Below are 56,605 nucleotides of genomic sequence, written 5' to 3'. Positions count from 1 at the left end.
GGGAACGGATCGGCACGGCCGGGCTCACCCTCTCCGACGGGCAGGGCCGCACGGAGCCGCTCTCGCTGAGCCCGGCGATCCGGGTCAGCGACTTCGCGACCGCGCTCCGCCTCACCCTCGCGGGCGCCGGGATCGGCCATCTCCCGAGCCTCGTGGCCGCCCGGGCCGTGGAGGCCGGGCAGATCGTGCGCGTGCTCGGGCCCTGGGCGACCCGCAGCAGCACCTTGCGCGCCGTCACCCTGGCCGGGCGCGAGCTGCCGGCCCGCGTCCAGGTCTTCCGCGAGCATGTCCGGACCGTCCTGGCCTCGCGTGGATGCCCCCGCGACAGCACGGGATCAGACGGCGAATACAGATAAATAGATTTCTTTATCTGTATATGCGCTCTACAGCGGCCCAACTCGATAAATTTTTACCGGATATCGTAGCCCCCGGTTGAGAGGCTGCGCGCATGCTGCGACGCGGCGGCAAGCTCGGCCGCACGGCCAGGGCCCCGAGGGTCCGGCCCGCAGCGCGTCACGTCTGGATCTCGGTCATGTCCCTCCGCAGCCGGTGCCTGCGCGCCCTCGTGTTCGCCGGGATCCTGGCGCTGATCGGGACAACCATCGGTCTCGGGACGGCCCGGGCCTCGCTGCCGGCCACGACGCGGATCGTGCTGCAGAAGGCGGGCCGGTACATGCCGACCGACCTGTACCTGCGCCTCGGCGACACCATCGCCCTGCGCAACGGCGACGCGCGCCTGACCCACCACGCCTTCATCGAGGCGGACCGGTTCTCGTTCGACGCCGGCACTCAGGAGCCCGGCACCGAGACGCGATTGACCCTGGCCGAGCCGGGCGATTTCGTCATCCAGTGCGGCATTCACCCGAAGATGAAGCTCACCCTCCACGTCGAGTAGGCCTTCGAGAGCCCTTCAGCCGTCGCGGCCGAATCCGAGACCGCGGATGATGTCGCCGATGGGATCGATCTTCTGCGACGGTGCGGCCGCCGGCGCGGGCTGCGGCGCCGCGGCGGTGACGGTCGGCCGGTCGGATTCGGCGGTGCGGACGAGGGCGGCGTGGCGGAGGCGGGCCGCCCGGTGGACGCCGCGCTCCGTCCCCTTCGCGCGGTGCGCCGCGGTCCTGCGCGGCGGCCCGGCCGGGCGCGCCATCTCGGCGGGGAGCGGGGCAGCCGGCATCGCGGTGTCCGGGACCGTCGCCGCGACCCGCGGCGCCGGGGCGGCTGCCAGGGCACCCGTGGTCTCCGGCGCGGCGAGCTTGGCCGGAGGGTCGACCCAGGCGCTCCGCGTGACCGGTGCAGCGGCCGGCTTCGAGACCGGCGCGGCGTCTGTCACGGCAGGACGCGCGGGACGCGTCTGCACCTCGTAATTGCCCGGATGCAGAATATGCGCGGCCGCCACCAGCCCGAATACGGCAACGGCAGTCGTCCCAAGTGTGGAGCGATAGTGTTCCATGGCGGAAAAACGTACCGCCAAGCTCCGGGTTCCGCGCGGTCGAGACGTCGGCGCGCCATCCACGCGGCGGGTCGGCCGGCGGAAAGAAAAAAGGCCACTCCCGAAGGAGCGGCCCGAAGTCTAGGGAGGAAACGCCCAAGAAGGGCAGCGGGATCGCGACGCCATCGCCATCCCGCAGTGCAAAGATAGGATACCGCATTGCGGCATGCAATGGATCGGGCGCCGCGGAGGCATGCATATGTACCCGGGTCCGACCACACACCCATGCGAGTTCCGCATGGCGCCGCGCCGGCCCACGAGCGGGCCGGGATTTTGGGACGCGATGCCCTTCGGGCGGACCTGAAATAGCCCCGCGTGGCGGGTCTAGGCGCCGCCGGACCGGCCGTCCTGGCCGATCAGGCGCTCGACTTCGGCTTCCGCGACGACGCGCGCCGCGTGCTCGGAGGTGTGCGGGCGGTACGACCCCCGGACCAGCTTGCCGCGGTCGCGGATCGCCCAGGTGAAGTGACCGGGATCATGCCGGCTCGGCCTGACCTCGACCGTGTAGAGATGCCCGCCCGTCGCACCCATGCCGGGAATGTGCGGAGGCGTCCCGCGCCGGGACAGGGGGTGCGACCGTGCGCGGCAGCCCCGTCCTCCGGACCGCCGCAGCCCGCGCTGAAGCCGCCCTAGCGTCCCGGCCGGCGCCGGCCCTGGGCCGGTCCGCGCGGTCTCGGGCCGCCCGCCGCCCGATCGTCGCTCGGACTCCCGTCGCTCTGACCTGGGCCCTCGACCCGCCCCTCGGTCCGGGTCCCGAGCCAGACCACGTGCTTCGGGCCGCTGCCCCGGCCGCTCGCGTGGACGCGCTGCTCGTCGACCGCGAAGCCAGAGCGCTGCAGGCGGCTCTTGAACTTCCGGTCCGGGGCGCCCGACCAGACGCCCAGGATGCCGCCCGGCCGCAGGGCCCAGCGGGCGCGCTTCAGCCCCCAATTGTCGTAGAGCCGGTCGTTCGCCTTGCGCATCAGCCCCTCCGGGCCGTTGTCGACGTCGAGCAGGATCGCGTCGTAGCGCTCCGGTCCGGCCTGGATCAGGCGGTTGACGTCGGCCTCCTGCAAGTCGACCCGCGGATCGTCCAGGCAGCCGGCGAAGACGTGGGCGAGCGGCCCCCGGGCCCAGGCGACCACGGCGGGCACCAGCTCGGCGACCACCACCTGCGCCTGCGGCCCGAGGCCCTCGAGCGCCGCCCGCAGGGTGAAGCCCATGCCGAGGCCGCCGATCAGGACCCGGGCGCGGGGCCGGTCCTGGAGCCGCGCGCAGGTCATCGCCGCGAGCGCCACCTCCGAGCCGCTGCGCCGGTTGTTCATCAGCTCGATCGTGTCGGCCATGATGGCGAACTCGTCGCCGCGCCGCATCAGGCGCAGGTCGGTGCCGCCGCCGGGCACGGATCCGGTATCGAGATGAACCCAGGGTATCACGCGCGCGTCCTCGTTTGCCGGCGCCCTGTCGTGCGGGCGGCGGAGGGATCGCGGCGGGAGCGGCGCGGCGCGCGGGCCCGGCCGTGCGCGCCGCGCACCCCCGCCCGGCACCGCGCCTTGCCGCGACCGATTCCGGCGGCGTATCAGCACCTATGGCCAAGCGCATCAAGTCGAGACCGCAGGAGCGGGGCTCCGTTCTGTTCGATATCGTCTTCGCGGACGGGTCCCGGGCCTCAAACCGGCGCGTGCCGGCCGAGATCCTCGGCGGCCTCGACGGCGACGAGCCCGCCCGGCAGCTCATCGCCGAGCAGGAGGAGGAGATCGCCCGCAAGGCCGGGCGGCCGGGGCGCGCGATCGAGAGCCTGACCCGCTCGCCGATCGTCAAGCCGAAGCCGGTCGCCTGACCGCGTCGGCCCGGAGCGGTCCGGAACGGCCGAGACCGGCCGTCAGGCGCTCTCGGCCAGCCGGCGCGCGACCTCCTCGCGCAGGGCCTCGTTCATCGCGGCGAACCGGGCCTGCATGCGCGTCCGCAGCCACGGGAACAGGCCGGGGGCGAGCAGGCCCGCGACGGTCTCGGCCTGGACGAGGCGGACGCCGTCGGCGGTCTCGGTGATCCGGATCTCGTGCTCGCCGATGAGCAGGGGCGGCGTCGGGATGCCGCCGCGCCACGTGAGCCGCCGGCCGGGCTCCCAGCAGGTCACCGTCACCTGGCGCGCCCGGTAGGCGCGGCCGTTCAGGGTCCGCTCCAGGCGCCAGCGCGCGCCCTCGCGCAGGCGGCCCTCGGCCTTGCGGATGTACGGGTTCCAGGCCGGGTAGGAATCGAGGTCCGTCAGCACGGACCAGACCAGTCCGGCCCGCGCGGGGATCGCGATCTCCGTGCTGCTGATCCGAGCGCCCGTCATCCGTCCCTCCCGGCGATCCGGCGACCGTTCGCGCCGGCCGCTCCCGCTTTCCGAGAACGCGCACCGCCCGCTCCGCGGTCCAGACCGCGGCGCAGACGGCGGTTCAGCCGGCGAATCCAGCGCGCGGCTCAGACCGCGCCCTCGACCACCTCCAGCGCCCGCAGGATGGCGAAGCCGATCCGCTCGGCCTCGGCCTCCGCGTCGGCGGGGAGCAGCGCCACGGTCTCGACCCCCGGCTCGTCCTCGGGCCCGACCACGATGCGGATGACGTCGCCCTCGACCGCCGACGGGTCGTGGATCAGGCCGACCCGGTGGCCGGCCCCCGTGCCGAAGACGCGCAGGGGCGCCTGGGCCGGATCGGGCTCCGGCGCCGGGTTGCGGGGGACGCCGAAGGCGGGGCGGATGACGTTGTCGTCGGACATGCGGGAACCCGGTCTCCGTTCGTGCGCGGCCGGCGGCGCGGCTCATTCCGGCCCGGTCCGGGGGCCGGCGAGGCCCGCCGTCGCCAGCACGGCGTCGGCCAGAACCTCCAGGCCGGCCCCGGCCCAGGCCGGCGTGATGCTCTCGGCCTCGTTGTGGCTGATCCCGCCGTGGCAGGGGCAGAACACCAGGGCCGCCGGCACCGCGCGGGCGCAGTAGACGGCATCGTGGTAGATCGCGGTCGGCATCCGCGTCCAGGCATGGCCCCGCGCCTCGGCCGCCGCCTGGACGCGGTCCACCAGGACCGGGTCGAACGGGGTCGGGGGCGCGCGCCAGAACTCCGCGACCTGGACGGTGACGCCGCGCTCCGCCGCCAGGGCGTCGGCCCGGGCCCGGATCCGCGCCCCCATCGCCTCCAGCTGCGCGGTGTCGCCGTGGCGGGTGTCGAGGCTGAACCAGACCCGGCCGGGCGTGATGTTGCGGCTCGCCGGCTCCGCCCGCAGCACGCCGACGGTGGCGCGGCCGCGCTCCCCGCCGGCGCCGACCGCCGCCTCCGCGATGCCCTCGAGCGACGCGATCAGCGCCGCCGCGGCCATCATCGCGTCGCGCCGGCCCGCCATGGGGCTGCCGGCATGGGCCTCCTCGCCCAGCACGGTGATCTCGTACCAGATCTGGGCGAGGGCCCGGTCGACCACCCCGACGGTGAGCCCGGCCTCCTCCAGACGCTTGCCCTGCTCGATGTGAAGCTCGAAATAGGCGCCGATCTCCCGCAGGGCGGCCGGGTCCGCCGTCCCCTGCCAGCCGATGCGCCGCAGCTCGTCGCCGAAGGCGTGGCCCGCGAGGTCCCGGGTCGCCAGGATGTCGGCCTCCGGGACGATGCCCATGGCGACGCCGCTGCCGCTCATCGGCGGCGCGAAGCGCGCGCCCTCCTCGTTGCACCAGTTGATCAGCAGGAGCGGGGCCTCGGTCTCGATCCCGGCCTCGTGCAGGGCGCGCATGATCTCCAGCCCGGCGAGGACGCCCAGCGGCCCGTCGAACTTGCCCCCGGTGGGCTGGGTGTCGAGGTGGCTGCCGACGGCGACCGGCTTCCGGCCCGGATCGCGCCCGGGCCGGTGGAAGACCATGGTGCCGACCCGGTCCACGGTGAGCGTCAGCCCCGCCGCCTCGCCCCAGCGCTGGAACAGGGCTCGCCCCTCGGCGTCGCGGTCGGTCAGGGCCTGCCGGTCGTTGCCGCCGTTGGGCAGCGCGCCGATCCGGGCGAGCTCCATCAGGCTGTCCCAGAGCCGCTCCCGCGAGAGCGGGAGGTTGGTGCGGTTCACCGTGCGGTCCATGGCGTCTCTGCTGCTGGCCTCCCGGCGGGATGCCTACCGGAAGGTGCAGGTTACGGCGCAGCGGCAACCCGCACCAGGGCGGGCCCGGCGCGAGCCACGGGCTTCGCGGGCCGGCGGCGCCCGATGGCGCCCGACGGTGGAGCGATCCACGGGCCGAAGTGCGGATTTCCGCCGGATCGCGGCGTCTACCGATCATTTGTGATCGAACTGTCCGCGCGGCGGCGCTGTGAATCCGGTCTTTGCGCCGCACCGGAGCGGCCCTGCATTGTCGAGAACAGGATTGTCCGGAACCGAAGTCTTGATCATCCGCAATGCAACCCGGTGGCGGGGGGCCGCGACGCCGTGTCAAAAGCCGTTCGCGCAGCCGATACTGGACTTCGGGCTCGAGGACAGCATGTGTTGCGGATCAGTCTGTCCGCCATCGTACAATCGTCGATTGTAGCCAGTTCGGAGGGGATTCCATGGTGCTGGCTTCCACGACAGCCTCGGCCCTGCAGGCCGCCGGATTCATCGGGATCTGGGACACGGACGTCCGGGCCGGCCGGTCGATGCTGGATTCGGGCGCGGCCTCGCTGATGGCGGGGGATCCGGGGCTCGCCGGGACGCCGCTGCCGCTGGACGCGGCCCTCGGCCGGATCCACCCGGCCGACCGGGACTGGGTGTTCGGCCGGATCCGCCACGTCCGCCAGACCGGCGGCCCGGTCTCCCTCGAGTTCCGCGTCGTGACCGGGGCGGGCGAGATCCGCTGGATCCTCAACCGCGGCTGCCTGACGCCCGATTCGGACGGCCTGCTGCGCGGGCGCGGCGCCTACATCGACGTCACGGACCTCCACCGGCACGGGATCCAGTCCGGGGCCATGAACGGAGCCGTGAACAGCCCTATGAACGGCGTCACGCACGGCACCACCGACGGGGCGGACCTGAACGCCGCGGCCGACCACGGCATCCAGATCCACGCGGCGCTGGAGCGCCACGGCGACCCCTATCTCCGCTCGGTCTCGGGGATGCTGCTCCACGGGATCGGCCGCGCGCTGGCGCGGCGCGACCCCTGACGCGCCCCCCGGGAAGAGGCCCTGGGAAGAGCTCTCGGGAAGAGCCCCGGCCGCTCAGGTCCGCCAGGGATGGGCCGGCAGCTCGGTCCGGCCGATGGCCTTGGCGCCGGCCTCCGCGACGGTGTGGTCGTTCTCGACCGTCGAGCCGCTGACCCCGATGGCGCCCGACATGACGCCGTCGGCGTCGACGATCGGGATCCCGCCCGGGAAGGTGATCAGCCCGTCGTTGGAGTGCTCGATCCCGTAGAGCGGCCCGCCCGGCTGCGACAGCTGGCCGATCTGGCCGGTCATCATGCCGAAGAACACCGAGGTCTTGGCCTTCTTCTGGGCGATGTCGATCGACCCGACCCAGGCATCGTCCATGCGGTGGAACGCCTTGAGGTTCCCGCCGGAATCGACCACCGCGATGCACATCTGGGTGCCGAGCTCCACGGCCTTGGCGCGGGCGGCCGCGATCGCCTTCTCGGCCTGCTCGATCGTCACGTGCATGGGACACTCCCGTTCGCGTTGTTGGCGCGACAGCCTGTGGCGGTTTGAAGCGGTCGATGCAAGATCAACCGCAGATCGGCATCACGCTCGACTGGCGCGCTCGGGCCTTTGCTCAGGCCTCACGTTCCCGGGCGGCGCGGATCCGCTCCAAGAGGTCGGTCGCGAGCGCCGCGCAGGCGGCGGAATCCGGGCAGGGCCGCTTCCACACCACCCGCCCGTCGCGGAGCACGATCCCCGCCTCGGCGGCCATCGCGGTCAGCGGCCGGTCGGGCCGCAGGTCGGCCGCGACGCCCTGCGGCCCGCCCCGGAGCCGGGCGACGCCCAGCGCGCAGCAGGACGCGCGCAACCGCGCGAGGTCGAACAGGGCGAGCACCGGCGCGGGGGCCGCGCCGAACCGGTCCTCGACCTCGCCGGCGAGCGCCTCGATCGCCTCGGGCTCGCGGAGGCGCAGCAGGCGCGTGTAGAGGCTGAGGCGGATCTCGGGCTCCGGAACGTAGTCCTCGGGGATTCGGCTCGGCAGGCCGAGCTCGATCTCGGGGCTCCAGTCCTCGGCGCGCTCGCCCTTGGCAGCGGTGAGCGCCAGCTGCAGCAGGTGCTGGTAGAGGCCGAGCCCGACGAGCTTGGCGTGCCCCGCCTGATCCTCGCCGACGAGGTCGCCGGCGCCGCGCAGGTCGAGGTCCCGGGCGCTGACCGCGAAGCCGGCGCCGAGGCGGTCGAGGGCCTCCAGGGCGCGCAGGCGCTGCAGCGCCGCCGCCGGCGGAGGCGCGGCCGGGTCGCTGAGCAGGTGGACGGTGCCGCGGCGCTGGCCGCGGCCGACGCGGCCCCGGAGCTGGTGGAGCTGTGCCAGCCCGAACCGGGCGGCCTCCCAGACCAGCATGGTGTTGGCCCGCGGCACGTCGAGGCCGCTCTCAACGATGGCGGTGGCGAGCAGGACGTCGCCGTCGCCCTCCGCGAACCGGACCATGACCTCGTCCATGGCGGAGGGCTTGAGGTCCCCGTGCGCCACCAGGATGTCGAGGCCCGGCACGAGGGCGCGCAGGCGCTCGGCCATGGGGCCGATGTCCTCGATCCGCGGGCAGACCACGAAGCTCTGGCCGCCCCGGCGGTGCTCGCGGACGAGGGCCTCGCGGACCGCCTCGGCGTCGAAGGGTGCCACCACGGTCCGGACCGGCTGGCGCAGAGCCGGCGGCGTGGCGAGCACGCTGAGACTCTGGAGGCCGACGAGGGCCGCCTGGAGGGTGCGGGGGATCGGCGTCGCGGTGAGCGTCAGCACGTGGCCGCCATCCGCGAGGCGGCGCAGGTCGGCCTTCATCTTCGCGCCGAAGCGCTGCTCCTCGTCGATCACGGTCAGGCCGAGATCCGCGAACGCCACCCCGCTGCCGGCGAGCGCGTGGGTGCCGACCACCAGCCGGATCGAGCCGTCGGCGAGCCCCGCCTTGACGCGCTTGGCCTCGGCCGGCGCCACGAGGCGCGAGAGCTGCGCCACCTCGACGCCGAACCGGCCGAAGCGGCGGCGCAGCGTCTCGGCGTGCTGGCGCGCCAGCACGGTGGTGGGGGCGATCAGCGCCGCCTGCCGGCCGGAGAAGATCGCGGCCGCGAGGGCCCGGAGCGCCACCTCGGTCTTGCCGAAGCCGACATCGCCGCAGACCAAGCGGTCCATCGGCCGGCCGGAGGCGAGGTCGGCCATCAGCGCGTCGACCGCCGCCGCCTGATCGGGGGTCGGCGCGAAGCCGAAGCCGGCGGCGAACCGCTCCATCTCGCGGGCCGGCGGCGCCAGGACCGGCGCCTCGGTCTCCCGGCGGGCCCGGGCGGCCTCCAGCATCAGGCGGGCGGTCCGCGCCATGGTGGCCTCGGCCTCCAGGCGGCGCCGCGGCCACGTGCCGCCGTCGAGCTTGTCCAGGGTGACGGCGTCGGGCTCCGACCCGTAGCGCCAGATCCGGTCGGCCTGCGTGACCGGCACCATCAGGATCGCGTCGCCGGCGAAGCGCAGGCGCAGGGCCTCGGAGGGCTCCCCGTCCTGCGCGGCACCCGGCGCGGAGACCGGCTCCAGCCCCTCGAACACGCACAGGCCGTGGTCCCGGTCGACCGCCACGTCGCCGGGGCGCAGGTCGACCTCGCCCATCGGCAGGATCGCACGGGCGGCCCCGGTCACGGCGGCCTCCGGGCCGAACAGGTCGGCCGCCGCGATCACGGTGGCGCCCTGCTCGGGCACCCGGAAGCCGGCCGCCAGCGGGGCCTCCAGGGCGAGGACGTCGCCGGGCGCCGCCTCGGCGACGTCGGCCCAGGCGTCGATCAGGCGGATCGGGCGCTCGGCGATCTTGCCCGCCTGGCGCACGAGGCGTCGGAGCGGCCGGACCGAGCCGGCGAGCACGACGACGTCGCCGGCCTTCAGACGGGCGCGCAGGACCTTGGCGAAGGCCGTGCCGGGCCGGCGCTCCCCGGCGAAGCGCGGCATGGCGCGGGGTTCGCCGGCCGCCTCGGTGGCGGCGAGCCGGCCGCGATCCGCCACGACGGCGCGCCACGCCTCCGGCGTCAGGTAGAGGCCGGTGCCGGGCCCCGCCGGCGCGTCGCGGGTCTTCAGCCGGCCCCGGGCCTCGTCCATCTGCTCGAAGAAGGCGTCGATCCGGGCCTGCGTGCCGTCCTCGACCGCGAGGCGCGCCTCGGGCACGTAGTCGAGGAGCGTGACGAGGCGCGGGTAGTAGCGGTCCAGGCGGTGCTCCTGGCCGGTGAACGGCTCGAAGCTCTGGCCGGAGCCGGGCTCCAGGACGATCTCGGTGGCCGGGTCGATGACGAGTTCGTCGGCCTCCGCCACCGAGCGCTGCGAGATCGGGTCGTAGGAGCGGATCGCGGTGACGCGGCCCGCCGCGTGCTCGATCCGGCAGGGAAGCGGCGCGGCGGCGGGGAACACCTCCACGGTGCGCCCGCGGACGGCGATCTCGCCGGGCTCGTCGACCCGCTCGTCGAGGATGTAGCCGAGGCGCTTGAGGTCGGCGGTCGCGGCCGCGACGTCGAGGGGATCGCCGACCCGGAGCGTCACGCGGGCCGAGGCCCAGGTTTCCGGCGGCGGCACGCGCTGCACGAGGGCGGGGGCGGTCGTCAGCACGAAGTCCGGCAGCGCGTCCCGGTCGGTCAGCCAGCGCATCACGGCGGCCCGGGCGCCCATCGTGGCCCGCGACGGCGAGGCGTGGTCGAAGGGCAGGCAGTCCCACTCGGGATAGACCGCGACCCGCGCGTCGGGATCGAGTGCCCGCAGGGTCGCGGCGAGGTCCTCGAGGCGGCGGGCGTCCCGGGCGACGTGCACCACCGGCCCGGGCCCCTCGGCGAAGGCCAGGAGCGCCACCGCCAGGGCGCCGGTGGGCATCAGCGGCGCGTCCTCCAGCCCCTGTCGGGCGCCCGCCTTCGTCCTGCGCTTGGCCATGCCTGATCCGAACCCATCCCTCGTGAGCCGGCAACGCCGCACCGGCCCCGCGGGCTCCCGGCCGCGGCGATCCGATCCACAGCCGCCGCGCGGGGCCCGCCCGAGCTCTTCGCGGGGCCCGCGACGGGCGAGGCAGGAAGAGATCCCGGCGGGCGCCCGAAGCCCGGTCGGCCGGACCAGCAAGACTTGAACGGCGCGCGTGAAATCGCACCCCCACCGATGATCCGGCGGGACTGTCTAGTATTGAACGATCGCGGAATGCTTGCCCTGGTCCCGCCGCCGGACGCGCGATGCAGAGTTTCACTAGGGGGAAGCGAAAGCTTGAGCTATGACGGCTCCGTGTCGCCGAACGAGACAGTATCCCGACCGTCGGGTTTCGAGCCCCAGCATCCCCAGCGGCTCGCCGCCCTGCGCGCCTACGCGATCCTCGACACGCCGCCCGAGCGCGCGTTCGACGAGATCGCCGAGATGGCCGCCCAGGCCTGCGGCACGCCGATGGCCCACATCAACTTCGTCGACGCCGACCGGCAGTGGATCAAGGCCGCGTTCGGCCACGCCGCGCGGGCGATGCCGCTCGCGTTCGGCTTCTGCACCGAGGCCATGCGCGCGGACGGCGCCCTCGTGCTGCCCGACCTGACCGCGGAGCCGGAGAGCGCCGCCAACCCCCTCGTGACCGGCGACCCGCACCTGCGCTTCTACGCCGGCGTGCCCCTGGTGACGCCGGACGGCTGGGCCATCGGGACGCTCTGCGTCCTCGACCGCGTCCCGCGCACGCTGACCGACCAGCAGTTCTTCATCCTGAAGGCGCTCGCCCGGACGGTGATGACGCAGCTGGAATCCCGGAACGCCGAGGCGGCCCTGCGCCGGAACGAGGAGCGCTACCGCTCGCTGTTCACCTTCATCGATGCCGGCTTCTGCCTGATCGAGGTGGAGTTCGCCGACGGCGACCGGCCCGTCGACTACCGCTTCCTGGAGGTCAACCCCGCCTTCGAGCGGCAGACCGGCCTGCGGGCCCCGGTGGGCCGCCGGATGCGGGACCTCGCCCCCGACCTCGAGCAGCACTGGTTCGACCTCTACGGCCGGGTCGCCCTGACCGGCGAGCCGGTCCGATTCGAGCAGGCCGCCGCGGCGCTGGGCCGCTGGTACGACGTGCACGCCTACCGGGTGGACGGGCCGGCGCGGAACCGCGTCGCGATCCTGTTCAACGACATCACCGAGCGCCGCCGGAGCGAGAACGCGCTCCGGGCCCGGGAGGCGGAACTCCGGCTGGTCGCGGACGCGATGCCGGTCCTGATCGCCTTCATCGACCGCGACCTGACCTACCGGTTCGCGAACGCCGCCTACGAGACCTGGACCGGCCAGGCGCCCGACGCCGTCGTCGGGCGGACCGTCGGCGACCTCCTCGGCCCCGGCGCGTTCGAGGCCCGGCGCGCCGGCATCGAGCGGGCGCTCGCCGGTCAGGAGGTCCGCGAGGAATGGGCCTGGACCTTCCCGAACGGCCAGGCCCGGATCGCCGACACCCGCTACCTCCCGCGCCGCGGCCCGGACGGACGCGTCGACGGGTTCTACGTCTTCGCCCACGACGTCTCCGAGCGGAAGCGGAACGAGGTCCTGCTCCAGTCCCGGGCGGAGCACCTGGAGGCGCAGGTCGCCGCCCAGACCCGCGACCGCGACCGGGTCTGGACGCTGTCGCCGGTTCTGAAGCTCGTCTCGGACCGGACCGGGCGGGTCCAGTCGGTGAACCCCTCGTGGAGCCGGGCGCTGGGCTGGTCGGAGGCCGAGACGGTCGGCCGGCCGGCCCTGGACTTCCTCGCCCCCACCGAGCGCGCGGCGGCCGAGGCGGCGCTGCGCCCGCTCTGCGCGGACAGCCGGGTCGAGGATATCGAACTGGCCTGCCTGACCCGCGCCGGCGACCGGCGGCGGGTGCTCTGGACCGTCGTTCCGGAGGACGGGCTGTTCTACGGCTTCGGGCGCGACATCACCGAGCAGCGCCAGGCCGAGGAGGCGCTGCGCCAGTCGCAGAAGCTCGAGGCCATCGGCCAGCTCACCGGCGGGGTGGCGCACGACTTCAACAACCTCCTGACCATCATCCGGTCGTCCGTGGAGTTCCTGCGCCGGCCGGACCTGGCCGAGACGCGCCGGCGCCGCTACCTCGACGCCGTCTCCGACACCGTCGACCGGGCGGCCAGGCTCACCGGCCAGCTCCTCGCCTTCGCCCGGCGCCAAGCGCTGAAACCCCAGGTGTTCGACATCGGCGCGCGCCTGCGCAGCATCGCCGACATGCTCGATTCGGTCACCGGCGCGCGCATCCGCGTGGCCATCGACCTGCCGGCGACGCCCCGCTACGTGCGCGCCGACCAGAGCCAGTTCGAGACCGCGCTGATCAACATGGCGGTCAACGCCCGCGACGCCATGGACGGGGAAGGCAGCCTGACCCTGCGGCTGGAGGGCGATAGCCCGATGCCGCCGATCCGCGGGCATGCCGGCGCGAAGGGACCGTTCGTGGCCGTGCGGGTCTCCGATACCGGCGCCGGCATCCCGGACGCGGATCTGGGACGGATCTTCGAGCCGTTCTTCACAACAAAGGAGGTCGGCAAGGGCACCGGCCTCGGCCTCAGCCAGGTCATCGGCTTCGCCAAGCAGTCGGGCGGCGACATCGACGTGGCGAGCGCGCTCGGCCACGGCACGACCTTCTCGCTCTACCTGCCGCAGGTCGCCGCGCCCGCCGCGGCGTCCGAGGCCGACCGCGAGGCCCGCCCGGAGGCGGAGCCGCGGCGGGGCCTGTGCATCCTCGTCGTGGAGGACAATCTCGGGGTCGGGCGCTTCTGCACCCAGATCCTGGAGGATCTGGGTCACGCGCCGGTCTGGGCGAAATCCGCCGAGGAGGCGCTGGCCGAACTCGACCGGGCGCCGGACCGGTTCGACGCGGTCTTCTCCGACGTGGTCATGCCGGGGATGGGCGGCTTCGCCCTCGCCCGGCAGCTCCGGACCCGCCGCCCCGACCTGCCGGTGGTGCTGACCTCGGGCTACAGCCACGTCCTGGCCGAGGACGACGCCCACGGTTTCGCCCTCCTGCGCAAGCCCTACTCGGCCGAGCAGCTCGCCCAGGTCCTCTCCGAGGCGGCGCGGCGGGGCGGGCAGCCGGACGCCCGCGCACGGCCGGAACCCGCTTCCGATTAACAGTCTTCGCCAGAATTCATCGGCGCATCATCCGGAAATCTTCCCGCAGACGGGATCCAGATGTAGTCTATCCCCATCCACCACCGGGGCCTCGACCGCCATGCCGCTGACCGGACGTTTCTGGTTCCGCCGGACCTGGACCGGCAAGCTGGTCCTGCTCGTCGAGGAGGAGCGCGGGCGCTGGTTCCGGCGCCGCCTCGGCCGCACCCTGCGCTGGCGCGACGCGCGGCTCCTCGATCTGGCCGAGGGGCCCCTGCGGGGGCTCATGACGCTGGAGCGGACCTACCGCGCCGAGTTCGGTCCCGGCGAGCCGCGCCGCCCCGCCGGCCTCACGGCGGCCCCGGGCGGGCTGGCCCTGCCGCGCGGCGGGCCGGAGCCAGGAACAAGGCCGTCCCTGTCGGGTTGACGGCAGGCAAGACAGCGACGGCGTCGCTGTCTTGCAGCCCCTCGTGGGCGTTTCCTCCCTAGACTTCCGGACCGTTCTCCTGAGGGCGGTCCTTTTTTTGTTGTCGTCGGGCAGTCGCCGGGCAGTCGTCGACATGGCCCGCGACGGACAGCTCTTAAGAATCTCTCAGATTTACTTCCCGCCGTCCTGGGCCTCGCCCAGAGCAACGTTCCTGGCACCGGTCTCGGCACCGGCCTCGAGGGCCAGCAGCGCGAAGGTCGCGAGCCAGTGCTCGCCCATGTAGTCGCCGGTGACGTGCGGGAGCCCGGCCGCGAGGTGCGACTCCGCGGCCGCGCGGAGCGGCGGCCGGCGGGGATCGTCCGGGCCGAGGGACGCGGCGAGCGCGCAGAAGCACCACGCGCGGCTGAGGTTCAGCCCGTCGAGATGGGCGATCTTCCCGTCGGAGCGGTCGGTCACGCCCGCGGGGCGGAACAGGGTCGCGGGCCGGGACGCCGCGAGACCGGGCAGGAACCGGTCGAACCAGGGCGCGAAGCGAGCGGGCGGCAGCAGCCGGCGCATGCACTCCGCCTCGATCAGCGCCGAGGAGAGGAAGTCGTCGCCACCGGGCTCGCCCCAGGCCGGGCAATCCGCGTCCTCCCCGTACCAGCCGACGGCGGTGTCGTGCAGCAGAGTGGTCAGCCCGGCATCCCCCGCGCCCTCCGCGTAATCGGCCGCCAGGCGCAGCGCGAAGGCGGTGTTGAAATGGGTCCCGACCCGCACCGGGTAGGACGCCACCGGCAGGAACTCCGCGAAGCGCCGGACGATCACCGCGGCCAGCGGCGCCAGGGCCTCGGACCAGCGGCGCTCGGGGAGCGCGGCGAGCGCGTCGGCGAGCTTCAGCAGCCAGCCCCAGCCGTAGGGCCGCTCGAAGCCCCGGGCGGTCGGGGCGGCGAAGTAGGCGCATTCCCCCGCCACCGTCGCGGGAGTCAGCTGCGCGTCGAGCCGGGCGCGGATCGCCGGGGCCTGCGGGCCGTCCGGGAACAGCCGCAGCACCCGCGCCAGCAGCCACGTACCGTGGACGCAGGAATGCCAGTCGTAGCTGCCGTGAAAGGCCGGGTGCAGGGCCGCGGGGGTGCGGGCATCCGCCGGCCCGGCCAGGACGTGCCCCGGCTTGTTCGGATACTCGCGGCCGACATGGCCGAGGGCGACGGCGGCGAAGCGCGCGGCGATGTCGGGGGTGAGCGTGGGCGCGGGCGTCATCGCGGCATTCCGGCGGTCGTTCTGCGGGGACTCGGCGACCGCCGGCATAGCGGGTTTCCCGGCACGGCGTCAGGGCTCGCGGATCCTTTGCCGGCACGGCCCCGGATCGGCTATCGCGGTGAGGCCGGGCCGGACGCGCCGGCCTCACCGGGAGCCCCCATGCGCCGCGCGCCGCCCGCCGCCCTCCTCGTCGCGGCCCTCCCGGCCGTCGCGGCCCTGGCGGCCGCCGCGGCACCGGCGGCCGCCGCGCCGGACCCGAGCCGCGACGTGCTGTGGGCCGCCCTGAAGACCTGCGTCCTCGCCAAGCGGCTCGCCAACCGGACCTTCCCGTGTCTGTCGGTCGATCTCGGGGACGGTGACCGTGCCGGCTCGGCGGTCCTGCGCGCGCCCGGCGAGCCGACCCACAGCGTCGTCATGCCCACCGACACCGTGCCGGGCCTGGAGGCGCCGGTCCTGCGGGGACCGCGCGGTACCGCCTACTGGCGGGCGGCCCTGGCGGCGCGGCCGCTCGTGTCGGACGTGCTGAAGGGGAGGCTCACCCCCGCGGAGGTCGGGCTCGCGGTCAACTCGGCCCGGGGCCGCAGCCAGGACCAGCTCCACATCCACCTCGACTGCCTGAAGCCGAGCGTGCTCAAGGCCGTCCGGGCGCACGGCCGGCAGGTGCGCCACACCTGGAGCCGCTTCCCGGTGCCGCTGGCCGGCGACCGGTACTACGCCCTGCGCGTGCCGGAGGCGGAGGCCGCGCAGTTCAACCCGTTCGCGGCCCTGCACACCCTGCCGGGCGCCCGGCCGGACCTGCACCGGACGAGCTTCGCGGCGCTCGCCACGCCCCCGGGCGATCCCGAGCCGGGCTACATCCTGCTGGCCTACCGGGCGCCGAGCGCCAGCGCCGAGGACGTGATGGACCACAGCTGCACCGTCGCTGCGTCCCGCGGCGGCGCTTGAGCGGGCCCGGTCACCGGCTCAGTCCCTCCGCGCGGTAGAAGCCGGCTAGGCCGGCCCCCGCGGCGAGCCGGATCTTGGGCAGGGCGACGCGGTCGAACAGGGCCGCGTCGCGCGCCCGGTTCCCGCGCTCGGTGACGGCGATGTGGCAGATCATCGCCCATTTCACGCTGTCCCGGCCGCCGTCGAGGGCGCCGAGCCGGTCGCGCACGAACCACGACCGGCGCAGGTAGCGGATCAGGCCGGTGGCGGTCGGGACGTCGAGGAGGATCACGCCCGTCGCCCGCTCCAGACGCTGCGGCAGGCACCGGGCATAGGTGCCGTCCATGACCCAGCGCGGCTCGCGGATCGCCGCGTCGTGCAGGGCCTGGAACTCCGCGAAGGGCCGCGGATCCCAGTCGGTGCCCGGCTGGTGGTACAGCCGGTCGAGGTGGACCGGCGGCAGGCCGCGCGCCCGCGCGATGGCGACCGCCAGGGTGGACTTACCGCTGTTCGACGGCCCCAGGATGCAGAGCCGCGGGCCGAGCGCGTCGAGGGTCACGGCGAGCGCGGGGGTGGCAGCGCGTCGAGCAGCTGGCGCAGGAATGCCCGCACCGCCTTCGGCAGCCGCCGGTCGCGCATCGCCTGGATCTTCACGCTCCGGGCGAGGCTCGTCCGGGACTGGATCGGCAGGCTGACAAGCTCGTTGAGCCGCAGGGGCGTCTGCACCGACAGCGCCGACATCAGGGCGATGCCGCGGGAGCGCCGCACGAAGGGCAGCAGCGCCGAGAGCGTGTTGGAGGTCAGCACCGGCTCCACCGCGATGCCCTCGTGCGCGCAGGCGGCGTCGAAGACCTGCCGCAGGGTCGTGTCCCGGGTCGGCAGGGCGACGGGATACTCCAGCAGGTCGACGAGGCGCAGGGCTGGAGCCCGCGCGAGGGGATGGTCGGGCGCGGCCAGCGCCAGCATGTCGACCTGCCCGTCGTAGAGCACCTCGACCTGCGCGGTGGGTGTCAGCGCGAAGGTGATCCCGAGATCGGCATCCCCCACCGACACCGTCTGGGTGACCTGGGCCGGGGGCTGGACCGTGACCTCGAAGCGGATGCCGGGATGGGCCGCGTGGAAGGCCGCGATCGCGTTCGGCACGATGTCGAGGGAGAAGCCCTCCGAGCAGGCGACCCGGATCAGCCCGCGGGCGAGCCCTTCCAGCTCCCGGATCTCGGTGACCACCTGCTCGGAGCGGATCAGCACCTGATGGGCGTGCTGCGCCAGCAGCTCACCGGCCGGGCTCGGCACCATGCCGCGCGGGCGGCGCTCGAACAGCACGCAGTCGAGCTCAGCCTCCAGGTTGGCGATCTGCCGGCTGATCGCCGAGGCCGCGACGTTGAGCTGGGACGAGGCGGCCGCGATCGACCCGGTGCGGGCCACGGCCAGGAAGTAGCGCAGGCCCGTACTCTGCATTATCGTGCTCGATGCGCTGTATGGTGCCGTGCACATTGCCGATACGGCAACGCAGCACTCGCTAAATTCTACTTGTTGCGATCCCAGATGCACAACACCATGGCAGGGTGAAAAACGCGGCAGCCGCGGAACCGTCCGCCGGGCCTGTCCGCCGCGCCGTCGGAGCCTGCATGCCGCTACGGACCCTCACCCGAGCCGCCACCCTGGCCGCCACCTTGGCCGCCTCGTTCGCGACCCTGATCGCTGCCCACCCGGCGCTGGCCGGCAAGGCCAACGACACATTGGTCTACGCGTCGGACAGCGAGCCCGAGAACGTCAGCCCGTACCACAACAGCGCCCGCGAGGGCGTGATCCTAGCCCGGAACTGCTGGGACACGCTGCTGTACCGGGATCCCAAGGACGGCACCTACAAGCCGTTCCTGGCGACCGCCTGGAAATGGGCGGACGACACGACCCTCGACCTCACGATCCGCGAGGGCGTGGTCTTCCACAACGGCGACCCGCTCGGGCCGGAGGACGTGGCCTTCACGTTCAACTACGTGCTGACCCCCGAAGCGCGCACGGTCACCCGCCAGAACGTCGACTGGATGAAGTCGGTGGAGGTGACCGGCCCGCACAGCGTGCGCATCCACCTGAAGGCCCCGTTCCCGGCGGCGCTGGAATACCTCGCCGGCCCGACCCCGATCTTCCCGGCCAACTACTTCAAGAAGGTCGGCCTCGACGGTTTCGCCAAGGCGCCGGTCGGCAGCGGCCCGTACCGGATCACCAAGGTCGACAGCGGCCGCGGCGTCTCCATGGAGCGGTTCGACAAGTACTGGGCCGAGAGCCCTCTGGGTAAGCCGAAGATCGGCAAGCTGCAGTTCCGCGTCATCCCGGACGGCGAGAGCCGGATGGCCGAGTTGATGACCGGCGGCGTCGACTGGATCTGGCGGGTGCCGAGCGACCAGGCCGAGCAGTTGCGCGCCGCGCCCAACATCACGGTCCTCAATTCCGAGACGATGCGGGTCGGGTTCCTGCAGTTCGACACGCTGGGCCGGGCGAAGGAGAACTCGCCGCTCAAGGACGTGCGCGTCCGGCAGGCGATCTCCTACGCCATCGACCGCAAGGCGATGGTCGACAACCTCGTGCGCGGCGCCTCGCGGGTGATGAACGCGCTGTGCTTCGTCGACCAGTTCGGCTGCACCGACCAGGGGGTGATGCGCTACCCCTACGACCCCGCCAAGGCCAAGGCGCTGCTCAAGGAAGCCGGCTACCCGAACGGGTTCGAGATCGACCTCGGCGCCTATCGCGAGCGCGACTACGCCGAGGCGGTGATCGGCTATCTCGGCGCCGTCGGCATCAAGGCGCGGCTCAACTACCTGCGCTACGCGGCGTTCCGCGACGCGCTGCGGGCCGGCAAGACCTCGATCGGCTACCAGACCTGGGGGTCGTTCTCGGTGGTCGCCGTCTCGGCCTTCGACGGGGTGTATTTCCGCGGCGGCGAGGAGGACCTGACCAAGGATCCGCAGGTGATCGCCGACCTGCAGGAGGGCGACAGCTCCATGGATCCCGAGAAGCGCAAGGCCGCCTACGCTAAGGCGCTCCAGCGGATCGCCGCGCAGGCCTACGCCCTGCCGATGTTCTCCTACTCGACCAACTACGCCTTCACGTCGGACCTCAACTTCACCGCCCAGCCCGACGAGGTGGCGCGCTTCTACGCGGCGTCGTGGAAGTGACGGCGGTGGCCGTAGCGCGCCGCTTTTCCCCTCCCCCTTGCGGGGAGGGGGCAGGGGTGGGGGTGGTGCAGACGGCACCGCTCCGCTCGATCCTGAACCACCCCCACCTCCGGCTCCTCCCCGCAAGCTTGAGCGATCCCGGGCAAACCCGGGATCGCCAGGGGAGGAGAGAACGCTCCGTCATGATCCGACGTGATCGACGGGAAACAGCAGGAGCCTGAGCCATGCTGGCCTTCACGTTCCGGCGCGTGCTGGTCGCCCTGGCGGTGGCCTTCACGGTCTCGGTGGCGAGCTTCCTGCTCCTCCACCTCTCGGGCGACCTCGCCACGGCCATCGCCGGCCCTGAGGCCACCGGGCCGCAGATCGCCCAGATCCGCCAGGATTACGGCCTGGACCAGCCGCTGCTGACCCAGTTCCTCACCTGGGGCTGGCGGGCGCTGCACCTCGACTTCGGCAACTCCTTCTATTTCCGTGAGAGCGTGATCGACCTGCTGGCCGCCCGCCTGCCGATCACCCTCTATCTCGGCATCATCGCGCTGGCCGTGGCGCTGTTCGTGGCCATTCCCCTCGGCGTCGTCGCCGCCGTGAAGCGGGACACGTGGATCGACCGGACGGCGCTCGCCGTCTCGGTGCTGGGCCAGGCGATGCCGAGCTTCTGGTTCGGCCTGACGCTGATCCTGATCTTCTCCGTCAACCTCCGCTGGCTGCCGGTCTCGGGCAACGCCACCTGGAAGAACTTCGTCCTGCCCGCAGTGGCGCTCGGCTACTACGCGATGCCGGCGGTGATGCGGCTCACCCGCAACGGCATGCTGGAGGTGCTGGCCTCCGACTACGTCCGCACCGCCCGCGCCAAGGGGCTGCCGCCCCGGAAGATCCTGGTGCGGCACGCGCTCCGCAACGCCGTGATCCCGGTGATCGCCCTGTCGGCGGTGCAGTTCGGCTTCATGCTCGGCGGCTCGATCGTGATCGAGGCGGTGTTCTCGCTCCAGGGCCTCGGGCAGCTCGCCTGGGAATCCATCGCCCGCAACGACTTCCCCGTCGTCCAGGCGATCGTGCTGGTGCTGGCCATGATCTATATCGGCCTGACGCTGGCGGCCGACCTGCTGAACGCCTTCCTCGACCCGCGCCTGCGCCAGTCGTGAGGATCCGCCGATGAGCCTCCCCCCCGACACGGCGGCGCTCGCCGCCCCCGCCCTGCCCCCGGACGCGCCGGTCGCGCTGGCGCCGGTCCCCTCCCCCACCCGCCTGATCCTGCGCCGGGGCCTGCGCCACACCGGCTTCCTGATCGGGGCCGGGATCCTCGGGCTGATCGTGCTGGCGGCGCTCGCCGCCCCGCTCATCGCGCCGCACGACCCCTACGCGCAGGACGTGTCCCGCCGCCTGATCCCGCCGATCTGGCAGGCCAAGGGCACCTGGGACCACGTGCTCGGCACCGACAAGCTCGGCCGCGACTACCTCAGCCGCCTCCTCTACGGCGGCCAGATCTCCCTCCTGATCGGGATCTCGGCGGCGCTGATCTCCGGGCTGATCGGCACGACCCTCGGTTTATGCGCCGGCTATTTCGGCGGCTGGGTCGATTCGGTGGTGAGCTACGTCGTGACCACGCGGCTCGCCATGCCGGTGGTGCTGGTGGCGCTCGCCATGGCGGCGCTGGTCGGCGGCTCCCTGAAGGTGGTGGTGCTGGTGCTGGGCTTCCTGCTCTGGGACCGCTTCGCCGTGGTGACCCGGGCCGCGACCCAGCAGATCCGCAACCAGGACTTCATCTCGGCCGCCCGCGCCGCGGGGCTGACCGACCTGCGCATCATCCGCCAGGAGATCCTGCCCAACATCATGAACGCCCTGATCGTCGTGGCGACCCTGGAGATGGCCCACGCGATCCTGCTGGAGGCCGCCCTGTCGTTCCTCGGGCTCGGCGTCCAGCCGCCCCTGCCCTCCTGGGGCCTGATGATCGCCGAGGGCAAGCAGTACATGTTCTTCCAGCCCTGGGTGATCACCATCCCGGGCGTGGCGCTCCTCCTCCTCGTGCTGGCGATCAATCTCTTAGGTGATGGCCTGCGCGACATCACCGCCCCCGAGGCACGCCATTGATGCCGTCGTCTTTGCGAGCGCAGCGAAGCAATCCAGGGCGGCGCCACGCTGCCGGGAGGTCCCGCTTCCCTGGGTTGCTTCGCTACGCTCGCAATGACGGGTGGGGCCGCCCGCGCGAACAAATGACACCCCTTTCCTTCGCCTGAGATCACACCATGACGCGAGACGCCGCCATCGCGCGCGCCACAGAGGCCTTCGATTCGGGCGCGTTCCTCGCGCTCCTGCGGGAGGCGGTGGCGATGCCGACCGAGAGCCAGGCCCCCGGCCAGGAGGCGGCGCTCCGCGCCTATCTCGACGCCTTCATCGCGCCGCTGGTCGCCCGCCTCGGCTTCGAGACCCCGAAGATCTTCCCCAACCCCGACGGGGTGCACGGCCCGTTCCTGATCGCCGAGCGGCGCGAGGGCCCGGACCTGCCGACCGTGCTGATCTACGGCCACGGCGACACGGTGCGGGGCTACCCCGAGCAGTGGCGCGAGGGCCTGGGCCCCTGGGAGATCGTGGTCGAGGGCGACCGCTGGTACGGGCGCGGCACCGCCGACAACAAGGGCCAGCACGTCCTCAACCTCGCCGCCCTGGAGCAGGTGATCGCGGCCCGCGAGGGCCGTCTCGGCTTCAACGTGAAGCTGCTGATCGAGATGGGCGAGGAATCGGGCTCCCCGGGCCTGCGGCCGTTCTGCCGCGAGCAGGCCGAGGCTCTGCGGTCCGACGTGCTGATCGCCTCGGACGGCCCCCGCCTCAACGGCGAGCGCCCGACCCTCTTCCTCGGCTCCCGCGGCGCCTACAATTTCGAGCTGAGCCTGAACCTGCGGGAAGGCCCGCACCATTCCGGCAACTGGGGCGGCCTGCTGCGCAACCCCGGCACGGTGCTGGCCTCGGCAATCGCCTCGATGGTCGATGCCCGCGGCAGCATCCTGGTGGACGCCCTCCGGCCGCCGCCGATCCCCGAGGGCGTGCGCGCGGCGCTCGCCGACATCCGGGTCGGCGAGGATCCGACCGCGCCCACGATCGACACCGACTGGGGCGAGCCGGGCCTCACCCCGGCCGAGCGGGTCTTCGCCTGGAACACGCTGGAGGTGCTGGCCTTCAAGACCGGCGACCCGGACGGGCCGCTCAACGCCGTACCGCCCCACGCCAAGGCGACCCTGCAGCTGCGCTTCGTGGTCGGCACCGACTGGCAGAACCTGATCCGGAACGTGCGCGCCCATCTCGACGCGCACGGCTTCCCGATGATCGAGGTCCGACCGGCCCGCGCCGCGGAAGTCTTCCAGGCGACGCGGCTGCCCGTGGAGGATCCCTGGGTCGAGTGGGCGCTCCAGTCGATCGAGGCGAGCAGCGGAAAAAAGCCGGCGCTGCTGCCCAATCTCGGCGGCTCGCTGCCGAACGACGCCTTCTCGGAGATTCTGGGCCTGCCGACCCTCTGGGTACCGCATTCCTACCCGGCCTGCCGCCAGCACGGGCCCGACGAGCACATGCTCGCCTCCGGCACCCGCGAGGGCCTGGCGATCATGGCCGGCCTGTTCTGGGATCTGGCCGAGGCCGGACCCGACATCCTCCGCCGCCGCACAGCGAGGGCCTGACACGATGAGCGAGCCGGTCGTCCGCATCCGCGATCTGACGATCGCGCTCCCCAAGGGCGCCGATCGCCCGCACGCGGTCGAGGGCCTGAACCTCGACCTCGAGGCCGGGAAGATCCTGTGCGTCGTCGGGGAATCGGGCTCGGGCAAGTCGATGAGCGCCTACGCGCTGACCGGCCTCCTGCCCCGGGCGCTGAAACCCACCGCCGGCACGATCCTGTTCGAGGGCCGGGATCTCCTGACCCTCGACGAGCCCGCTTGGCGCAGCTTGCGCGGCCGGCGCATCGCCATGGTGTTCCAGGAGCCGATGACGGCGCTGAACCCGGTGATGCGGATCGGCGACCAGATCGCCGAGATGTTCGAGGCGCACAACCTGCTCACCCGCAGCGCGCGCTGGGCCCGGGCGGTGGCGCTCGCCACCGAGGTCGGGCTTCCCAACCCCGAGGAGGCGGTGCGGGCCTACCCGCATCAGCTCTCCGGCGGCCAGCGGCAGCGAGCGATGATCGCCATGGCGCTGGCGCTGGAGCCCTCGGTGCTGGTCGCCGACGAGCCGACCACGGCGCTGGACGTCACCACCCAGGCCCAGATCCTCCGGCTGATCCGCGACCTGCAGCGGAAGCGCGGGATGAGCGTCCTGTTCATCACCCACGATTTCGGCGTGGTGGCGGAGATCGCCGACCACGTGGCGGTGCTCCAGCGCGGACGGCTGGTCGAATCCGGCACCGCCGAGGCCGTGCTGCGCAATCCGCAGGCGCCCTACACCAAGGCGCTGCTCGCCGCCGTCCCGAGCCTGACGCCGCCGCCGCGCCCGCCCCTGGAGGCGGCCCCGGTCGCGCTCTCCGTGAACCGGTTGTCCAAGACCTATTCCGGGCGCTCCGGCCTGTTCGGCAAGCCGCGGGTCGTCGCGGCCGTCAAGGAGGTCTCGTTCGACGTCCGCCGCGGCGAGACCCTGGGGATCGTCGGTGAATCCGGCTCCGGCAAGTCGACCACGGCGCGGCTCGCGATCCGGCTGATCGAGCCCGACGGCGGCACGGTCCGGTTGGGCGAACTCGACTACACGGCGCTCAAGAGCGGCGACCTGCGCGACAAGCGCAGCCGGATCCAGATGATCTTCCAGGACCCGTTCGCGTCGCTGAACCCGCGGCGCACCGTGGAGCAGATCATCACGGCGGGCCCCATCGCCCACGGGGTCCCGGCCGCCGAGGCCCGGGAGCGGGCGCGCAGCCTCCTCGACCTCGTCGGTCTCGATCCGAAGGCCGCCGCCCGCTACCCCAACGCCTTCTCGGGCGGGCAGCGCCAGCGCATCGGCATCGCCCGAGCGCTCGCGATGGAGCCGGACGTGCTGGTGGCCGACGAGGCGGTCTCGGCGCTGGACGTCTCGGTCCAGCGGCAGGTGCTGGACCTGCTGGAGGACCTGAAGCAGAGATTGTCGCTGGCGATGCTGTTCATCACCCACGATCTGCGGGTGGCCGCCACGATCTGCGACCGGATCGCCGTGATGCACCGCGGCGCCATCGTGGAGATGCGGGGCACCGCGGACCTGTTCGCCGCGCCGGAGCACGCCTACACCCGCACCCTGCTCGCCGCGGTGCCGGGCGCGCGCGCCTCCTGAGCCGTTCCGGCCCCGGACGGGCCAATCTGGGACGCAGAGACAAGTTTTTTGGACGGGACCGCCCTGTCCGGATTCTGCAAGTTCAGTAGGATAGCGCCGTTGTCGAGGGTGGAGCACCCCGGCGGATCCACGGCTGCACCCGCTATCCGTCCCCGCCCGCACCTCGCACGGGGACAGGGTTATCGAGCGTGTCGATCTCAGACAAGACCGACGACATCCGGCAGAACCGCAAGCGCAGCGAGACGAATCTGCCGCCGGTGCTCCGCCGCGGGCGCGAGCACCGGATCGTGCGCTGGATCGGCGCCGCGAACCGCAAGGCGCCGCGCCCCGCGGAGGAGCCCGCGGCCGCGGACAACCGGGTGATCAAACTGAGCTGGGCCGACACGTTCGGCCGCCCGGGCCGCGCCGAGCCCGGCCGATCCGAGCCGGCCCCCGCGCAGGTGCTGCCGTTCCTGGGGCGGCGGAGCGAGACCGCGCCGCGCGCGGCCCCGCGCCGCGCCGCCGATCAGCCGCCGGTGCCCGTCCTGCGCTGATCGACGCGCCCGCCGGGCACGCCGAGGCCGATCGCCTTCGCCAGCGCGGAGCGCTGCGCGGCGTAGCCCGGCGCCGTCATCGGGTAATCGTCCGGCAGACCGTAGCGCTCGCGGTACCGCTCCGGCGTCAGGCCGTGGGCGGTGAGGTGGCGCTTCAGGGTCTTGTAAGTCCGGCCGTCGATGAAGCTGACGATCCCGTCCTCCTGGACCGACTTGCGGATCTGGGCCGGCGTCGGCCGCTCCACGGCCGGCTCGACCGCGGCCGCCGGCGCCTGCCCGTCGAGGGATGCCAGGGCCGCGTGCACGCTCGCCATCAGCTCGGGCAGGGCCGTCGGCGGAACGGAATTGTTCGAGACGTAGGCGGCGACGATCTCGCCCACCAGCGTGACCAACCTGAGGCTGTTCTCGGGATTCTTTTCAGGCACTGCGCGAGTCCACACGAAGCTTTCGACGACGATGCCTGCGGTTCCAAAGCAAAAACCGCGTATGTGTCAAGACGGTCTTGACTGAGGGATGATCACCCGAAGCGCTTTTCGGTGCGGATGGGCCGGATCGCCGGCGCGAAAGGCTCCGGTCACCTGCACAAAGGTGCCGATGGAATGCCTGTTACACGGGTCGGGAGCCCGCGCGGCGGGAAAGACCGCGCGCGGCGTCACCCGATCCCGAGAGCGCGGATCAGCGTCAGGCTGAGGGCGATCAGGACCGCTAGGGAGGCGGTGACCGCGAGGGTGACCCGGCCGCCGACCCGGGCCAGGACCCGGACGTCGACCCCGAGGCCGAGGGCGGCCATGGACAGGACCGTGAGCACGCCGGCGAGCTGGGTCAGCGGCTTCACCGCCGGGTCCGGGACGAGGCCCAGGGAGCGCAGGGTGGCCAGCGCCAGGAAGCCGAGGATGAACCAGGGCACCAGCTTGGTGAAGCCCGGACGGGACGGCGCCGGCGGCGCCCCCGCCGCCTGCGGCAGACGCGGGGCGATCAGCGAGAACACCACCACGACCGGGCCGAGCATCAGCACCCGCACCAGCTTGACCAGGGTGCCGACCTGGGTCGACAGCAGGCTCACCGGGACGGTCGCGGCCAGGACCTGCGGCACCGCGTAGACGGTGAGCCCCGCCAGCACCCCGTACTGGTTGTCGGTCATGCCCGCGAGGGGCACGAACAGCGGCAGCCCGAGCACCATCAGCACGCCGAGGACGGCGGTGAACGCGATGGCGGCGGCGATGTCCTTCGCCTCCGCGCCGATCACGGGCGCGACCGCCGCGATGGCCGAGTTGCCACAGATGGCGTTGCCGCAGGCCACCAGGATCGCCATCCGGGCCGGCAGCCCGAGCGCCCGGCAGATCGCCACGCTGGCGGCGATGCCGAGCACCACGGTCCCGACGATGCCGGCCAGCAGCGCCGGGCCGGAGGCGAGGATCGCCCCGAGGCTCAGGGAGGCGCCGAGCAGCACCACGGCGACCTCGAGGAGCTGCTTGGCCGAGAAGGCGATGCCGGTGCGGAACCGTGCCGGGGGCGTCCAGGCGGTCCGCACCGCGATGCCGATCAGGATCGCCAGGACCAGGGCCTCGATGTAGGGGTGACCGGCGACCCGCTCCTCTACCGCCTGCGCGGCCATCGCCACCGCGGTGATCACCGCGCACAGGCCGATGCCGGGCAAGACCGAGGCGGCCGTGTCCGACCGGCCACCCCGTTCGGGGCGGGCCGGCGTCGGGGCCGTCTTGGATGGGGCGTCAGGGCTCACGGGAACGGGCTCCGGGGGTCGTAAGCGGAGCCTATAGGAAGAAAACGTTCGCCGCACCGTCGCAACAGAGAAGTTCGATCTCTATTCGAGCAACATGTGAGAAGACACGTCTCCGCAGAGATCGGGGCCGGCCTCGGGCGGAGCGCGGCCGGAGCGCTCCGCCCGGCCCGCCCCCGCTCAGGCCTGCATGCCCCAGCGCTGGACGGTGCGCCGCTCGATCGTCTGGAAGATCAGGTTCTCGACCACGAGACCGATCAGGATCACGGTGAGCAGCCCGGCGAACACGTTCGGGATGTCGAGCATGTTCTTGTTCTCGAAGATGAACCAGCCGAGGCCGCCCGCCCCGGACGACACCCCGAAGACCAGCTCGGCGGCGATCAGGGTGCGCCACGCGAAGGCCCAGCCGACCTTCAGGCCGGTGAGGATCGAGGGAAAGGCCGCCGGGATCAGGATCTTGCCGATCAGCCGCGGGCCCGACAGTCCGTAATTGCGCCCGACCATCTTGAGCGTGCGGCTGACCGACAGGAAGCCCGAATGGGTGTTGAGGGCGATCGCCCAGGTCACCGAGTGGACCAGCACGAAGATCAGGCTGCCGTTGCCCAGGCCGAACCAGATCAGCGCCAGGGGCAGGAGCGCGATCGCCGGCAGCGGGTTGAACATCGACGTCAGCGTCTCGAGCAGGTCGGTCCCGATCCGCGACGCGATGGCGACGCCGGTGAGCACGGTCGCCAGGGCGACGCCGGCGGCGTAGCCCATGAGCAGTACCTTCAGCGAGCTCCAGGCCCGGGCCGGCAGCGTGCCGTCCGCGATGCCCCGGAAGAAGGCCTCCACGGTCGCCGTGAAGGTCGGGAACAGGAGGTCGTTGTCGAGATAGCGCCCGTAGGCCTCCCAGATCCCGGCGAGGAGCACGAGGATCACGATCTTGCGCAGCCACGCCTGGTTGTAGAGGCGCTCGGTGATCGACAGCGGCTTCTCCACCACCGCGGCGCCGTGGGCGTGGCCGGTCTCGCGCACGATCTCGGGCCGGCCGGACGGCGGCAGGGACGACAGACGCGGCGCGGCGCTCGGCCCGGCCAGCGGGGCGCCGCTCAGGGCTTGCGCGCTAGACATTCTCCGCCTCCTGGATCTCTTCCGAGAACAGCATGTGCTGGATCCGGCCCTCGAGCTGCAGCGCCGCCTCCGGCGACGCGGCGCTGTTGAGCTCGGCCTTCACCTCGCCGGGATGGGGCGAGAGCAGCAGGATGCGCGAGCCGACCTTGATCGCCTCAGGGATCGAGTGTGTGACGAACAGCACGGTGAAGCGCGTGCCCTCCCACAGGGCCAGCAGCTCGTCCTGCATGCGCCGCCGGGTCAGCGCGTCGAGCGCCGCGAAGGGCTCGTCCATCAGCAGGATGTCGGGCTCCATCGCCATGCCGCGGGCGATCGCGACGCGCTGCTTCATGCCGCCCGACAGGGTGTGGGGGTAGCTGTCGGCGAACTTCGTGAGGTTGACCTTGTCGATGTAGAGGTTCGCCCGGTCCAGGGCCTCGCGACCCTTCAGCCGGCCCGAGGCCTCGAGGGCGAAGACCACGTTCTGCCGGACCGTCTTCCACGGCAGGAGCTGGTCGAATTCCTGGAACACCATCATCCGGTCGGGGCCGGGCTCGGTGACCGGGCGCCCCTTCAGGCGGATCTCGCCCTCGGTCGGCGCCATGTAGCCGCCCACCGCCTTGAGCAGGGTCGACTTCCCGCATCCGGACGGCCCGAGCAGCACGAAGCGGTCCCCGGGCCAGACCCGGAAGCTCACCCGGTAGGTGGCCGTGACGAGGTGCTCGGGCGTCTTGTAGCGGAGCGTGACGCCGTCGACCTCCAGCAGAGGCTGACCCGTGTCCATCCATCCTCCCTGGCGCCGCGGTTTGAACCGCGTTTCGCTGAGGGCCGGAGATGGTCCGCCCCTCACGGGAAAGTGTATCGGCCCGCGGAAGAGGCTGTAAAGGTCGATATTTTGTATGCGATGGGATCTTCGTCCCGATCGTCAGGCCCGACGGGTCAGGCCGGGTGCCACCACCGGCCCTTCAGCACCACGCCCTCGGCGGTGATCCGCCGGTCGCCCGTCATGTGCTCGCCGCGCGTGTCGACGTAGTCGAACGCGCCGTCCCGCACCGCCAGCACGGTGGCGTCGCCCAGCGCCCCGACCTTCAGGGTCCCGTACTCCATCCGCTTCAGCGCCACGGCGGCGTTCACCGTGGAGGCGGCGATCACGTCGGTGAGGCTCATGCCGAGGCAGAGCATCTTCGACATGGTGGTGACCTGGTCGAAGGCCGGCCCCTCGATGCAGAGCTGGTGCACGTCCGACGAGATCGTGTCGGGCAGGAAGCCGCCCGCCAGCATGGCCCGCGCCGTCCTGAAGGCGAACGAGCCCTTGCCGTGGCCGATGTCGAAGATCACGCCCCGCGCCCGCGCCTCGCGGAGCGCCGGCTTCACGGCGCCCTGGGCCGTGATGGGCGAGTTCGGGAAGGGCCGGAACGCGTGGGTCAGCACGTCGCCGGGCCGCAGCATGGCCAGCACCTCCTCGTAGCTCGGCGGCGGCTCGTCGATATGGGCCATCAGCGGCAGGCCGGTCTCCTCGGCGACCTGCAGGGCGATGTCGAGCGGCGCGGTGCCCTGGTCGCCCGAGGCGTGGCGCCCGACCCGGACCTTGATGCCGACGATCACGTCCCGGTTGGCGTCGGCGACCTCGACCGCCTCCCGGGGCGCCATGAGCCGCGGGTCCTCGCTCTCGCCGACCATGATGGTCTTCGAGAAGCCGAAGATGCCCGCGAAGGAGACGTGCAGGTATGCGAGGATCCGCGCCTGCGACCGCTCGATCACGTGGCTGCGGAAGCCGGCGAAATTGCCGGGCCCGGCGCTGCCGGTATCGACCGAGGTGGTCACCCCCGAGGTCCGGCAGAAATCGTCGGCGTCGATGCCGAGCGAGGTGCCGCCCCAGTAGACATGGGTGTGCAGGTCGATCAGGCCCGGCGTGACGATCGCGCCTTCCATGTCGCGCACCTGCGTGCCGGGGCCCGCCGGCAGGTCGCGGCCGAAGCCCGAGACGCGGCCGTCCGCGAAGGCGACGTCGCAGATCCCGTCGTGGTTCTGCGACGGGTCGATGACCCGGGCGCCCTTCAGGATGAGGTCGTGCTGCACGAGAGACTCCGGATGTGGTTCGCGGGAATCCGACCCGTCCTCGCGAGCGAAGCGACCCAGGGATCCGCCACGCTCGGGGATCGCGCGCTGCCCTGGGTCGCTTCGCTGCGCTCGCGAGGACGGCGCCGTCAGGCCGCCCGGGCGGGCACGGCCGTGTCGTTGAGGTGGCAGGCGGCGAAGTGGCCGGCGCCGACCGCGTCGAGTCCCGGCACCTCGGTCCGGCAGCGGTCGAAGGCGTGCGGGCAGCGGGTGTGGAAGCGGCAGCCGGAGGGCGGGTTGATCGGGCTCGGCACGTCGCCCTTGAGCACGATGCGGGTGCGCCCGGCCCCGGGCTCGGGGATCGGCACCGCCGAGAGCAGCGCCTGCGTGTAGGGGTGCTTGGGCGCGAGAAAGAGATCGCGGCGCGGCCCGATCTCGACGATCTTGCCGAGATACATCACCGCGACGCGGTGGGTCATGTGCTCGACGATGGCGAGGTCGTGCGAGATGAACAGCATCGCGAGATCGAGCTCGCGCTGCAGGTCGCGCAGCAGGTTGACGATCTGCGCCTTCACCGAGACGTCGAGGGCCGAGACCGCCTCGTCGCAGATGATCAGGTCCGGCTCGGCGGCGAGCGCCCGGGCGATGCCGATGCGCTGGCGCTGCCCGCCGGAGAACTCGTGCGGGAAGCGCCCCAGCGCCTCGCGCGGCAGGCCGACCCGCTCCATCAGGCTGGCCAGCCGGCTCTCCAGGTCGGCGCTGTTCCGGGCGAGGCCGAAATTGCGGATCGGCTCGGCCAGGATCGCCCGCACCCGCATCCGCGGGTTGAGCGACGAGAACGGGTCCTGGAACACCATCTGGATGTGGCGCCGCAGGGGCCGGAGCGCCCCGGCCGAGAGGTCGTCGATGCGGCGCCCGTCGAGCACCACCTGGCCGGCGGTGGGCGCATAGAGGCGCATCAGCGCCTTGGCGACGGTGGACTTGCCGCAGCCGGACTCGCCGACGAGCGAGAGGGTCTCGCCCCGGGCCACCGTGAAGGACAGGCCGTCCACCGCCTTGAGCACGCGCTTGGACTGGCCGAACAGGCCGCCGCCGAGGGCGAAGTGCTTCTTGAGGTCGTTGACCTCCAGCAGGGTGCGGGCGGCGGGTGCGGGCGTGGCGCTCATGCCGCGAGGGCGTCCTTCGGCGCGTAGTGGCAGGCGGCGAGGTGGCCCGGCGCCTTCGGCTCCAGGGCCGGCGCGTAGGCGCGGCACAGGTCGGTGACGTCCGGGCAGCGCCCGGCGAAGACGCAGCCCTCGATCCGGCCCTTCAGGCTCGGGACCATGCCGGGGATCTCGGCGAGCCGCGCGTCGGCGCCGTGCTCGACGGCGCCGAGCTTCGGCACCGCCCCCATCAGGCCGCGGGTGTAGGGGTGGCGCGGCGACCGGAACAGCTCGCGGACCGGCGCCTCCTCGACCTTGCGGCCGGCATACATCACCACCACCCGGTCGGCGACCTCGGCCACCACGCCGAGATCGTGGGTGATCAGCATGATCGCGGCCCCGACCCGGGCCTTCAGGTCGCGCATCAGGTCGAGGATCTGGGCCTGGATGGTCACGTCCAGCGCCGTGGTCGGCTCGTCGGCGATCAGGAGCTTCGGCGAGCAGGCGAGCGCGATGGCGATCATCACCCGCTGGCGCATGCCGCCGGAGAGCTGGTGCGGGTATTCCCGCACCCGGCGCCGCGGCTCGGGGATGCCGACCAGCGTCAGCATCTCCACGGCCCGCTCCTCGGCCTCCCGGCGGCCGAGCCCCTGGTGCAGCCGCAGGGTCTCGCCGATCTGGCAGCCGACCGTCAGCACCGGGTTCAGCGAGGTCATCGGCTCCTGGAAGATCACGCTGATGTCGTTGCCGCGGATCTTGCGCATGGCGCTGTTCGGCAGGTCGAGGAGGTTCTTGCCCTCGAACTTGATGGCGCCGGCGATGCGGGCCGGCGGCTCGGGCAGGAGCCGCAGGATCGACATCGAGGTCACCGACTTGCCGCAGCCGGACTCGCCCACGATCGCCAGGGTCTCGCCCGACTGGATCGCGAACGAGACCCCGTCCACCGCCCGGTTCACCCCGTCGGGGGTGCGGAAATGGACCTGCAGGTTCTCGATCGACAGGAGGGGGGTGCCGCTCATGCTGCCGGTCCTCATCAGACGTCTTTCGCCATGCGGGGGTCGAGGGCGTCGCGCAGGCCGTCGCCGACGAGGTTCACGGCGAGCACCGTCATCGAGAGGAAGATGGCCGGGAACAGGATGATGTAGAACTTCACCTGCCAGAGGGCCCGGCCCTCGGCCATGATGTTGCCCCAGGAGGGCGTCGAGGGCGGCACGCCCGCGCCGATGAACGACAGGATCGCCTCGGTGATCATCGCGGAGGCGCAGATGTAGGTCGCCTGCACGGTCATGGGCGCCAGCGTGTTGGGCAGGATGTGGCGCCAGATGATCGCCGGCATCCGGGTGCCGGTGGTGACCGCCGCCTCGACGTAGGGCTGCTCGCGCAGCGACAGCACCACGCCGCGCACGAGGCGGGCGACGCGCGGGATCTCCGCGATGGTGATCGCGATGATCACGTTCTGGACCGAGCCGCGGGTGAGCGCCATCAGCGCGACCGCGAGCAGGATCGGCGGGATCGACATCATGCCGTCGACGACCCGCATGACGATCCCGTCGAGCCAGCGCACCATGCCGGAGACGAGGCCGACCGCGAGCCCGGCGACCGAGGCGAGGAACGCCACCGAGAAGCCGACCAGCAGCGAGACCCGGGCGCCGTAGACCACCCGCGAGTAGACGTCGCGGCCGAGCATGTCGGTGCCGAACCAGTACTGCGCCGACGGGGCCCGGGTGCGCTTGGCCGGCGCCAGGGCGGTCGGGTCGACGGTGCCGAGATAGGGGGCCAGCACCGCCATCAGGAAGACGATGAGGAGCAGCACGCCGCCGACCACGATGGTCGGGTTGCGGCGCACATAGGTCCAGACCCGGCCCCGGCGCTTGCGGGCCGGGATGACGTCGGGCAGCGGCGCCGCGACGGCGAGGCCCGGCGGCGGGGGCGCCTTGGGGGTGATCCCCTCGGGCGGGGCGCCCGCCTGCGGGGCGCTGCTGGGGAAGGGCGCGACGGTCGCGGTCAATAGCGGATCCTCGGGTCGAGCACGGTGTAGAAGAGGTCGATGGCGAGGTTCACGAGCACGTAGACGAAGCTGAACAGCAGCACGACGCCCTGGATGACCGGGTAGTCGCGCCGCAGGATCGCGTCGACGGTGAGGCGCCCGAGGCCGGGGATCGCGAAGACCGTCTCGGTCACCACCGCACCGCCGATCAGCAACGCGATGCCGATGCCGATCACGGTGACGATCGGCACCGCGGCGTTCTTGAGGGCGTGGACGAACAGGACCGGCCCCTGCGACAGCCCCTTGGCCCGGGCCGTGCGCACGTAATCCTGCTGGAGCACGTCGAGCATGGTCGCGCGGGTCACCCGGGCGATCAGCGCGATGTAGACGAGGCCGAGCGTCACCGCCGGCAGGATCAGGTTGGACAGCCAGGGCCACACGCCCTGCTCGATCGGCGTGTAGCCCTGCACGGGCAGCCAGCCGAGCTCGAGGGCGAAGACGTAGGCCAGGATGTAGCCGACCACGAAGACCGGCACCGAGAAGCCCGTCACGGCGAGCCCCATCACGAGGCGGTCGATCAGGCTGCCGGCCTTCCAGGCGGCGACGACGCCCAGCGGCACCGCCACCACGATGGCGAAGACCAGGGTGACGAGCATCAGCGAGACGGTGGGCTGCACCCGCTGGCCGATCATGGTGGTGACCGGCAGGTTGGTGAAGATCGAGGTGCCGAGATCCCCGTGGAGGATCTGCCAGGACCATTCCCAGAACCGCACCAGGAACGGCCGGTCGAGGCCGAGCGTGGCGCGGATGCGGGCGACGTCGTCGGGGGTCGCCTGGTCGCCCGCGATGATCGCCGCCGGGTCGCCCGGGGCGAAGTAGAGGAGGCTGAAGACGAACAGCCCGACCACCGCCATGACCGGGATGGTGGCGAGGATGCGCCTGCCGATATAGCCGAGCATGGGGCCTCGCTAGGCTGTGGGCGGGAGGGCGCGGCGGGTGCGGCCGCCCCTGCCCCCCTCGCGGGTGCCGACCTTCACGCGTCCGGGTCGGGCGCGAACGCCGGCGGCGGAGCGCGACGCGCCCCCGCTCCCGTGCGGGAGAGGGACAGGAGAGGGGACCCGCGCCCCGTCCCGCGACCGCGTTGCCGAGCGCGGTATCCGAAGCCGGGAGCCCGCCCGAGAGACCGGGCGAGTCGGGCGACCCGATGTGGCGAGAGCGGGCGCCATCACGCCTTCGACACGCCCCAGGTGAAGGGGATCGGCCCCTTCACGATGCCCGAGACGTTCTTGCGCCACGCCTGGTAGCCGAGGAAGAACCCGGTGGGCACGTAGACCACGCCCTCGCAGGCGGCGGCGTTGACCTTGTCGATGGCGGCCTTCTCGGCGGCCGGGTCGGCGGCGTCGAACCACTCGGCGATGGCGGTCTCCACCGGCGGGATGTTCGGCCAGCCGAACCACGCCTTGTCGCCGCTCGCCCGCACCGCCGGGTAGCCCGCCGGATTGATGCAGTCGGCGCCCGCGTGCCAGGTGTGGAACATGTTCCAGCCGCCCTGAGACGGCGGCGCCTTGGAGGCCCGGCGGGTGCCGGTGGTGCCCCAGTCGGTGGCGACGAAGTCGACGTTGAAGCCCATCTTCTTCAGGAGGTCGGCGGTGATGTCGCCCTGCGCCTTGGTGATCCCCTGGTCCTGGGCCACGATGCAGACCACCGGCTCGCCCTTGTAGCCGGCTTCCTTGAGCAGCTTCTGGCCGAGCTTGATGTCGCCCTTGCCGACATTGCCGCCGCCCGCCTCGCTGTAGAGGGGCGTCCCCGGCGTGAAGAAGCCCGGCAGCGTCTTCCACAGGCTGTCGTCGTCGCCGACGATCGAACGCATGTAATCCTCCTGGCTCATCGCGGTCATGACGGCCTGGCGGATCTTCGGGTTGTCGAAGGGCGGGTGCAGGTGGTTCATCCGGAACGACCCGACATTGCCCAGCGGGTCGGCGATATCGACGTTGAGGCTGCTGTTCTTGCGCAGGAGCGGCACGAGGTCGGAGATCGGGTTCTCCCACCAGTCGACCTCGCCGTTCTGCAGGGCCGCCGAGGCGGTGGCGGCGTCCGGCATGATCACCCACTCGACCCGGTCGACCAGCATGCGCTTGCCGCCCGCGAGCCAGGAATTCGGCTCGTCGCGGGGCTTGTAGTCGGTGAAGGTCTCGAACACCGCCCGGGCGCCCGGCACCCACTCGTTGCGGACGAACTTCATCGGGCCCGAGCCGACATACTCGGTGATCTGCGTGAACGGGTCGGTCTTGGCGATCCGCTCCGGCATCATCAGCGCCATCGGCGCGTTGGTCTTGCCGAGCGCGTAGAGCAGCTTCGGGAACGGCTTCTTCAGGCGCCACTGGAAGGTCCTGTCGTCGGTCGCCGCGAGGTCGTCCTGGATGCCGCGGATCATCAGGCCGATCGGGTCACGAGCCATCCAGCGGGTGAGGCTCGCCACCACGTCCTTGGCGAAAACCGGCTCGCCGTCGTGCCACTTCAGGCCGGGACGCAGCCGGAAGGTCCAGGTGAGCTTGTCGCCCGAGACCTCCTCGGACTCGACCATCTGGCGCTGCGGCTTCAGCTGCGCGTCGACGCCGTAGAGCATGTCCCAGACGAGGGTGCCGGCGTTGCGCACCACGTACTGGGTCCCCCAGATCGGGTCGAAATTCGCGAGGTTCGCCTGCGGCACGAAGCGCAGGACCTTGCCGCCCTGCGCGAGGGCCGGCCGCGCGAGCTGCGGCGCAGCCAAACCGAGCGCAGCCGAACCCTTGAGAAAGGTCCTGCGGTCCATCGTCTTCTCCCTGGCGGTGCGGATCTCAAGCATCGGTCGCCGGCCCGCACCTTGCGGGCGAGTTTGAACGGTTCTGATGCGCGGGCGCAATGGCCCGTGGTGACAACGACGTCCGGGCGCGCGTCCGCACCGCCGCCGGCCTCGGGGCGACGGCGGCATGGAGAGGGGCTGTGTCGGTGCGGCTCGAACTCACGGGCCGCGTCTCGCAAGGCCCGCGCCAGCCCGGCCGTCACTGCGTTATGTATTCATGATCGCGGAGCGCGCGGCGTCTCGGTCGACATGTCCCGCACCGTCATCGCGAGCGCAGCGATGACGGCTATGCCGACTTCATCGATCGGAAACGGGATCGCACAGCGTTTCGCAGCTCGGGATCGAGCGTGAGGCCGGAGATCCCCTCGCCCTTCGGCCCGCGCTGTGTGAGTCCGCGAGCCCCCCGCGGAGGAGGGCCAGCCGGGGCGGCGGGCACCGGAATGGACGCCTCAGCCCACCTGCCGCAGGTGGCCGCCCCGCGCGCCCGGAACCGCCTGCATGGCGCGGATGAAGGCCGCGATGCGGGGGGCGATCACCGACCGGTAGCGCGAGCCGTTGAACACCCCGTAATGGCCGACGCCGGCCTGGAGGTGGTAGGCCTTGCGCGCCTCCGGAAGGTTCGGCGTCAGGTCGAGGGCCGCCTTGGTCTGGCCGACGCCGGAGATGTCGTCGTTCTCGCCCTCGACCGCCAGGATCGCGCAACGGCGGATGGCGCCGAGATCGACCGGCGTGCCGCGGTGCGTCATCTGTCCCGTCGGCAGGGCGTGGTCGACGAACACGGTCTGCACGGTCTGGAGGTAGTACTCGGCCGTCAGGTCCATCACCGCGAGGTACTCGTCGTAGAACTCGCGGTGCTTCTCGGCCGAGTCGCCGTCGCCCGTCACCAGATGGTCGAACATGTCCGAATGGGCGGTGACGTGGCGGTCGAGGTTCATCGCCATGAAGCCCGACAGCTGCAGGAAGCCCGGATAGACCCGGCGCCAGGCGCCCGGGTAGATCGGCGGCACGAGGCTGATCGTGTTCTGCTCGAACCACTTCTGGCCACGCTCCTGCGCGAGGCAGTTCACCGCGGTGGGCGAGCGGCGGGTGTCGATCGGGCCGCCCATCAAGGTCATGGAGGTCGGCACCGCCGGCTCGTCGGCCGCCTCCATCAGCGCCACCGCGGCGAAGACCGGCACCGCCGGCTGGCACACCGCCATGACGTGCAGGTCCGGCCCCAGGACCGCGAACATCTCCTGCAGGTAGTCGATGTAGTCGTCGAGATCGAACTGGCCCGCGAAGAGCGGCACCATCCGGGCGTCGGTCCAGTCGGTGATGAACACGCGATGGTTCGGCAGCATCGCCTCGACGGTGCCGCGCAGCAGCGTGGCGTAGTGCCCCGACATCGGCGCGACGATCAGCAGCTTGGGCTGCGGCTCCGCGGGGGCCGCCGGGAACGCGCGGTCGAAGGCGATCAGGCGGCAGAACGGCCGCTCCCAGACCACCCGCTCGGTGACCGGGACCGCCGCGCCGTCCACCACCGTCTCGGTGAAGCCGAAGGCGGGCTTGCCGTACTGGCGGGTGACGCGCTCGAACATCTCGCAGCCGGCGCTGACCGCGCGGGCATAGGGTCCGTAGGCCAGGGGATTGCCCGGCATCTGCAGCCCGTAGCGGGTGAGGTCGGCGGCGACGCGGGCGGGTGCCATCAGGGCGCGCGCGCCCTCGTACAGGGAATAGGCCAGCAGCATCGTCACCTCGCGGTCTCGCTCCGGCCGCGGGCATCGAGCCGCGCGGCCCATACCCCCTGCAACCCGAGTCGGTAGGATAATGCTCCACCCTGAACGCGGGCGGAACATCCCGGAGCTGCGGCGACTTGCCTGTGACCACGTCCGCGGGCGATCGTCCGCCAGCGACGACGTGTCCGGGGCGGTGTGCCGGGATTCCCATCGCCGCGTCATGCGAAGGGAGTCCACGGGACGCCGCGCCGGCGGGTCCGTCCGGCGACGCACCGATACAGCCCGTTACAGCCCATGCCCGATACCGATCTCAGCGGCCTCGGTCGCGACGCGCGACACCTGCGGCTCGACACCTTCGTCCGCCTGCGCTGGCTCGCGATCACGGGCCAGAGCGCGGCGGTCGTCGGGGCGCAGTTCGGCCTCGGCCTGCCGCTGCCGTTCGGCTGGTGCTTCCTGGTGATCGCCACCTCGTCCTGGCTGAACCTCGCCCTGCGGATCCGCTTCCCGGCGAGCTACCGGCTCAGCGACGATTCCGCGGCCCTGCTCCTCGCCTTCGACATCGTGCAGCTCGCGGCCCTGCTGTTCCTCACGGGCGGGCTCCAGAACCCGTTCTCGCTGCTGTTCCTCGCCCCCGTGCTGATCTCCGCCACCGCCCTGCCCCCCGAGCGGACCCTGGCGCTGGGCCTCCTGGCGGTGGGCCTCGCGACGCTGCTCGCCCTGGTGCACCGGCCCCTGCCCTGGTTCGCGGACGGGCGGATCGAGCTGCCGTTCCTGTACGTCTCCGGCGTCTGGACCGCGATCCTCCTCGGCACCGCCTTCACGGGCGTCTACGCGTGGCGGGTCGCCGAGGAGACCCGGCTCCTCGCCCAGGCGCTCGCCGCCACCGAGCTGGTGCTCGCCCGCGAGCAGCACCTGTCGCAGCTCGACGGGCTCGCGGCCGCGGCTGCCCACGAATTGGGCACGCCGCTGGGCACGATCATGGTGGTGACCAAGGAGCTGATCCGCCAGCTCGGCCCCACCGCCTCGCCGGCGGTGGCGGAGGATCTCAACCTGCTGCGCGAGCAGGTCGACCGCTGCCGCGGCATCCTCGGCAAGCTGACCTCCCTCGACGGGGACGGGGCCGGGGCCGGCTTCCTGGAGACGGTGACGTTCAGCCACCTCGTGGAGGAGCTGGTGGCGCCGCAGCGGGCACTCGGCGCTGCCCTCGCCGTCACCAGCGCCGGCGAGGGGCCGGAGCCGGCCTGCCGGCGCAACCCGGGCGTCATGTTCGGGCTCGCCAACATCCTCGACAACGCCGTCGACTTCGCCGAGGCCGGCGTCACCGTCGAGGGGCGCTGGACGCCCGACCGGGTCTGGATCGAGATCCGCGACGACGGCCCGGGCTTCTCCAGCGAGGTGCTGCTGCGGGCGGGCGAGCCCTACGTGACCACCCGCAGCCACGACCGGCCGCAATCCGGTGGGACCGTGGGGGCCGGCCTCGGCCTCGGGCTGTTCATCGCCAAGACCCTGATCGAGCGCTCGGGAGCGCAGCTCGCCCTGATGAACGTCGCGGCGCCGGACGCCCACGGGGCGATCGTGCGCGTCTCCTGGGCCCGGCACATCTTCGAGCGCGGCGCCGCGCCGCGACATTCTCCGGAACTCAGTATCCGCGCCCCCCTGCCACCGGGCGATGCCGTACCTATATGAGGGACAGACCAAGAACCCGACGACGAAAACGCGAAAGGAGTGCCGGATGCTCACGCAGCCCGGGACCTCGGCGGCGACCGACCCCGCCGTGATCAACGATGCCGATCCGCTGGCCGCCTTCTCCGACCGCAGCCTGCTGATCGTCGACGACGACAAGCCCTTCCAGACCCGCCTCGCGCGCGCCATGGAGAGCCGCGGCTACCACGTGCAGGTGGCCGACAGCGTCGCGGACGGCGTCTCCGCCGTCGAGGCGCGCGCGCCCGCCTTCGCGGTGATCGACATGCGCCTCGGCGACGGCAATGGCCTCGACGTGATCGCCCGCCTCAAGGAGCGCCGGCCCGAGGCCCGCGGCGTGATCCTCACCGGCTACGGCAACATCGCCACCGCGGTCACCGCGGTGAAGCTCGGCGCCTTCGACTACCTCGCCAAGCCCGCCGACGCCGACGAGATCCACGGCACGCTGATGGCGCAGCCGGGCGAGCGGGCCGACCCGCCCGAGAACCCGATGTCGGCCGACCGGGTCCGCTGGGAGCACATCCAGCGCGTCTACGAGCTGTGCAGCCGCAACGTCAGCGAGACCGCCCGGCGCCTCAACATGCATCGGCGGACCCTGCAGCGGATCTTGGCCAAGCGCGCGCCGCGCTGAGGCCGGACCGCTCCGGCGCCGTCCGGTCGGTTGCATCGCCCCGCCTCTGTGGGCTAGCTGCGCGGGTCCCGGACGGTTCGTCCGGGGCCCGAAATCTTTTCGAGGGCGGATCTCGTGAACGGGCGCAACGCCATCACCATCATCAGCATGATGGTCCTCGTCGGCACCGAGGTGTTCGCCGTGGCCATCGCGGCGGGCTGGGCCATCGCGGGCATCTTCGATCTCGGCGACCGGGTCGGGCACGTCCTAATGGGGCTGTTCAGCCTGTTCGCGGCCTGGATCATGCTCCAGCTCTGGCGCCGGGCGACCAGCATCGAGCCCCTGCGGGGCCCGGCTCCGGCGGCGCATCGCTGAACGAGCGCGCACGGGCGACTTTTCCGTTCAAGTTGCATCCAGCAGCGGAATGATCCCTATGCGTGCGGCGTGTTCGACAGTGCGCCGGCCTTCCTGTTAGAAGCGACCGGCGACGGTCTGTGTGACGTTGTCGCAGGTCACACCCCCGTCCTGACACGCGTGAGACCCGTAGATCCATGAAAGCCCGTATCATCGTCACCCTGAAGACCGGTGTGCTGGACCCGCAGGGCAAGGCGATCGAGGCCGCCCTCAGGTCCCTCGGCATCGAGGGCGTCGACGGCGTCCGTCAGGGCAAGGTCTTCGACATTGAGGTGTCGGCAGTCGACGGCGCCGCCGCCGAGGCGACGCTGCGCACGGCCTGCGAGAAGCTCTTGGCCAACACCGTCGTCGAGAACTACGCGATCGAGATCCTCTGATGCACGCCGCGGTCGTCGTCTTCCCGGGTTCCAACCGCGAGTCGGACGTCGTCCGGGCCCTGCGGCGCTCCGGCGCGCAGGTGAGCCTCGTCTGGCACGCGGACCACGCGCTCCCCGCCGGCACCGACCTCGCCGTCCTGCCCGGCGGCTTCTCGTACGGCGACTACCTGCGCTGCGGCGCCATCGCCGGCCGGGCCGCGGCCATGGACGCGGTCCGGGCCCACGCGGCCCGCGGCGGCCTCGTGCTCGGTATCTGCAACGGCTTCCAGATCCTGTGCGAATCGGGCCTGCTGCCCGGCGTGCTGATGCGCAACATCGACCGGCGCTTCATCTGCCACCGGCAGACGCTCCGGGTGGAGCGCACCGACACCCGCTTCACCAGCGCCTACACCCAGGGCCAGGTGATCGACGTCTGCGTCGCCCACGGCGAAGGCAACTACTTCGCCGATCCCGAGACCCTGGCGCGGATCGAGGGCGAGGGCCGGGTCGCCTTCCGCTACTGCGACGCGACCGGCGCGATCACCGTCGAGGCGAACCGCAACGGCTCCCTCAACGCCATCGCGGGCGTCCTGTCGGAGACCGGGAACGTCCTCGGGATGATGCCGCACCCGGAGAACTTCGTCGAGGATCTGGTCGGCGGGACCGACGGGCGCGGGCTTTTCGACAGTCTAGCGGCCTGAGATCGACGCGCGAAAACGCACCTTAACTCCGCATTAAGGTTTTCGAGGCATAAACAGGCATCCAGTGATCTGGATGTCGAGTTGGACATGTTGGTCCGCTCTGTTTTGATGCCTCCCTGATGACTCCTCGAGCCGCTCCCTCCGGGGCGGCTTTTTTCTATGCGCCTGCGGAGCGCGACGCGGGTCGGTGCCGAGGGGCGGGTCTCGCCCGAGAACGGCCCGCGCGGACTTGGCCGCCGCACCTTCCGGCTCTTCGGGCAAAGCTGCGCGATCCCGGACGGCGCCGGTCGCGATCGCGGGCCTCTCGCCCCGGCGATGACCCGTCCGTCGCACCGTCGCCCCGGATCCGTAACGCGAAAGCCCAGGCCGGGCGGACCCGACCTGGGCTGAGAGCGATCTCGGCTGACAGCGGCTGGGCGGGGCGAGCCGCCTCAGTACAATCCGCCGGCCTGAGCGGCCCGGTCGGGATCGGGCGCGACCGCCGCCGGGGCGGCCGCCTGGCCGCCACCGCCGCCGGAGGACGGTGCCGAGTAGGAATCCGGCGGCGCGGTGCCCGGCTTGAACGCCTCCAGGATCGTCCCGGCGCCCTCCCCCGAGCCGGCGCGGGTGCCGCTCGCGAGGTTGATGCGGATCAGCTTGATGCCCGGGGGCACGCGGAACGGCGTCGGCGGCTTGTCCTTGAGGGCCGTCTTCAGGAACTCCAGGGCGATCGGCGCCGCCAGGCCGCCGCCGGTGGCGCGGTCGCCGAGCGAGCGGGGCTTGTCGAAGCCGATATAGATGCCGACCGCCAGGTCCGGCGAGAAGCCCACGAACCACGCGTCCTTGGCGTCGTTCGTCGTGCCGGTCTTGCCGGCGAGCGGCTTGCCGATCTGCTTCAGGATCGTGGCGGTGCCGCGCTGGACCACGCCCTCCATGATCGAGACCATCTGGTAGGCGGTCAGCGGGTCGAGCACCTGCTCGGAATCGTCCACCAGCTTCGGCTCGTCCTGGCCCGACCACTTCTCGGCGTCGCAGCCGATGCACTTGCGGTTGTCGTGCCGGTAGATCGTCTCGCCGATGCGGTCCTGGATCCGGTCGATCAGGGTCGGCCGGATGCGCCGGCCGCCGTTGGCCAGCATCGAGTAGGCGGTGACCATGCGCATGACCGTGGTCTCGCCCGCGCCGAGCGACATGGGCAGCACCGGCAGCATGTCGTCGTAGACGCCGAAGCGGCGGGCGTACTCGGCGATGAGCGGCATGCCGACATCCTTGGCGAGCCGGACCGTCATCAGGTTCTTCGAGTGCTCGATGCCGTAGCGCAGGGTGTGCGGGCCGCCCGACTTGCCGTCGTAGTTCGAGGGCGTCCAGGCTTCCTGGCCGGGGCCGGCCTCGATGGTGATCGGGGTGTCCTGGATGATCGAGGCGGGGGTGTAGCCGTTGTCCAGCGCCGCCGAGTAGACGATCGGCTTGAACGAGGAGCCGGGCTGGCGCATCGCCTGGGTGGCGCGGTTGAACTCGGACTCGTCGTACGAGAAGCCGCCGACCATCGCGTGCACGCGGCCCGTGTTCGGGTCCATGGCCACGATGGCGCCCGAGACCTCGGGCTTCTGGCGCAGGCGGAACTGGCCGCGGCCGCCGTCCATCGCCTCGACATAGACCATGTCGCCGGGCTGGAGATTGGCGCGGCCGGCCCAGCGCATGCCCTCGGGGACGATCACGCCGGTCTCGCGGTCTTTGCCGACCTGGCCGGAGGCCTCGCGCCGGGGCTGCAGGCCGATCTGCACGCCGCCGCCGCCGTTGCCCAGCACCACGGCGAGCCGCCAGGGCGCCACGTCGCCGAGCGCCGGAACCTCGGCCGCCGCCATGCCCCAGTCGCGCCCGGTCAGGTCGACCTTGGTGACTGGACCGCGCCAGCCATGGGCCTGGTCGTACCGCACGAGGCCGTCGACCAGCGCCTTGCGGGCCCAGGCCTGCATCTTCGGGTCGAGGGTCGTGCGCACCGAGAGGCCGCCCTCGTAGAGCTTCTTCTCGCCGTAGCGCTCGGAGATCTCGCGGCGGACCTCCTCGGTGAAGTAGTTGGCGTTGGCGGCGTTCGGGAAGGCGACGCGCGGGTTGACGCCGAGCGGCATCTTCTTGGCGGCGTCCGCCTCCTCGCGGGTGATGTAGCCGTTCTCCGCCATCAGGCGGATGATCTCGTTGCGGCGGTCGAGGGCCGCCTGGGTCTTGCGGTAGGGGTGGTAGTTGTTCGGCCCCTTCGGCAGGGCGGCGAGGTAGGCCGCCTCGTTGATGGTCAGCTCGTGGACCGACTTGCCGAAATAGTCGAGCGCGGCCGCCGCGACGCCGTGCAGGTTGCGGCCGGGCACGATCGTGCCGAGGAAGATCTCGTTGAGGTAGAGCTCGAGGATCTTGTCCTTCGAGTAGGCCGCCTCGATCCGGAGCGCCAGCAGCGCCTCCTTGATCTTGCGGTCGTAGGTCTGCTCGGAGGAGAGCAGGAAGTTCTTGGCGACCTGCTGGGTGATGGTCGAGGCGCCCTGCCGCTTGCCCGACTTGGCGTTGGTCAGGAAGGCGCGCACGATCCCCTCGGGGTCGATGCCGCCGTGCTTGTAGAAGTTCTTGTCCTCGGCCGACAGGAAGGCCGCGACGACGATCTTCGGCATCGCCTGGATCGGCAGGTACAGCCGGCGCTCGCGGGCGTACTCGGCCAGCAGCGAGCCGTCCGCCGCGTGGACGCGGGTCATCACCGGCGGCTCGTAATTGGAGAGCGCGGCGTGGTCGGGCAGGTCCTGGCTGTACTTCCAGTAGAAGTAACCGCCCACCGCCGCGCCGACCACGAACAGCACCGCGGCGGCGCTGAACAGGATCCCAAAGAAACGGAGGATCAGACGCATCCGGTGTTCCGCTCGTCGCTGGCCCGGCCGAATGCCGGAATCGGCTCATCCGGCGCGTGCACCCCGCGCGCTGCGCGGCCGGCCCCCGGACGGTCCCGTGAGACCCCCTCGGAATGCCGGTTTCGGCGGCCGTGCGACGGGGCGTCGGACGTCCCGTATCGACACTCTATCTATGGTGAAACTGGGGCGGCGGCGGCCGCGCGGCGCGTCGGGGCCGGCCGGCCGAGCGTGGCGCGGTTGGTGAAGAACTGGTCGATCGCCTTGGCCATGGAGCCGGTGACGTCGGCCCGCCACTCCGGCGATTGCAGCATCTCCAGGTCGCGCTTGCTGGAGAGATAGCCGAGTTCCACGAGCACGCTCGGCACGTCGGGGGAGCGCAGCACCACGAAGCGCGCCTCCCGGTGGGGCTTGGCGCTCATCTTCATCACGGGGGCGAGCTGGCCCATCAGCGAGCGGGCGAAGCCCGACGAGAAGCCCCGAGTCTCGCGCAGGGTCAGCTCCTGCAGGATGTCGGCGATGTCCGGCGGCGCCTCGGCGGCGTCGACGCCCGCGGCGGAATCCGCCCGGTTCTCGCGCTCGGCGAGCTTGGCGGATTCGGCGTCCGTGGCCTTCTCGGAATTGGTGTAGATCGTGGCGCCGCTCACCTGGGGCGCCGCCGAGATCGAGTCCGCGTGGATCGACACGAACAGGTCGGCCCTGGCGTCGCGGGCGAGGCGCACCCGCTCGGCCAGCGGCACGAACACGTCGCGGTCGCGGGTCATGCGGACCCGGTAGCGGCCGCCCGCCTCCAGCCTCGCCACGAGGGCCTGGGCGAAGCCGAACACGATGTCCTTCTCGAACACGCCGCCCACCGCGATGGCGCCGGGATCGGTGCCGCCGTGGCCGGCATCGACCATGATCAGCGGCCGCTGGTCGGCGGGCTCCGGCGGGGCGGCGCGGGCCTGGGCGGGGGCGGGATCGGCGGTGGCGGCGGCCTTGCGGAACGCCTCGCGGTCGGCGCGCTGCAGCGGGATCGTGAGCAGCACCGCGCCGTCGCGCGGCCGCGTCGCGGTCTCGATCTTCCCGACGGTGGCGGGCGCGGTGAGGTCGATCACGATGCGGGACCGCCCGGGCGCGAACAGGCCGTAGCGGAAGCTCTGCACGAGGCCGTCGCGGCGGCTGCCGGTCCCGGAATCGAGCTGGAAGTTGACCTCGGGCAGGTCGATCACCGCCCGGTCGGGCCGCTCCATCACGAAGCCGCGTGCCTCGACGGCCCGGGACAGAGTCAGGGTGAGGCGCGTGGTGCCGGCCTGGCTCGCGACGTCGGCCCCGATGGCGATGGCCGGCTTCTCGCCGTTCTGCGCGGCAGCCGGCATCCCCGTCAGCGCCGGCAGGAGCGCGACGGCGAGGCGGAGCCATGCGGAACGGATCAGGCGCGCGCAGTTCGGCATCGGTCCGGTGTCGTCTCCCTTGCCCTCCGTTAAGGCATGGGACCGGCTTGGTTAACGGGTCGTTGCCGCCGCGGGTTCGATCGGGCCGGCCTTGTGGCCGGGATGCGACAAGTCCCGGCCGCCCGGGCGCCGCGCCTCAGCGGTACGCGACGACCCGGCTCGCCTGCCCGACCACCGTGACCCAGCAGGTCAGGGACGCGTCGGCGGCCCGCTGGACCTCGCCGACCTGCAGACGGATGACGTCGGCCGGCGAGCGGGCACCCGAGAGCGCCCGCAGGTGCGCGACGGCCGCCTCGCCCTCGCCGCGCACGTAGCGGGCGATGATCGAGCCGATCTCGACGACGTCGAGGCGGTCGGGGGTGAAGCTGATTCGGTTCGCGGCCGCGACGAGTCCCGGACCCGCGCCCGGCACCGGCGGGGGGGCGATGTCGATCACCGCCCCGGTTCCGGACTCGGCTTCGGACCGGGCTTCGAACTCGGCTTCGGACGTCGTCGCGGCGGCTGTGGCCACCGGGTCGGACGGGACGTCCACCGCGCCGTCGGGCGCGGTCTCGGCGCCGGTCCGGACGGCCTCGGCGAAGTGGTCAGGCGATTGGTCAGGCGCCGGAGCGGGCGCTTGAGCGGGTTCATCCGCCGCGATCGGGGCGGCTGCGGCCTGGATCTCGGGGGGGCCCGACGCGTCCTGCAACGGCTGGGGCGTCCCGGCGGGACGGCTCCTCGGTCGACGCGGCTTTCCCATCGCGCGATCTCCTCCTGTCGGCGTCGGCCCGTCTCGACGGAGCGGCGGCCGGAGGTCGTGCGCGGCCGGCTCGCCGGCGGTGTCGGCGCCGGGCCCGTGACGCCCGGGCGTCAGAGCGGGGGATCCGGCGGGCCTGGACGGCCCTGCCGGATCCCGGTCTTCGTGCCCCGATCGCGGACCGGGGCGGCCGGCCTCAGCGGGCGGCGGCGTTCTGCGCCAGGGTGCCGTAATCCTTGGCCTGGGCCTGGAGCGCGGCGAACTGGCTGCGGACGAACTCGGACTGGAGCTCGAACGCCTCGCGGAGATCCTTCGTGCGCACCAGCTTCTGGGCGAAGTCGAAGGTCGCGTTGGCGTTGGCCTGCGCGTGATCGAACCCCTTCGCGACCGCGGCGCTGAGGGTCGACTGGAAGGTCTGGCCCGAGGCCTGGACCTGCTCGGCGGCCTTCACGGCGTTCGCCATCATGGTGCCGACGGCGGTCCGGGCCTGGTCGACGCTCTTGTCGGCGAAGTCGCGCATCTCGGTCGGGATCTCGAAGTTCGGGGTCTGCATCGATGTCTCCAGCATCATCCTTGGAGCGGGACGCCGCATGCGTCCGCGTTGACGCCCCTCTATATGTTGCACTGCAACAAGAAGTCAAGTGCAGGTTCGGGGCGCACTCACGGATCTGGAGGCCCGATAAAGTTCCGATCCGATGATGTCACGAAGTCATCGACACGGTGCCACGGCCCGATAGCAGGTTGCGAGCAAGCTACACCATTGACTCAGTCGGCTAAGATTGCTGATCCCGGCGGAAAACCGATTGGCAAAAAACTATCTCCCTGTCCAGAGGGGCGCGAACGGATCGTGAATTCTTCTGGTATACCAAGCGCATCGGAGGAGTCAGGACCGTTGCTCCAGGGCGAGCGCGGGTGGATGCTGCATCGCACCGGCCGCCGATTCGGCCAGGCCGGCGTAGAGCGCGCGGAGCGCCGCCGTGTGCGCCGCCAGACCCATCGGGGCCACCCGGAAGAGGCGGCGCGCCTCGGCCCCGAGGGCGGTCGCCAGGGCGTCGTCCCGGAGCGCCGCGAACGCCTCGGCGAGGGGCGCGATCTCCGGCGCGACCACGAAGCCGGTCCGGCCGTGCCGGACCTTCTCGGCGGCGCCGGAGCGGTCGGAAGCCACGACCGGAATGCCGGCCGCCAGCGCCTCGTAGACCGTGAGCGGCCCGGTCTCGTACCAGCGGGAGGGCGCGGCGAGCGCCCGGGCGCGGGCCCGGAGCGTCGCCCAGACCGCCTCGGGCCGCTGCCAGCCGATCACCTCGACGCCGTCCCGGGCGCGCAGCTCCGCCTCCAGGGGGCCGGCGCCGATGAACAGGGCCGGGAGCCCCGCGGCGCGGGCGGCGTCGGCCACGAGGTCGGCGCCCTTCTCGCGGGTGAGGCGCCCCACATAGGCGATCGCGTCGCCGCGGGCGGGCTCGGCCGCCGGCCCGTCCGGGAGCCGGACGGGATTGTCGATCCTGTGATGCGTCAGTGCGTAGCCGCCGAGGAGGGCGCCGAGCCGCTGGCGGCTGGCGTCGCAGACATGGACGACGTGGAGCGGGCGGCGTCGGCTGGCCCGGCCGACGACCTGACGCAGCGCCGCGGCGCGGGCGACCCGCACGGCCTTGTGCACCCGGCTGCGCGGGTCGCAGGGCGCCGCCAGGCAGGCGGCCGACAGGGGCGCGAGCCCGCAGGGCTCGGCCCGGTCGAAGCGGTAGTAGACGCCGTTCGGGCAGGCCAGGGCGTAGTCGTGCAGCGTGACGACCAGCGGCACCCCGGTCTCCGACAGGACCGGGACGATCGCCGGCGACAGGGTCCGGGTCCACTGGTGCAGGTGGATGCAGTCCGGCGGCGCCGCGAGGCCGGCGAGGACGGCGGCGAGCTGGCGGGCGGCGGCCGCGTGCCAGATCCCGGCGGCCGCGGCCCGCGCGGCGCCGAGCGACCAGATGTCGGGCAGGCCGAGGTCGATCCGGCGGATGCCGGCATGGTCGAGGAGCGGGTCGACGGGACCCGGGATCGCCTGGATGTAGGTGACGCCGAGGCCGGCCTCGGCAAGCCCGCGGGCCGATTCGAGCGCGACCTTCTCGGCGCCGCCGCTGGCGGCCGCGAACTCGGCCAGGATCACGACGTGCACGGTGAACCCTCCCGAGGATCGATCGCTCTCGCGCGCCGGGAGGATGGGGCAGACCGGTTTACGGGCGATCAACCGCGGCCGGATACAGCTGTCGGTCCCGGATCGCAGCGGCGGAAGTCCTGACGTGCACGTCGTCCTCGTCGCAGACCACGCCGCGATCAACGGCGGCCAGGCCAAGGTCGCCATCGAATCCGCCCTGGGGCTCGCCGCCCGGGGGGTCCGCGTCAGCCTGTTCGCCGCGGTCGGCCCGGTGGACCCGCGGCTCGAGCCGGCCGGCGTCCGGGTGGTCTGCCTGGACCAGGACGACGTCACCACGGCGCGCAGCAAGCTCGCCTTCGCGGCCCAGGCGATCTGGAACGGGCCGGCCTGCCGCGCCCTGGCGGCGGAACTCGCCGCCTGCGATCCCAGCGACACGCTGGTCCACGTCCACGCCTTCGCCAAGGCGCTGTCGCCGTCGATCGGCACCGCGCTCCGGGCCTCGGGGCTGCCCTGCCTCTACACGATGCACGAGTTCTTCCTCGTCTGCCCGACCGGCGGCTTCTACGCCTACCCGGAGCAGCGGATCTGCCACCGCACCCCGATGTCGCCCGCCTGCATCGTGGCGAACTGCGACGCGCGCAGCTACCCGCGCAAGGTGGCCCGGATGGTCCGCCACGCCGGCCTCGCCCACGTGGCCCGGCTGCCGGAGCTGTTCGCCCACGTCATCACGATCAGCGACCTGCAGGAGAGCGTCGTGCGGCCGCTCCTGCCCCGCGGCACCGCCTTCCACCGGGTCGACAACCCCATCGCGGTGGCGCCGGCGCCGGTCCACGACGGGCCGCCGGGCGACTTCCTGTTCGTCGGGAGGATCTCCACCGAGAAGGGCGCGCCGATCTTCGCCGAGGCGGCCCGCCGGGCGGGCGTGCGGGCGGCCTTCGTGGGCGACGGCCCCGAGCGGGCCGACCTCGCCGCGCGCTATCCCGAGGCGGTGATGCTCGGCTGGCGCGACGCCGCGGCCGTGCAGGTGCTGATGCGGCGGGCCCGGGCGCTGGTCTTCCCGAGCGTCTGGTACGAGGGCCAGCCGCTCACCGTCTACGAGGCGCTGGCCTGCGGCGCGCCGGTGATCGTGAGCGACGCCTGCGCGGGCCGCGAGGCCGTGGCCGACGGCGAGACCGGATTCTGGTTCCGCTCGGGCGACCCGGACGACCTCGCCGCGCACCTGCGCCGCCTGACCGACGACGGCCTCGCCGCCCGGATGGGCCGGGCCGCGCACGAGCGCTACTGGGCCGCGCCCCTGACCCTGGACACCCATCTCGACCGTCTCGAGGCCGTCTACGGGACGGTCCTGCGCGAGGCCGCGGCCCGCGTGCCGGCCCGCGGCCCGCTCGGGCGGCCGTTCGCGACCGCCTGAGGACGATTCCGCTGCGCACGTCCTCGCGAGCGCGGCGGAGCAATCCAGGGCAGCGGGTCGCCTCGGCACGCGGCGCGGTTCTGCGTCGCTTCGCTGCGCGCGCGATGACGGCACGCGCCGATCAGGCCCGAAAGATCGGAAACACCCGCCCTCCCTCGCGTTGATGCCCACCGGCACCCTTGCGTGCCTCCGTCACGGACGAGCGAGCGACATGGCCGAGACCCACAAGCCGAACGAGACCAAGCCGGGCTTCCAGCAGGGCAGCGCCAAGCCGGGCGACGCCAAGAACCCCGACAACAAGCAGGAGAAGCTGAACGAGCGCCTGGACGACGCCCTGGAGGAGACCTTCCCGTCGAGCGACCCGGTCTCGGTGAAGGTCACCAAGTAGGTCCCGCGCGGGCCGGGCGGATCAGGCCGCCCGGTCGTCCGGGACCGCCTCCCGCGCGCGCTCGATCAGGCGGCGGGCCTCGGGGCCCGGGACCGCGCGGCTGAACAGGAAGCCCTGCACCTCGTCGTAGCCCTCGGCGCGGAGCATCGCGAGCTGCTCGGCGGTCTCGACGCCCTCGGCGGTGGTGGCGATGCCGAGGCTGGTGCCCAGGCTCGCCACCGCGCGCACGATCGCCGTGCAGTGGGTGTTCTCGCCGACCTGGCTCACGAAGGAGCGGTCGAGCTTGATCTTGTCGAACGGGAAGCTTCGCAGGTAGCCGAGGCTGGAATAGCCGGTGCCGAAATCGTCCATCGCGATCCGGATGCCCATGGCCCGCAGCGCGTGCAGCGTCGCGAGGTTGGCGGCGCTGTCGGCGAGCAGGACCGATTCGGTGATCTCCAGCTCGAGGCGGCGCGGGTCAAGCCCCGCGGCGGAGAGCGCCCCACGCACGGTCTCGACCAGGTCGCGGTTGCGGAACTGGATCGGGGAGAGGTTCACGGCGAGCCGGATCGCCTCCGGCCAGGTCGCCGCCTCGGCGAAGGCGGTCTGCATCACCCAGGCGCCGATCGGCACGATCAGGCCGGTCTCCTCGGCGAGCGGCACGAACTCGGCCGGAGAGACCGGGCCGTGCTCCGGGTGGTGCCAGCGCAGCAGCGCCTCGAAGGCGAGGATCCGACCGGCGCGGGCATCCATCAGCGGCTGGTAGACCAGCGAGAACTGGCCGCGGGCGAAAGCCTCGCGCAGCTCGTTCTCGCGCCGCCGCCGCGCCTGCACCCAGGCATCCATCTCCGGCTCGAAGCACCGGAAGGTGCCGCCGCCCTCAGCCTTCGCCCGGTAGAGGGCGAGGTCGGCGTTCTTCATCAGCGTCTCGGGATCGGTGCCGTCCCGGGGCAGGCAGGCGACGCCGATGCTGGTGCCGATGTGGCAATCCTGGCCGTCCAGCCGGAAGGGGCGGCCGAGCTCGGCGATCACCCGCGCGACCAGCCCGTCGGCCAGCGCCGGGAGGTCCGGCCCGCGCACCAGGATGGCGAACTCGTCGCCGCCGAGCCGGGCCACGAGGTCGTCCTCGCGCAGGCAGCCGGCGATCCGCTCGGCCGCCTCGCGCAGCAGCGCGTCGCCGACCGGGTGGCCCAGCGTGTCGTTGACGATCTTGAACTTGTCGAGGTCGAGGCAGAGCAGCACCGCCGCCTCGCCGTCCCGGGCGTGGCGGGCGATCGCCTCGGCGAGGCGGTCCCGGAACAGCACGCGGTTCGGCAGCCCGGTGAGCGCGTCGTGATGGGCCATGTGGGCGATGCGGGCCTCGGCCCGGCGCCGCTCGGTCATGTCGATGGCGGCCTCGAGCACGGCCTGCCGCCCCTCGAACGGCATCGCCCGCTGGAATAGGGACACCTCGATCGCCGAGCCGTCGGCGCGACGGTGGAGGGTGCCGGTGGGCGGCAGGCCGGGTGCTGGCGCCGCGTCGGCGGCCATGGCGAGATCGGCCGGCGCCCGCTCCAGGAACTGCTCGCGGCTGTAGCCGTAATGGGCGACGGCCGCGTCGTTGACCGCCAGGAACCGGTCGCGCGCGTCGGCCACGACCCACATCGGCACCGGGTTGTTCTCGAACAGGAGCCGGAACGAGGCCTCCCGGGCCTTGATGTCGCCGACATCCGTCATCGTGACCGAGACGAGATCGCCGACGCAGCCCGCCTCGACCTTGAGGTAGAGCGTGCCGCCGTCGGAGCGGGGACGGCTCAGCTCGAAGGCCGCGCGCCCGCCCCGCTCGACCATGGCGGCGAGCGTCGCGATCGTCCGCGCGGTGACGGCCCCCGGGAAGAGCTGGCCCACGCGCTGCCACTGCAGGGCGGCGGCGGGGCGTTCCAGCAGGCGCTCGGCCCCGCGGTTGAGGGCGACGATCTTGAAATCGACCGGCCGGCCGGCCGCGTCCCGGACCGTGCTGAGGGCCAGGATGCCCTGGTCGGTGGCGGTGAACATCGCCTGGACCAGCTCGGTCCGGACGCTCGCCCCGTCGAACCCGACCAGCACGAACGGCTCGCCCCAGCGGTTGCCCAGGGGCACGCCGACGAGGCGGGTCGACGTCACCACCCCGGCAGCGAGGCGATCGCACCGGGCGTAGGCGGGCTGGCCGGACGTGAGGGCGGCCGCGACCATCTCGTCGACGGGCTCGCGCAGCTCGATCGGGAGCGCATCGACTGGGAGGGTCTCCGTCGGGATGATCTCGGCCGGGACGATCCCGGACAACGAGCCCTCCGCGCCTTCGGCACCCTGCGCGAGCCAGGCGCCGAAGACCTGGCCCGCCCAGAGGATCCGGGCGGCCCGCCCGTCGCGGGTCGTCACCAGGGCGGCCCGGTCGGCGAGGCGGCCGAGGCTCCCGAGCACGACGGCCTCGTAGGACGGGATCGGCGCCCCCGGCGTCCGGCAATCCTGCCAGTGCCGGAGGAGGTTCTTGCCCGTCTGTCCGTCGTCGTGCTGCGCGCTCACCGAGCCGCCCCAGTTGTTCACCGGGCGCCAGGAAGCAGGGACTTCGTTTAAGCCGGGTTCATATGCCGACTTATAATCCCATGATACGTACTATTCCCCAGCTCTAAACGGGATTTCAGGCAGACTCGAGCAGCCGGCGGGCGATCACCTGCGCCTGGATCTCCGCAGCGCCCTCGAAGATCGAGAGGATGCGCGCGTCGCACAGGATCCGGCTCACCGGGTACTCGAGCGCGAAGCCGTTGCCGCCGTGGATCTGGAGGGCGTTGTCGGCCGCCGCCCAGGCGACGCGGGCGCCGAGCAGCTTCGCCATCCCGGCCTCTAGGTCGCAGCGCTTGCCCTCGTCTTTCTCGCGGGCCGAGAAGTAGGTGAGCTGGCGGGCGATGTTGATCTCCACCGCCATCATGGCGAGCTTGTCGGCCACCCGCGGGAAGTTCACAAGCGCCTTACCGAACTGGACCCGCTCCTCGGCGTAGCGCAGGCCGACGTCGAGGGCCGACTGGGCGACGCCGATGGCGCGGGCCGCGGTCTGGATGCGGGCCGACTCGAAGGTCTGCATCAGCTGGGCGAAGCCCTTGCCCTCGACCTCGCCGAGCAGGTTGCCGCCCGGCACCTCGAAGCCCTCGAAGGCGAGCTCGTACTCCTTCATGCCGCGGTAGCCGAGCACCTCGATCTCGCCGCCCGACAGGCCCTGGACCGGGAAGGGATCCTCATCCGTGCCGCGGGGCTTCTCGGCGATCAGCATGGAGAGGCCCTTGTGGCCCTTCTCCTCGGGCTTGGTGCGCACCAGCACCGTCATGATGTCGGCGCGGACCGGGTGGGTGATCCAGGTCTTGTTGCCGGTGATCTTCCAGACGTCGCCCTCCTTCACCGCGCGGGTGCGCAGGCTCGCGAGGTCGGAACCGGTATTCGGCTCGGTGAAGACAGCGGTGGGCAGGATGTCGCCGGAGGCGATCTTCGGCAGGAAGCGCTGCTTCTGCTCCTCGGTGCCGCCGCACAGGATCAGCTCCGCGGCGATCTCCGAGCGGGTGCCCAGCGAGCCGACGCCGATATAGGCGCGGGACAGCTCCTCCGAGACCACGCACATGGCGGTCTTCGGCAGGCCCATGCCGCCGTACTCCTCGGGGATCGTCAAGCCGAAGACGCCGAGTTCGGCCATCTTCTGCACGATCTCCATCGGGATGTAGGCGTTCTTCAGGTGCCACTCGTGCGCCTGATCGACCACCTCGGCCTTGCCGAAGCGGCGCATCTCGGAGCGGATCGCCTCCATGTCCTCGTCGAGGCCCGAGGCGCCGACGGTCGCCGAGCCGCCGCCGTCGCGCATCAGCGCCACCAGGGCGGCGCGGTTCTCGGGGGTGTTGCCATCGGCGATCAGCGTCTCGACCGCGTCCGTGCGGTACGGGGCCACCTCCTTGGCGGAGAGGCCGAGCGACCCGGTGACGCGGACCATCTCGCCCTGGCTCATCGGGATGCCGGAGAACAGCTGGTCGAGATACTCGCCGGCGCCGATCCGGACGAGGAGCGCCTCGGTCTCGCCGAACCGGCCCTCGGCCTGCAGGCGGTCGGCGTAGCCGCCGAGCTCGTTCACCGCCTCCGCGTAGGTCGCGAGCCACGCGAGCCCGTGGGCGGCGTGCTGCTGGCCCTCGAGCTTGGCCGCGTCGATCCGCCCGTCCGTCCCGAGAATCCGCGTGCGGACCCGGCGCGTGGCCTCGGCGGCCAGCGCCTTGGCGCTCTCACCGGCGGCCTTGGTGAGGGCCACGAGATCCTGCGGCTCGGTCTGAATGGCGGGGGATGCGGACATGGTTCTCTGCTCGCGTGGCGTCTTCTTGGATCGGGTCTTTTAACCTGCCGCGGTCCGGAGCCGAAGCAGATTTCGTTTGTCTCGCCTTGAACTCAAGTTGAATGCCGGGCTTGGCGGACCGGCGCGCAGCCCTGCGAAGTCAAGGCCCGACCGGCGCGGCGACACGCACCCGTCCGGACACTGATGATCGTGCCTCCGGGCCGCCGAAAGCTGTTCGGCGGACGGCGTCGGCTCAGCGCCTCTGCTCGCACCGGGTCTTCAGGTAGGCCCCGTCCTCGCCCCTGAAGCCGGCATTGGCCGCCAGGACCGGCCCCTGGACGAGGCATTCCTGGAGCGTGTGGGCCGGGCCGGTGACCACGTCGATGGCGGTCTCGCGCGAGCAGTCCGGGGCCTGGACGGAAGCGGCGCAGATGAGGGCGACGACGATGATCTGGTTCATGGGGCCTCCCGTGCGGGCCCGGCTCACGAGACGGCGGGCGGCGTCTACCGAAAGATGGACCGCCCGACCTTGTTCCCTCGGTCCGGCCGCCCCGACGTGGCGCCGATGTCGCGCCGTCACACCAGCGCGGCGAGATCCGCACCGGCCTCGATCCGGTCAGGGGCGGGCACGCGGCCCTCGCCCAGCAGGTGGAGGAACGCCGTGAAGGCGGGGTTGCGGCCGATGCTGCAGGCGGCCACCGCGCGGTTGTCGCGGACATAGTAGGCGATGAAGTCGAGCGCCGCCGGGTCGCCCTGCAGGATGATCCGCTCGAAATCCGGCGCGTAGCCGCCGTAATCCAGGCGCTTGTCGCCCTGGTTGCTCCAGAAGAACGGCGCCCCCGCGAAGGCGCCGGTGGCGCCGAGCATCGCCCGGGCGACATGCGTGCCGTGCTGCTGCGCCAGCCGCCAGTGCTCGATCCGCGCCGTGACGCCGCTGCCGCGCTCCGGGAAGGCCGCGATGTCGCCCGCGGCCCAGACGTTGTCGGCGAGCTTCAGGTCGGCGCCGACCGGGAGGCCGCCGGACTCGTCCGGCTCCACCCCGGCGACGATCCCGGTCTCCGGCGCGGCGCCGGCGCCGATCAGCACGAGGTCGGCCGGAAGCCGCGCGCCGTCCTCGGTCTCGACGGCCTCGACGGGGCCGGTGCCGGCGATCCGCGCGACCGTGCCGGTCACGAAGGTCACGCCGTTGCCGGCGTGGTAGCGCTTCAGCGCCGCGCCCACGGCCTCGCCGAAGCGCTTGGCGAAGGGGACCTCCTCCCGGGACAGGACCGTCACCGACAGGCCGCGCTTGGTCAGGAAGGCCGCGGCCTCCAGGCCGATGAAGCCCGCGCCGATCACCACCACGCGCATCGCCCGCTCCGCCGCGGCGCTGAGGCGCACCGCGTCGTCGAGGCTGCGCAGGGTCATGACGCCGTCGAGATCCCTTCCCTCGAAGTCCGGCACCACCGCGCGGCTGCCGGTGGCGATCAGCAGCGCGTCGGCGGACAGGACCCGCCCGTCCGCCAGCGCGACGCTGCGGCCGGCCGGGTCGATCCGCGTCGCCTCGGCCTCGACCCGCTCGACCCGGTGGGCGGCGGCGAAGTCCGGCTCCAGCAGGGTCTTCTCCGCCGGGGTGGGCTTGGCCAGGAACTGCTTGGACAGCTTGGTCCGGTCGTAGGGCGGGTGGCCCTCGCGGCCGACCAGGGTGATCGCCCCCGCGAAGCCCTCGCGCCGGAGCGTGGTGACGCAGGCGGCGGCGGCC

Annotated in this window: 51 protein-coding genes (2 of these 51 only partly in view); 20 read left to right on the top strand and 31 right to left on the bottom strand. The window is 72.3% G+C overall.

Going from position 1 to position 56,605, the window contains the following annotated elements:
• A protein-coding gene (locus tag BM419_RS16135) for a LysR family transcriptional regulator (protein ID WP_091927016.1) crosses the window boundary here: on the top strand, positions 1–356 show its end. 601 nt of this gene lie to the left of the window's left edge; only the last 356 of its 957 coding nucleotides appear in the window; its start codon lies off the left edge, out of view; it ends in the stop codon at positions 354–356.
• Between the two features lie 176 nt (positions 357–532).
• Complete coding sequence (locus BM419_RS16130; RefSeq protein WP_091927031.1) at positions 533–895, top strand: cupredoxin domain-containing protein; 363 nt, start codon at positions 533–535, stop codon at positions 893–895.
• Positions 896–910: 15 nt separating this feature from the next.
• Here the strand turns inward: BM419_RS16130 and BM419_RS16125 are convergent, their stop codons facing one another.
• From BM419_RS16125 to BM419_RS16115, 3 genes are all read right to left on the bottom strand, one after another.
• A complete protein-coding gene (locus BM419_RS16125; protein ID WP_244526969.1) occupies positions 911–1,330 on the bottom strand; it encodes a hypothetical protein in 420 nt (139 codons plus the stop codon).
• 483 nt (positions 1,331–1,813) lie between these two features.
• The gene (locus BM419_RS16120) at positions 1,814–2,020 is read right to left on the bottom strand and encodes a hypothetical protein (RefSeq protein WP_091927015.1); all 207 of its coding nucleotides are present in this window, start codon (positions 2,018–2,020) and stop codon (positions 1,814–1,816) included.
• A 98-nt stretch (positions 2,021–2,118) separates the two neighbouring features.
• The gene (locus BM419_RS16115) at positions 2,119–2,904 is read right to left on the bottom strand and encodes a spermidine synthase (RefSeq protein WP_091927014.1); all 786 of its coding nucleotides are present in this window, start codon (positions 2,902–2,904) and stop codon (positions 2,119–2,121) included.
• A 152-nt stretch (positions 2,905–3,056) separates the two neighbouring features.
• Here BM419_RS16115 and BM419_RS16110 point away from each other — a divergent pair, with 152 nt between their 5' ends.
• Positions 3,057–3,308, top strand: coding sequence for a hypothetical protein (locus BM419_RS16110; protein WP_020093955.1), 252 nt, complete (start codon positions 3,057–3,059; stop codon positions 3,306–3,308).
• A gap of 42 nt (positions 3,309–3,350) precedes the next feature.
• Here the strand turns inward: BM419_RS16110 and BM419_RS16105 are convergent, their stop codons facing one another.
• From BM419_RS16105 to BM419_RS16095, 3 genes are all read right to left on the bottom strand, one after another.
• Entirely contained in the window at positions 3,351–3,806 is a 456-nt protein-coding gene (locus BM419_RS16105; protein ID WP_042670097.1) for an SRPBCC domain-containing protein, read from the bottom strand.
• Positions 3,807–3,934: 128 nt separating this feature from the next.
• Positions 3,935–4,228 (bottom strand): hypothetical protein, encoded by a 294-nt coding sequence (locus BM419_RS16100; protein WP_020093957.1) that lies wholly within the window; start codon positions 4,226–4,228, stop codon positions 3,935–3,937.
• 42 nt (positions 4,229–4,270) lie between these two features.
• Entirely contained in the window at positions 4,271–5,557 is a 1,287-nt protein-coding gene (locus BM419_RS16095; RefSeq protein ID WP_091927013.1) for a Zn-dependent hydrolase, read from the bottom strand.
• Between the two features lie 461 nt (positions 5,558–6,018).
• On the opposite strand from BM419_RS16095, the gene BM419_RS16090 reads away from it, so the two are divergent.
• Positions 6,019–6,609 carry a PAS domain-containing protein gene (locus BM419_RS16090; RefSeq protein ID WP_056533759.1) on the top strand — a complete coding sequence of 197 codons (591 nt, stop codon included), beginning with the start codon at positions 6,019–6,021 and terminating at the stop codon, positions 6,607–6,609.
• Positions 6,610–6,663: 54 nt separating this feature from the next.
• Here BM419_RS16090 and BM419_RS16085 read toward each other — a convergent pair whose 3' ends face one another.
• Both BM419_RS16085 and BM419_RS16080 read right to left on the bottom strand, forming a co-directional pair.
• Positions 6,664–7,098 carry a GlcG/HbpS family heme-binding protein gene (locus BM419_RS16085; protein ID WP_020093960.1) on the bottom strand — a complete coding sequence of 145 codons (435 nt, stop codon included), beginning with the start codon at positions 7,096–7,098 and terminating at the stop codon, positions 6,664–6,666.
• Positions 7,099–7,210: 112 nt separating this feature from the next.
• On the bottom strand, positions 7,211–10,516 hold the full coding sequence (locus BM419_RS16080; protein WP_091927012.1) for a DEAD/DEAH box helicase: 3,306 nt from the start codon (positions 10,514–10,516) through the stop codon (positions 7,211–7,213).
• Positions 10,517–10,837: 321 nt separating this feature from the next.
• Between BM419_RS16080 and BM419_RS16075 the strand changes: the two genes are divergently transcribed.
• Positions 10,838–13,696: a PAS domain-containing protein gene (locus tag BM419_RS16075; RefSeq protein ID WP_091927011.1), complete on the top strand. Its 2,859-nt coding sequence runs from the start codon at positions 10,838–10,840 to the stop codon at positions 13,694–13,696.
• 100 nt (positions 13,697–13,796) lie between these two features.
• Positions 13,797–14,102 (top strand): hypothetical protein, encoded by a 306-nt coding sequence (locus BM419_RS16070; protein WP_091927010.1) that lies wholly within the window; start codon positions 13,797–13,799, stop codon positions 14,100–14,102.
• A 171-nt stretch (positions 14,103–14,273) separates the two neighbouring features.
• Here the strand turns inward: BM419_RS16070 and BM419_RS16065 are convergent, their stop codons facing one another.
• Positions 14,274–15,341: a DUF2891 domain-containing protein gene (locus tag BM419_RS16065; protein ID WP_091927030.1), complete on the bottom strand. Its 1,068-nt coding sequence runs from the start codon at positions 15,339–15,341 to the stop codon at positions 14,274–14,276.
• Between the two features lie 159 nt (positions 15,342–15,500).
• Here BM419_RS16065 and BM419_RS16060 point away from each other — a divergent pair, with 159 nt between their 5' ends.
• A complete protein-coding gene (locus BM419_RS16060) occupies positions 15,501–16,286 on the top strand; it encodes a CDP-diacylglycerol diphosphatase (RefSeq protein WP_091927009.1) in 786 nt (261 codons plus the stop codon).
• 10 nt (positions 16,287–16,296) lie between these two features.
• Here the strand turns inward: BM419_RS16060 and BM419_RS16055 are convergent, their stop codons facing one another.
• Complete coding sequence (locus tag BM419_RS16055; RefSeq protein WP_091927008.1) at positions 16,297–16,824, bottom strand: P-loop NTPase family protein; 528 nt, start codon at positions 16,822–16,824, stop codon at positions 16,297–16,299.
• Positions 16,821–17,723 (bottom strand): LysR family transcriptional regulator, encoded by a 903-nt coding sequence (locus BM419_RS16050; RefSeq protein WP_091927007.1) that lies wholly within the window; start codon positions 17,721–17,723, stop codon positions 16,821–16,823. The genes BM419_RS16055 and BM419_RS16050 overlap by 4 nt, the downstream gene beginning before the upstream one ends.
• A gap of 170 nt (positions 17,724–17,893) precedes the next feature.
• Here BM419_RS16050 and BM419_RS16045 point away from each other — a divergent pair, with 170 nt between their 5' ends.
• From BM419_RS16045 to BM419_RS16020, 6 genes are all read left to right on the top strand, one after another.
• A complete protein-coding gene (locus BM419_RS16045) occupies positions 17,894–19,438 on the top strand; it encodes an ABC transporter substrate-binding protein (RefSeq protein WP_091927006.1) in 1,545 nt (514 codons plus the stop codon).
• A gap of 224 nt (positions 19,439–19,662) precedes the next feature.
• Positions 19,663–20,580 (top strand): ABC transporter permease, encoded by a 918-nt coding sequence (locus tag BM419_RS16040; RefSeq protein ID WP_042669601.1) that lies wholly within the window; start codon positions 19,663–19,665, stop codon positions 20,578–20,580.
• A 10-nt stretch (positions 20,581–20,590) separates the two neighbouring features.
• Positions 20,591–21,526 (top strand): ABC transporter permease, encoded by a 936-nt coding sequence (locus BM419_RS16035; RefSeq protein ID WP_091927005.1) that lies wholly within the window; start codon positions 20,591–20,593, stop codon positions 21,524–21,526.
• A 155-nt stretch (positions 21,527–21,681) separates the two neighbouring features.
• The gene (locus BM419_RS16030; RefSeq protein ID WP_091927004.1) at positions 21,682–23,103 is read left to right on the top strand and encodes a M20 family metallopeptidase; all 1,422 of its coding nucleotides are present in this window, start codon (positions 21,682–21,684) and stop codon (positions 23,101–23,103) included.
• A gap of 4 nt (positions 23,104–23,107) precedes the next feature.
• Entirely contained in the window at positions 23,108–24,712 is a 1,605-nt protein-coding gene (locus BM419_RS16025) for an ABC transporter ATP-binding protein (protein ID WP_091927003.1), read from the top strand.
• 188 nt (positions 24,713–24,900) lie between these two features.
• Entirely contained in the window at positions 24,901–25,245 is a 345-nt protein-coding gene (locus BM419_RS16020) for a hypothetical protein (protein WP_091927002.1), read from the top strand.
• On the opposite strand, the gene BM419_RS16015 is transcribed toward BM419_RS16020, so the two are convergent.
• The 11 genes from BM419_RS16015 to phaZ form a co-directional block, all read right to left on the bottom strand.
• Positions 25,218–25,670, bottom strand: coding sequence for a Ros/MucR family transcriptional regulator (locus BM419_RS16015; protein WP_026605051.1), 453 nt, complete (start codon positions 25,668–25,670; stop codon positions 25,218–25,220). The two genes, BM419_RS16020 and BM419_RS16015, sit on opposite strands and share 28 nt — an antisense overlap.
• A gap of 227 nt (positions 25,671–25,897) precedes the next feature.
• Positions 25,898–26,986 carry a YeiH family protein gene (locus tag BM419_RS16010; protein WP_091927001.1) on the bottom strand — a complete coding sequence of 363 codons (1,089 nt, stop codon included), beginning with the start codon at positions 26,984–26,986 and terminating at the stop codon, positions 25,898–25,900.
• Positions 26,987–27,163: 177 nt separating this feature from the next.
• Positions 27,164–28,096, bottom strand: coding sequence for an ABC transporter permease (locus BM419_RS16005; RefSeq protein ID WP_020093976.1), 933 nt, complete (start codon positions 28,094–28,096; stop codon positions 27,164–27,166).
• Positions 28,089–28,859 carry an ABC transporter ATP-binding protein gene (locus tag BM419_RS16000; RefSeq protein WP_091927000.1) on the bottom strand — a complete coding sequence of 257 codons (771 nt, stop codon included), beginning with the start codon at positions 28,857–28,859 and terminating at the stop codon, positions 28,089–28,091. Before BM419_RS16000 ends, BM419_RS16005 begins: the two co-directional genes overlap by 8 nt.
• A 155-nt stretch (positions 28,860–29,014) precedes the next feature.
• Positions 29,015–30,154 (bottom strand): amidohydrolase/deacetylase family metallohydrolase, encoded by a 1,140-nt coding sequence (locus tag BM419_RS15995; protein WP_091926999.1) that lies wholly within the window; start codon positions 30,152–30,154, stop codon positions 29,015–29,017.
• Between the two features lie 128 nt (positions 30,155–30,282).
• Positions 30,283–31,299, bottom strand: a complete 1,017-nt coding sequence (locus BM419_RS15990; protein WP_091926998.1) for an ABC transporter ATP-binding protein — start codon at positions 31,297–31,299, stop codon at positions 30,283–30,285.
• Positions 31,296–32,309 (bottom strand): ABC transporter ATP-binding protein, encoded by a 1,014-nt coding sequence (locus BM419_RS15985; protein ID WP_091926997.1) that lies wholly within the window; start codon positions 32,307–32,309, stop codon positions 31,296–31,298. Before BM419_RS15985 ends, BM419_RS15990 begins: the two co-directional genes overlap by 4 nt.
• Positions 32,309–33,220, bottom strand: coding sequence for an ABC transporter permease (locus tag BM419_RS15980; RefSeq protein ID WP_026605053.1), 912 nt, complete (start codon positions 33,218–33,220; stop codon positions 32,309–32,311). The genes BM419_RS15985 and BM419_RS15980 overlap by 1 nt, the downstream gene beginning before the upstream one ends.
• Positions 33,221–33,279: 59 nt before the next feature.
• On the bottom strand, positions 33,280–34,221 hold the full coding sequence (locus tag BM419_RS15975; protein WP_020093982.1) for an ABC transporter permease: 942 nt from the start codon (positions 34,219–34,221) through the stop codon (positions 33,280–33,282).
• Positions 34,222–34,487: 266 nt separating this feature from the next.
• Positions 34,488–36,074, bottom strand: a complete 1,587-nt coding sequence (locus BM419_RS15970) for an ABC transporter substrate-binding protein (protein WP_091926996.1) — start codon at positions 36,072–36,074, stop codon at positions 34,488–34,490.
• A 479-nt stretch (positions 36,075–36,553) separates the two neighbouring features.
• Positions 36,554–37,831, bottom strand: a complete 1,278-nt coding sequence (gene phaZ, locus BM419_RS15965) for a polyhydroxyalkanoate depolymerase (RefSeq protein ID WP_020093984.1) — start codon at positions 37,829–37,831, stop codon at positions 36,554–36,556.
• A gap of 282 nt (positions 37,832–38,113) precedes the next feature.
• Here phaZ and BM419_RS15960 point away from each other — a divergent pair, with 282 nt between their 5' ends.
• The 5 genes from BM419_RS15960 (at position 38,114) to purQ (ending at position 41,601) form a co-directional block, all read left to right on the top strand.
• Complete coding sequence (locus BM419_RS15960) at positions 38,114–39,505, top strand: ActS/PrrB/RegB family redox-sensitive histidine kinase (protein WP_020093985.1); 1,392 nt, start codon at positions 38,114–38,116, stop codon at positions 39,503–39,505.
• A 46-nt stretch (positions 39,506–39,551) separates the two neighbouring features.
• The gene (locus tag BM419_RS15955) at positions 39,552–40,151 is read left to right on the top strand and encodes an ActR/PrrA/RegA family redox response regulator transcription factor (RefSeq protein ID WP_012321283.1); all 600 of its coding nucleotides are present in this window, start codon (positions 39,552–39,554) and stop codon (positions 40,149–40,151) included.
• A 114-nt stretch (positions 40,152–40,265) separates the two neighbouring features.
• Positions 40,266–40,505, top strand: a complete 240-nt coding sequence (locus tag BM419_RS15950; protein ID WP_012321282.1) for a hypothetical protein — start codon at positions 40,266–40,268, stop codon at positions 40,503–40,505.
• Positions 40,506–40,681: 176 nt separating this feature from the next.
• Positions 40,682–40,921 carry a phosphoribosylformylglycinamidine synthase subunit PurS gene (gene purS / locus BM419_RS15945; protein WP_091926995.1) on the top strand — a complete coding sequence of 80 codons (240 nt, stop codon included), beginning with the start codon at positions 40,682–40,684 and terminating at the stop codon, positions 40,919–40,921.
• Positions 40,921–41,601: a phosphoribosylformylglycinamidine synthase subunit PurQ gene (gene purQ / locus BM419_RS15940; RefSeq protein ID WP_091681000.1), complete on the top strand. Its 681-nt coding sequence runs from the start codon at positions 40,921–40,923 to the stop codon at positions 41,599–41,601. The genes purS and purQ overlap by 1 nt, the downstream gene beginning before the upstream one ends.
• 431 nt (positions 41,602–42,032) lie before the next feature.
• On the opposite strand, the gene BM419_RS15935 is transcribed toward purQ, so the two are convergent.
• From BM419_RS15935 to BM419_RS15915, 5 genes are all read right to left on the bottom strand, one after another.
• A complete protein-coding gene (locus BM419_RS15935) occupies positions 42,033–44,468 on the bottom strand; it encodes a penicillin-binding protein 1A (RefSeq protein WP_091926994.1) in 2,436 nt (811 codons plus the stop codon).
• Positions 44,469–44,638: 170 nt separating this feature from the next.
• Entirely contained in the window at positions 44,639–45,898 is a 1,260-nt protein-coding gene (locus tag BM419_RS15930) for an N-acetylmuramoyl-L-alanine amidase (protein ID WP_091926993.1), read from the bottom strand.
• A 136-nt stretch (positions 45,899–46,034) separates the two neighbouring features.
• Positions 46,035–46,430 (bottom strand): hypothetical protein, encoded by a 396-nt coding sequence (locus BM419_RS15925; protein ID WP_244540786.1) that lies wholly within the window; start codon positions 46,428–46,430, stop codon positions 46,035–46,037.
• A 400-nt stretch (positions 46,431–46,830) separates the two neighbouring features.
• A complete protein-coding gene (locus tag BM419_RS15920) occupies positions 46,831–47,187 on the bottom strand; it encodes a phasin (RefSeq protein WP_026605054.1) in 357 nt (118 codons plus the stop codon).
• Positions 47,188–47,517: 330 nt separating this feature from the next.
• Entirely contained in the window at positions 47,518–48,789 is a 1,272-nt protein-coding gene (locus BM419_RS15915) for a glycosyltransferase (protein WP_091926991.1), read from the bottom strand.
• A 124-nt stretch (positions 48,790–48,913) separates the two neighbouring features.
• Here BM419_RS15915 and BM419_RS15910 point away from each other — a divergent pair, with 124 nt between their 5' ends.
• Together BM419_RS15910 and BM419_RS32415 are read left to right on the top strand one after the other, a co-directional pair.
• Positions 48,914–50,179: a glycosyltransferase family 4 protein gene (locus BM419_RS15910; RefSeq protein ID WP_091926990.1), complete on the top strand. Its 1,266-nt coding sequence runs from the start codon at positions 48,914–48,916 to the stop codon at positions 50,177–50,179.
• Between the two features lie 211 nt (positions 50,180–50,390).
• A complete protein-coding gene (locus BM419_RS32415) occupies positions 50,391–50,567 on the top strand; it encodes a hypothetical protein (protein ID WP_165923182.1) in 177 nt (58 codons plus the stop codon).
• A 21-nt stretch (positions 50,568–50,588) separates the two neighbouring features.
• Here the strand turns inward: BM419_RS32415 and BM419_RS15905 are convergent, their stop codons facing one another.
• From BM419_RS15905 to BM419_RS15890, 4 genes are all read right to left on the bottom strand, one after another.
• On the bottom strand, positions 50,589–53,108 hold the full coding sequence (locus BM419_RS15905; protein ID WP_091926989.1) for a putative bifunctional diguanylate cyclase/phosphodiesterase: 2,520 nt from the start codon (positions 53,106–53,108) through the stop codon (positions 50,589–50,591).
• Between the two features lie 94 nt (positions 53,109–53,202).
• Positions 53,203–54,885, bottom strand: coding sequence for an acyl-CoA dehydrogenase family protein (locus BM419_RS15900; protein WP_091680990.1), 1,683 nt, complete (start codon positions 54,883–54,885; stop codon positions 53,203–53,205).
• 232 nt (positions 54,886–55,117) lie between these two features.
• A complete protein-coding gene (locus BM419_RS15895; protein WP_091926988.1) occupies positions 55,118–55,324 on the bottom strand; it encodes a hypothetical protein in 207 nt (68 codons plus the stop codon).
• 116 nt (positions 55,325–55,440) lie between these two features.
• On the bottom strand, positions 55,441–56,605 hold the 3' portion of the coding sequence (locus BM419_RS15890; RefSeq protein WP_091926987.1) for an FAD-dependent oxidoreductase. The gene runs 398 nt beyond the window's last position; 1,165 of the gene's 1,563 nt are visible here — the last part of the coding sequence; its start codon lies beyond the right edge, outside the window; it ends in the stop codon at positions 55,441–55,443.

It is taken from the genome of Methylobacterium sp. yr668, from assembly GCF_900116245.1.
In the GTDB taxonomy this organism is placed as follows: domain Bacteria; phylum Pseudomonadota; class Alphaproteobacteria; order Rhizobiales; family Beijerinckiaceae; genus Methylobacterium.
The sequence above is the reverse complement of the archived record's forward strand: the minus strand, read 5'-3'. Positions and strand labels throughout refer to the sequence as shown.

Bases quoted from the DNA above. Each gene is read 5' to 3' on its own strand.
- BM419_RS16130 (WP_091927031.1), top strand. From the start codon at position 533: ATGTCCCTCCGCAGCCGGTGCCTGCGCGCCCTCGTGTTCGCCGGGATC.
- BM419_RS16120 (WP_091927015.1), bottom strand. From the start codon at position 2,020: ATGGGTGCGACGGGCGGGCATCTCTACACGGTCGAGGTCAGGCCGAGC.
- BM419_RS16110 (WP_020093955.1), top strand. From the start codon at position 3,057: ATGGCCAAGCGCATCAAGTCGAGACCGCAGGAGCGGGGCTCCGTTCTG.
- BM419_RS16105 (WP_042670097.1), bottom strand. From the start codon at position 3,806: ATGACGGGCGCTCGGATCAGCAGCACGGAGATCGCGATCCCCGCGCGG.
- BM419_RS16100 (WP_020093957.1), bottom strand. From the start codon at position 4,228: ATGTCCGACGACAACGTCATCCGCCCCGCCTTCGGCGTCCCCCGCAAC.
- BM419_RS16095 (WP_091927013.1), bottom strand. From the start codon at position 5,557: ATGGACCGCACGGTGAACCGCACCAACCTCCCGCTCTCGCGGGAGCGG.
- BM419_RS16090 (WP_056533759.1), top strand. From the start codon at position 6,019: ATGGTGCTGGCTTCCACGACAGCCTCGGCCCTGCAGGCCGCCGGATTC.
- BM419_RS16085 (WP_020093960.1), bottom strand. From the start codon at position 7,098: ATGCACGTGACGATCGAGCAGGCCGAGAAGGCGATCGCGGCCGCCCGC.
- BM419_RS16080 (WP_091927012.1), bottom strand. From the start codon at position 10,516: ATGGCCAAGCGCAGGACGAAGGCGGGCGCCCGACAGGGGCTGGAGGAC.
- BM419_RS16070 (WP_091927010.1), top strand. From the start codon at position 13,797: ATGCCGCTGACCGGACGTTTCTGGTTCCGCCGGACCTGGACCGGCAAG.
- BM419_RS16065 (WP_091927030.1), bottom strand. From the start codon at position 15,341: ATGACGCCCGCGCCCACGCTCACCCCCGACATCGCCGCGCGCTTCGCC.
- BM419_RS16060 (WP_091927009.1), top strand. From the start codon at position 15,501: ATGCGCCGCGCGCCGCCCGCCGCCCTCCTCGTCGCGGCCCTCCCGGCC.
- BM419_RS16050 (WP_091927007.1), bottom strand. From the start codon at position 17,723: ATGCAGAGTACGGGCCTGCGCTACTTCCTGGCCGTGGCCCGCACCGGG.
- BM419_RS16045 (WP_091927006.1), top strand. From the start codon at position 17,894: ATGCCGCTACGGACCCTCACCCGAGCCGCCACCCTGGCCGCCACCTTG.
- BM419_RS16040 (WP_042669601.1), top strand. From the start codon at position 19,663: ATGCTGGCCTTCACGTTCCGGCGCGTGCTGGTCGCCCTGGCGGTGGCC.
- BM419_RS16035 (WP_091927005.1), top strand. From the start codon at position 20,591: ATGAGCCTCCCCCCCGACACGGCGGCGCTCGCCGCCCCCGCCCTGCCC.
- BM419_RS16030 (WP_091927004.1), top strand. From the start codon at position 21,682: ATGACGCGAGACGCCGCCATCGCGCGCGCCACAGAGGCCTTCGATTCG.
- BM419_RS16025 (WP_091927003.1), top strand. From the start codon at position 23,108: ATGAGCGAGCCGGTCGTCCGCATCCGCGATCTGACGATCGCGCTCCCC.
- BM419_RS16005 (WP_020093976.1), bottom strand. From the start codon at position 28,096: ATGTCTAGCGCGCAAGCCCTGAGCGGCGCCCCGCTGGCCGGGCCGAGC.
- BM419_RS16000 (WP_091927000.1), bottom strand. From the start codon at position 28,859: ATGGACACGGGTCAGCCTCTGCTGGAGGTCGACGGCGTCACGCTCCGC.
- BM419_RS15990 (WP_091926998.1), bottom strand. From the start codon at position 31,299: ATGAGCGCCACGCCCGCACCCGCCGCCCGCACCCTGCTGGAGGTCAAC.
- BM419_RS15985 (WP_091926997.1), bottom strand. From the start codon at position 32,309: ATGAGGACCGGCAGCATGAGCGGCACCCCCCTCCTGTCGATCGAGAAC.
- BM419_RS15975 (WP_020093982.1), bottom strand. From the start codon at position 34,221: ATGCTCGGCTATATCGGCAGGCGCATCCTCGCCACCATCCCGGTCATG.
- BM419_RS15970 (WP_091926996.1), bottom strand. From the start codon at position 36,074: ATGGACCGCAGGACCTTTCTCAAGGGTTCGGCTGCGCTCGGTTTGGCT.
- phaZ (WP_020093984.1), bottom strand. From the start codon at position 37,831: ATGCTGCTGGCCTATTCCCTGTACGAGGGCGCGCGCGCCCTGATGGCA.
- BM419_RS15960 (WP_020093985.1), top strand. From the start codon at position 38,114: ATGCCCGATACCGATCTCAGCGGCCTCGGTCGCGACGCGCGACACCTG.
- BM419_RS15955 (WP_012321283.1), top strand. From the start codon at position 39,552: ATGCTCACGCAGCCCGGGACCTCGGCGGCGACCGACCCCGCCGTGATC.
- purS (WP_091926995.1), top strand. From the start codon at position 40,682: ATGAAAGCCCGTATCATCGTCACCCTGAAGACCGGTGTGCTGGACCCG.
- purQ (WP_091681000.1), top strand. From the start codon at position 40,921: ATGCACGCCGCGGTCGTCGTCTTCCCGGGTTCCAACCGCGAGTCGGAC.
- BM419_RS15935 (WP_091926994.1), bottom strand. From the start codon at position 44,468: ATGCGTCTGATCCTCCGTTTCTTTGGGATCCTGTTCAGCGCCGCCGCG.
- BM419_RS15930 (WP_091926993.1), bottom strand. From the start codon at position 45,898: ATGCCGAACTGCGCGCGCCTGATCCGTTCCGCATGGCTCCGCCTCGCC.
- BM419_RS15920 (WP_026605054.1), bottom strand. From the start codon at position 47,187: ATGCAGACCCCGAACTTCGAGATCCCGACCGAGATGCGCGACTTCGCC.
- BM419_RS32415 (WP_165923182.1), top strand. From the start codon at position 50,391: ATGGCCGAGACCCACAAGCCGAACGAGACCAAGCCGGGCTTCCAGCAG.
- BM419_RS15900 (WP_091680990.1), bottom strand. From the start codon at position 54,885: ATGTCCGCATCCCCCGCCATTCAGACCGAGCCGCAGGATCTCGTGGCC.
- BM419_RS15895 (WP_091926988.1), bottom strand. From the start codon at position 55,324: ATGAACCAGATCATCGTCGTCGCCCTCATCTGCGCCGCTTCCGTCCAG.